The sequence below is a fragment of the Kordiimonas sp. genome (genome assembly GCF_048260245.1).
GTDB lineage: Bacteria > Pseudomonadota > Alphaproteobacteria > Sphingomonadales > Kordiimonadaceae > Kordiimonas.
The window spans coordinates 1-55,346 of the sequence record NZ_JBLXGZ010000025.1; the positions used below are offsets into that span (position 1 = coordinate 1).

A 55,346-nucleotide genomic window follows, 5' to 3' on the forward strand; every position below is an offset into this window, starting at 1 on the left:
GCGAACCCCCCGCCCCCCCGCTCGCCGAACAGTGTCATAAACCCAACGATCATCATGATAGGCCCAAGCCGGGCCCATACAACACCCAACTTATAAGCGCCGAATTTCCGGTACATTTCGCGAACCGCGAGCGCATAGACTACGCCGAACTGCACTGCGAGAGCAGACCGGACATGACGTCCAAACTGTCGCCGCTCTCGCTTGCTCAACGCTTAATCTCCGTGCTTGTAAATCCCGGCATAGCGGCCATGCTCGTCGACCGCCACAAGGAATTTCACCTCGTCGGCACGCATGGTGCTCTCTGCTTCGTCTACAATAACATTCTTGCGAATGATAGAGAATTCCTTGCTCATACACTGGTGTGCGGCAACTTCACGCACGCGCCGGGTCACCCGAAGGGCTACACCCAGCTGACCCTTTGTCACAACACCCACGGGCTTGCTTTCCTCATCCACGACCACGGCAACCCCGGCAGGGCCACCCGCCATTTCGGCCGCGAGTTCAAGCAATACCATACCTGGCGTGACAACAGGCACGCTGGAAGTCAGCATCACATCTTCCACCTTCATCAACAGGCGGCGACCAAGCGAACCACCCGGATGATAGCGGGCAAAGTCCTTGGCATGAAAATCACGCAACTGCATCAGCGATATTGCCAGCGCATCTCCAATGGCAACTGTCACCACGATAGATGTGGTTGGCACCAGATTATTGGGACACACTTCCTCAGCGATCGGAATTTCAAGCACCACATCGGATGCCCGTCCAAGCGTGGAGGATTTGGCGCCTGTAATGCTGATGATTTTGTTACCAAAAGACTTAAGCGACGGCAACAGCTGGACAATCTCCTGCGTTTCGCCGGAATAGGAAATCAGCAGAAGCGTGTCATCTGCCGTTACCATACCGAGATCCCCATGCGAGGCTTCGGCCGGATGCAGGAAGAAGGAAGGCGTGCCGGTAGAAGCCAGCGTCGCGGATATCTTCCGCGCCACATGACCCGACTTACCCATGCCGATAACAATAATATGCCCTCGGGTCTGGAGCGCCACGCGAATGGCTTCCCGGTAGGTTTCTGAATCATACGTCTGGGACAAACGCTCAAGAGCCTGACCCTGTTTCAAAAAGCTGGACCCAATATTCTCAAGAGTCTCGTTCAGATCCGCCTTCACACTATTGGGAAGGTCAATAATATTCTCGCGAGATGAATTCTCGTCCGCGGAGCTTTTCATATAAAATCCCCAAGCTCTTTTATTTGTTATTGCCCGACCAGATTGCCAACTCACTGCAATAAAGATTAAAAATGTGGCAATTTGGTGCTTTTTAGGTGTCTCCGGAAAAATCGGCGCAAGCTATCATAGCGCTTTTTTATTCACAATGCCCAATTGCCAGCAGGTGCCAACATAATATTTCAGCCTTGTGACGCCAACATACGCTCACCGCATGACCCCCTTAACCAATGTATTCATTTCTCTGCAAACAGCACGATACTGAAAACCCTGGTGCAGCCAATGACCTGAATTAGCTATAAAAGCCAATTTTCTTCGCGCAATCAGCCATGTATGAATAGAGACACTTTCTCACTAGGTCAATTTTACTTGCTAATTTTTATTAATAATTTTTTTAGGTTTTAATGACCGGCAACGTGGCTCATGACTAACTGTACAATCGTAATCGCTAATTCAAAACTGTTCCTGCACTGTTTGTTACGACGAAATACCCCACGCCCTTCGGGCCTGAAATAACTTCTGACTGACAACCCTCCCGCCCTTGCCGGGAAACCGTTTGAAAGCCTGTTGTGGTTTTGCTACGTGAGGCATTAACATAAGATGAACGACCTCTCAGACGCGGCACTCGAAACGGCGGACCCTACTATGAACCCAGATTTATCGCCTCCTGCACGCGACGGATATTCTGCGAAAAACATCCTGTTCCTTCAAGGGCTGGCGACCCCTTTTTTCGCCAAGCTGGCCGCGCGGCTGGCGAACGACGGGCACACAGTGCACCGAATGCACTTCTGTGGCGGAGACTGGGTATTCAGGGGAAAAGCCCACAGGGGCGTCTTTCATCACCGGGTCTCCTGCGCCGCAGCTAATCTTGAGACCTTCTACCGTGACTTCATCACCCACGAAAACATTCACACGGTTATTCTGTTCGGGGATTGCCGCCCCATTCACATGGCCATGCGTACAGTCGCACGCGAAACCGGCACGCAGGTTTACGTCTTTGATGAAGGCTACACCCGGCCGCACTGGGTCACCATGGAAGCAGACGGCTCCAACGGGTATTCCCGCATGCCTCGCACAGCGCAGGAAATTGCCGTCCTGCATGCAGCCCTGACCAAACGCGACCGGATCGTCCGCCCCGAAACAGAGACCAACATGGCACGCCGCGCCCGAATGGATATCCTGGCCCACGCCGGCAACATACTGTTCAAATGGCGTTTCCCCCACTACCGCAGTCACCGTCCAGCAGGCGTGCTCAGCGAAGCAAAAGGCTGGATCAAGCGCGGGTTCAACTCATGGCGATACAGCGCTGACAACCGTAGAACGCTCGCATGTTTTGAGCAAACGACCCAGCCCTACTTCCTTGTGCCACTTCAGTTGAACAGCGATTATCAAATTCGGGTGCATTCACGCTTTTCCGGTATGGTAGAATTCATCGAGGAGGTCATCGCTTCCTTCGCCGCCAACGCCCCGGAAGGCTGTCAGCTGTTTTTTAAAAACCACCCCCTTGATAACGGTATGATCGATTATCGCCGTATTATCGGGGCCACCGCTGCCCGGCACGGTATTTCTGACAAAGTCTCGTTCGCTGAAGGCGGCAACCTTGACGCCCTGATCCGCGGGTGCGAAGGCGTCGTTCTGGTCAATAGCACGGTTGGGTTCGCCACGCTCAGGCTGGGTTGCCCGCTGAAGGTTCTGGGTACAGCGCTGTATGACCTTGACGGCCTGACTGACCAGAAGCCTCTTGATATGTTTTGGCAAAATCCCGTAAGGCCTCAACAAAGGCTTGCGGACGAATTCCTCACCGTTGTACAGACGTATACACAAATCAGGGGAGACCTGTTTTCTGAAGATGGTATCAGCGTAGCGGTCGCGGAAGCTGCCGACGTGCTGTCAGGTAAAAAGCGTCGCCTTCCTTCGGGTTAAGCTTTTCGTGCCTGACATAAGCGCAATATGACGTAAGCACGATCTGACACAACCGTGATCCGGCATAACGGTGGCCTGACATGGCAGTGGTCTGAACATACAGGCCTGATGAATTGAACCGCACAGGGTGAAGTGTAATCATGGCCACGATTGTAACGATAGTAACCCTGCTGATTTTACCCTTCTTTCTTGAGGCCACCATCAAAATCGGCTTCTCCCGCCCCGATGAAAAGCGCCATGTTGCCTTTTATCTGCTCACCCCGGTGACATCGCTACTGGTGTATCTCACTTTAGCCGCGCTTCTTGGTCACCCTGGCATTACGTTCATTGGCTGGCTATTTGTTTACGCGGGACTTGCCGCTGTCTCGAACGTGAAGAACAGGGTGCTGGGCGAGCCCATTTGCGCCCCGGATCTCGAGACCGCGCGCCACCTGTTCATTTACCCGGAATTTTATGTCGACTATGTCGGCGCCAAACGCGTGGTCGCCATTTTCGGGTCTTTTGCGCTGGCCGTCATTCTTGCCTGCACGCTGGAAACATCCTTTGTCAGCCACCAGTCCTTACTGCCTGCGCCTGCAGCATGGGCGCTTGGCCTTTTGGGCTGGATGATAGCCCTTTATTTACTGGCGCGGATATCCTCCCGCGTGCTGACACACGCCCGCGCCCGCAGTCTCGGCCTTACCTTTGACATCAATACCGACACGGCGCGTTTCGGGTATTTTCCGTTGATGTTGCTTTATGGCCTTCTGTTGATGGATCGCAGCGAACCCGCCGCACCCGATACCAGCCATCCCCCGCTTTCCCACAAAGGAAAGCCGGGCGGGCCACCGGACATCATCGCCTTCCAGGCCGAAAGCTATTTCGATATCGACAGGTTGTACCGGCGTATACCAGGATATGAAGACCACACCTGGCCCGCGCTTGACGGTTTACGCAAAAATGGGGTGTCTGCGGACCTGTTGCATGTGCCTGCGTGGGGTGCCTCAACCATGCAAAGCGAGTTTGCCTTCCTTTCCGGCATTGCCAACGAAAACATGGGCGTGGACCGCATCAATCCCTACCAACGCGCCGCCCACACCGGCATCGAGACTATTGCCACACGGCTGAAATCCTTGGGCTACCGGACCGTTTGTGTGCACCCTGCCAAAAAAGAGTTTTTCCGCCGCAGCAGTGTTATCCCCAAAATGGGGTTTGACGACTTTATCGGTGTTGAAGCCTTCAGTGGTGCCAGCCGCTTCGGTCCCTACATCAGCGACGAAGCACTTGGCGACCTGATTGAACGCACCATTGCAGATCATAAAAAGACCAGCGACCAGCCGCTTTTTGTCTTCAGCATAACGATTGAAAGCCACGGCCCGTGGGATGAAGGGCGCCTTGCTCCCTGGCTGGATGAAGGAGTTCTTGCCGCTACCGACCCGACGGGCGACCGGTCTTTTGCCATCTACCGCCAGCATATGGACAATGTGCTCGCGCTGTTTTCACGCCTTGGCCCAGAAGCAGCGCCGGACGCACTGAAGCGCCCCCGGACGATGGCCCTGTACGGAGACCACCAACCCGCTTTCCATGATCTTTTTGACCGGCACGGCTTCACTGACAGCAAGGTTGACTATCTGCTGTGGCACAGCGGCTGTCAGCCGGAGGAGCATGGCGCCCTGCGGGTAGAAAACCTTGCTGACAAGCTGCTTGAGGTTGCCGGCTTTCACACCCCCCAAAGCTGACAATACTAACTTTGCAACAGCCCGATCATTTCTTCCCGAGCCTCACGCGTTTCGGGCATATCCAGCATCACCCAGCAATGAAACATGCCCTCATATTGCCGGAAACTGTAGGGCACACCTGCCGCCCCAAGTTTGTCTGCGAACAGTTTGGCGTCCGGCAGCAGTATATCGCGCGTGCCCATCATAATATGGGTTTTGGGCAAGCCGTCCAGCTTGCCAAAGGTCGGGCTGATGCGCGGATCCTTCACATCCCAATCCCCGGCGTAGCAGCGCCCGGCCTCCGCAAGGCCCACCTGCGTGAGCCACGGGTCGCTGGCCTCTATGGCCGCTATGTCCGGGTTGTCCATGCTGACGTCCACCCACGGGCTGACCAACAGCAGTTGATGCGCTGAAAATGCGCCCCTTTCAGCACGTTCTGCCTGCGCCAGCGCCACGGCGAGGCCTGCGCCCGCGCTATCGCCAATGACATGTAGCCTCATGCCTTGCAGGCGTTCTTCAAGCTGATGATAGACCTTCTGCACAAAGGGTTGCACAGCCGCGGCCTTATGTTCGGGCGCCAGCGGGTAGATCGGCACCACCACCTCGGCATGGGTACGCGCGGCAAGGTGGGCGATAAACTCCCACTGCTGCGGCAAAATTTCACCCACATAGGCGCCGCCGTGCAGGTAAAACAGGTGCTGGCGCACACTTATGCTTTTTTCCTTCAGCGTGATGACGGGGAAACCGTCCACGCTTGTCTCCGTCACCGTGAAATGCTGCGCCAGATCCTTGGGCGGCTGGTACCGGTCGCTTTTCCGGCGTTTCTCAATGTCCTGATAAAAGGCTTCAACACTCGTGCGGTTGCGCTTCTTGCCCATCAGTTTCAGCATTAACACCCAATACTTCGACTTCAAGCTCGCCATATATCCCCCGTGTGATCTTTCGGCTGCCATACTGACAGCTAGCTTTTCGCTCGCGCAAGTAATTCCGGCACGCACACAGCAATTTCATGGAACTTTCTTTGCTGCCAAACAATTAGACACACTGACTTCTAAAATTTTAACAATTTCTCAGCCGTTGCCCATCCTGAATTTCCGCAGGTAGACCGGCAGGTCGGTGGGGATGGGTTTTATAGGGATCTGGTTCAGCATGTCGCCGACAAAACCACGGTGATACTGGCTGTGGGTAACCAGATGCAGCAGCATCTCGGCCCGAGTCATCGCGCCCTGCCCGCCATCCACAAAGTCGAAGGTGATCACCTCACCAAGTGCTGCTTCACTCACGCCTTCGGCATAGTCCACATACCACGCGTCCAGCGCCTGCTGCTTTTGCCACAACTTCGGCACGCTGGGGCAGTCCGCCGTGTTGCGGCTGGTATAGTTGTGGCGTGTGCCCGTCAGATGCGCACGGAAGATATCGTCAATGACATAAACGTGGTTGAGCGTATAGGCGATGGAACGAAAGTGCGTCTTGCGTTCGCGCGTCACCTGCTCCTCAGGGGCATCCAGCACCACCTCATACGTCCGCGCATTGGCCCACGCACGGTAGCGCGTCATCATCACTGTTGTTTCTTTCAGGCTCATTATTTTCTCCTCACCTCATAAACAAAAGGCCGGGGAGAACCCCGGCCTTTTTCTATTGCTCATCTATTGCACAGCGCCGACTTAGGCTTTGCCGTTTCCGTTCGCGCTCAGGTATCCGTTTTTCTCCAGATACTCGATGATCTTGTCCGCGCAGTCTTCCGCACTCATCTCATCGGTTTTCACATGGATGTCCGGGTTTTCAGGCGCTTCATAAGGGCTGTCATAGCCCGTAAAATTCTTGATCTCGCCGGCCTTGGCTTTTTTATACAGCCCCTTGGGGTCGCGGGTCGCACACACTTCGATCGGCGTATCAACAAATACCTCGACAAACTCGCCGCCTTCCACAAGACCACGCACCATGTCGCGCTCTGCCCGGAAGGGGCTGATAAAGCTGGTCATCACCATCAGTCCCGCGTCGATCATCAGCTTGGAGACCTCACCCACACGGCGGATATTTTCCACCCGGTCGGCATCCGTGAAGCCGAGGTCATGGTTGAGGCCGTGGCGCACGTTGTCGCCGTCCAGCACATAGGTATGCCGGCCGCGCGCGAACAGGCGCTTCTCAATGATGTTGGCAATGGTCGACTTGCCTGAGCCCGAAAGGCCCGTGAACCACAGAATGGCCGGGCGCTGGTGCTTCAGTTCCGCCCGCGCGGCCTTGTTCACATCGAGCGCCTGCCAGTGGATGTTCGACGCACGGCGGAGCGCGAAGTCGATCATGCCAACACCCACGGTGGTGTTGGTCAGCCGGTCGATAATGATGAAAGCACCCGTGTCACGGCTGATGCCGTAAGGGTCAAACGCGATACGACGGTCAAGCGAGATGTTGCACACGCCGATCTCGTTCAGATCAAGGTGCTTGGCGGCCGTGTGTTCCATGGTGTTGACGTTGACCTTGTGTTTGAGGTCCGTCACCTGCCCTGGTACAAGCTTGTTGGCGGTTTTGAAAATATAGGGCCTGCCGGGCAGCATTGGCTCGCCCGACATCCAGATGATCTTGGCTTCAAACTGGTCAGCCACCTCTGGCGGGTGGTCCTTGCCCGCAATAATGTCCCCGCGGGAGATATCGATCTCATCCTCAAGGGTGATGGTCACGGCTTCGCCGGCAACCGCCTCGTCAAGGTCACCGTCATAGGTGACGATGGATTTCACCCGGCTGACCTCGGCGCTTGGCAGCACCTTGATCTCGTCACCCGCCTTGACGGTCCCCGCCGCAATGGTGCCGGAGAAACCGCGAAAATCAAGGTTCGGGCGGTTCACCCACTGCACCGGCAGGCGGAAGGGCGCAGAGGCGCGCATGTCATCAACCTGCACCGTCTCAAGGTGGTGCATCAGGGTCGGGCCATCATACCATGGTGTGGCGTCCGATTTGGTGAGGATATTATCGCCCCGAAGCGCCGACAGCGGGATCGACCTGATTTCCTTGAAACCGAAGTCCTTGGCAAACTCGCGGTATTCTTCCTCAATCTCGTTCAAGACCTTCTGGCTATAGTCCACAAGATCCATCTTGTTCACCGCCAGCACGATATGCTTGATGCCCAGAAGCGAGGCGATAAAACTGTGGCGGCGGGTTTGTGTCAGCACCCCCTTGCGCGCATCAATCAGCAAAATCGCGAGGTCAGCCGTGGAGGCACCCGTCGCCATGTTGCGGGTATATTGCTCATGCCCCGGCGTGTCTGCCACGATGAACTTGCGCTTGTCGGTGGAGAAGAAGCGGTAAGCCACATCGATGGTGATGCCCTGCTCACGCTCAGCCGCCAAGCCATCAACCAGAAGCGCGAAATCAATCTCCTGCCCCTGGGTGCCAACCTTCTTGCTGTCGGCTTCAAGCGCTGAGAGCTGGTCTTCGAAAATGAGCTTGCTGTCATACAGCAGGCGACCGATGAGGGTGGATTTACCGTCATCCACGCTGCCGCAGGTGATAAAGCGCAGCATGGATTTCTCTTCCTGCGCCTTCAGGTAAGCGGTGATATCTTCAGCAATGAGGTCAGATTGGTGGCTCATTAGAAATACCCCTCTTGCTTTTTCTTCTCCATCGAGGCGGCGCTGTCATGGTCGATCACCCGGCCCTGTCGCTCGCTCGATTTGGTGAGCAGCATTTCCTGTATCACTTCTTCAAGCGTGTCGGCGGTACTCTCCACCGCGCCCGTCAGCGGGTAACAGCCCAGCGTGCGGAAGCGCACCATCTTCATCTCCGGCGTCTCACCGTCGCGCATTGGCATGCGCTCGTCATCCACCATGATCAGTTGGCCGTCGCGTTCCACCACCGGGCGTTCCTTCGCCAGATACAGCGGCACAATGGGGATACTTTCAAGGTGGATATATTGCCAGATATCCAGCTCGGTCCAGTTGGAAAGCGGGAAGACACGGATGCTCTCCCCCTTCGCCTTGCGGGTGTTATAAAGGCTCCACAGTTCAGGACGCTGGTTCTTCGGGTCCCAGCGGTGCTGCGCGGAACGGAAGGAGAAAATACGTTCCTTGGCGCGGGACTTTTCCTCGTCGCGACGCGCGCCACCAAAGGCTGCGTCAAAACCGTATTTGTCCAGCGCCTGCTTCAGGCCCTGTGTTTTCATCACATCGGTGTGGTAGGCGGAACCATGGGTGAACGGGCCAACGCCGTCACGCACGCCGTCTTCGTTAATATGCACAATCAGCTCAAGGCCAAGGTCTTTTGTCAGCTTGTCGCGAAATTCAATCATCTCGCGGAACTTCCATGTGGTGTCCACGTGCATCACCGGGAAAGGCGGCAGGCTGGGGTAAAATGCCTTCATCGCCAGATGCAGCATTACTGCACTGTCCTTGCCAACGGAATACAGCATCACCGGGTTGTCGGCTTCGGCCGCAACCTCGCGCATGATCTGAATACTTTCAGCTTCAAGCCGCTTCAGGTGAGTAAGCGTTTTTGTCATGGAATCCACACCACCATTTAAAATTTCAGACCTGCTGAACTTCAGGGTTTTAAAGATGGGGCGGGTTTAGCGCAAGGATAAGAGATTTGGGAAATTATTTTTTCTTTCCAGCCCCGCCAGAGGAAGTTTATTGGATAAATATTCCAATAAACTTCATTTTTTAAAATTCCAAACTTATTTGGACGCGAAATACTTCTCTACAGTCCGAAACTGGGCTGCGGTGTGCGCCAACTGGTACCGTAGCGGGCTTCGGTAACTGCCTCCGGATCATACGGCGCAGGGAACGTTTCGCCCTTGAATTCTATCTCGCCCAAAGGCAGAAAAATGCTCGCATCCACCTCGCGGGTTTCAAGCTGATCGTGAAGCCAATAAATCTTGCCCTCTTTATGTCCCAGGATAAAGAGATCTATCGTTACCCCCGAACGCCTGTAGTGAATGATCGGTTTGGGGCGCTTCACCGCATTGCATTTCATACCTGCCTCGCACATAAGCTGGACAACCCGGTCCCGCTCTACCACGAGGTCGTCAGGGCTCGTACAGTCGACAATAATAGCCGTATCCAGGTCGTCATCATGCGGGATGAAGCCCTTCTCGCGAATGGCGCCCAAAAGCGTACCATAAAGCAGGATAGGCTTCAGGCCGAGCTTGGCCATCTCATCGCGGAAAAACACCAAATCGTCCATTATTTTCTGCTCGCTACGCTCACTGAGCGGTACATGCATACCATGCTTGGTAAACATAAGGCGTGATGCAAAGTTGATCTGCTTCGCCACCATGGCTGAGCCCGACAAGGCGTCATCAAGCCGTGCCTTGTTGTTGCGGATCGTGCGCACCAGTGGGCGCGCCAAGGCACGCTGGCGGTAAAGGGTGAAGAGACGAGAGAACACGCTGGCGTAATGGTCCGGCCAATTGGAGCCTGTCAGCATATCGACAAGCCGGGTTACTTCCATGATACGCCGGTAATGCGCACCGTGATCGAATATAACGGTCCAGTCTTCCCCGTCGTCGCTGACGGCAATATCCGTGAACATGGTGCCGTCAGCCCGCTGCTTGTTCCGGTTCCACATAATCAGATGGTCAAAAGAGACAGCCTCACCCAGGTCGAGTACACGCCAGCCGATGCTGCCGCCTAGGTTAAGCTTGAACACTTCAGGGTCCTGAAAATTTTCGCAGAAATGGTCATTGCGAATTTTACCGGCTTCATACTGGCGCACGGGGTCACCCTCATAGCCGCCATTCAGCAGGGCAAGGCCACCCAACCCCTTATTGGGGCCGCCATAAGTTCGCACCCGGACATACCGCGCGGTGGTCGGACCAACATGGGCACGGGCGCCATCCTCACGCGTAAAACCAAAGTCCCTGACCGCATCGACAACCAGGTGCATGGCTGCGACCAGATGGCCTGCGATCGCCTTTTGAGAGAGGTCGGCCTTGGTCCAGCCAGCCGTCCGCCGCGCCGCGATACGGTCACGATAAAGCTCGGGTGAAAAGCGGTAAAAAAACCGGCCTTGTCGGTCTTTATCCCTGATATTCACCTTGTCATACACCAGCCTTAGCGCAGCCAATGCGACTTTCAGGTGTCCATCAAAGTCCTCCCTGTCCTCGGCACGGCAAAGGGGGCGTAGCGCTTCGATGTTATCAAGCGTCTGCATCACGCGCTGCTGCACGGATGCCTTCAGGTTATGGGCCGGACAGTAAAAAATTTCCTTACGCTCACCACAGACCCCCCGTATGCGCAAGCTTGCCGTTCGCTCGCTCCGCAAGCCCAGCCGATCATAAAAATAGATATGATGCACCCGCACCTCGGCGGGGAACTCTGCGCACCACCAGGGCCTGACCTCACGGCGGCTGTGTATATTCATGGCAAAGCGTGCACCTGTGATGGCAGCGCGTGCGCGCATGCGGTTCGGGTGATAACTGCTTTGGTGGCAGACCGCCATCTCAGATACATCAACCAACCCATCCTCTCCTTCCACTTCTCCAATAAATCGGACCGAAGAGAAGTTCAAAAACTCAGGCTTGGGTTTGGTTAGCTCGAAGTAGAATGAGGAATAACGTTGCTTCACCTTCACGTGAACCGGGAGCAGTGGCGCCGCCAGTGACGACAGTGCCCCAGGGAACATCGCCTTTATCGCGCGACGTTTGGACCGGGCAAATATACGCTCAAGATGCTGCTTGGCATCGGCCACAAGTTGTTGATGGGCCTCATGCCGGGGGGCATCAAAATCTTTCATAAATACATACCTGTCTGGACAATTTACGCCGATATTGCCGCTGATTTTGTGCAGTGCGGCAGCCTTCGGCCATGCTAGAATAATGACATTTATATTTACATTATTTTACTGTTTCATTACAAGTAAAGCGACTGTAATTGAAACCAAAATCCACTTTCGGAAAGCTTCAGCGCCCTTATGAAACGTATACTGACCTTCGGAACATACGACTTGCTGCATGTCGGCCACGTACGCTTGCTCAAGCGGGCTGCTGCACTTGGCAGCCATCTGACCGTTGGCGTATCCAGCGATGAACTGAACATTTCCAAGAAGGGACGTGGTCCGGTTTATTCAACTGCGGAACGCATGGAAATAATCCGTTCGCTGAACTGTGTTGACCACGCGTTTGTTGAGCATTCCCTTGAGGCGAAAGGCGATTATATCCGCGAACACAAAGCGGATGTGCTTGTGATGGGGGACGACTGGGAAGGTCGTTTTGATATATTCAAGGACCTGTGCGAGGTGGTTTACCTACCCCGGACCGAGGGTATCTCCACCACCTATCTCATCAGCAGCATTTCAGAAAACAAAAAACTGGCGGTAGGCGACGTTTAAAACCCTGCGCCTGTTCCTGCCTGCCTCCCGGCTTAAGCCGCACCTTTTGCTATGCTTTCCGCCTTGGCCTTCAGCTGCAGGATACGCCCGTGAAGCGCGTCATTTGGCTGGTTGGCCAGCGCGGCTTCCGCATGCTGAAGCGCGTCTCTGGCATGCCCTGTCGCCAGCGATGCACGGGCCTGCTGGAACATGGTTGCAGGCCCGGCTTCACCGTCGTTGATCTGCCGTGCCAGCAACACTGATGCGGCTTCCGGTTGCCCATCCGCCAGCAAAATATTGGCGTAAAGCCGCACATAGTTTTCCGGCCACTGGTTCTTTCTGCTGAACAAATGATCCATCAGGCGCTGCGCCGTTTTTTGCCGTTGCTGGGTGTGAAACAGGTTCGCTACGCGAAAACAGGCGTCGCTGTCAAAACGCATTACGTCCGTACCGGCCTCATCCAGAAAAGCGTTCAGGCACTTGTCAGCCGCGTTTAGCCGCTTGCCCTCCAACAGCGCCCTAAGCACCAGCTCAAGCGTCATGACACTTGCCGGCTTTCGGTCAAAAAGCGTGATAGCCGCAGTGATTTTTGCATCGGACCTCAGTGCATCACTCCCTCCCTGCCGCTTCATCAGCCGCTCCGGCGTCCCGGTTTTGCCCGTGTGCGGGCGCGTCTTTACCGCCGCATGCGCCACGCGGCTGATCAGGACCCGCCATTCACCCCGGAAGGATGTGCCGCTTGGCATCACCCCGTCGCTGGTCAGGGACAGCCCAGCTTTGGCGGTAATGGCGCGATATTCCCGCAACCTGTCTGCATACCGGTCTCGCATCTCTTCAGTGCGTTCCTTTGAAAATGCCGACCGCAGCAAGGGCTTCAGATTATCGGCCCGGACGTCCTCCAGCGCGACATTCGGGATACCAAAATGGTTGGTCAATTCCCGCACTCTCAGGTCCTTGTAGACAAACAGGGACGGTCGGGATGCCTGCAGCGCCACCACGCCGCCATGGAAGCGATCGCCAAAATAACAGTCATGGGCTTCGGCGAGCTGTCGCCACGAACGCGCATCGCGGAAATGCCACATGCCTTCAAACGGTATGGGGGCTACCCCGCAGGCCTGCATGTAAAGCGATATAGCCGCTGCGTCACAGCGGCCCGTGGCGTCGTCATACAGGCCAGCGACATCACCCAGTTCATGATAACTGTATATGTCGTTCTGGAAGACATAGTTGACGGTATACCTGGACGCGAGCGCGCGCAAAAACTCGACCCGCTCCGGCTGGTATCCACGCAAATTCCGCAGCCCCAGATATCCGGCCGTCAGCAGACGGTCCCGCTTTTTGACCTTCCGCGGTTGGGTTTTCAGAATATTGCCGGGGTAGACATAGAGGCTGGGGCAGCCGAGGGCCACCGCGTTTGTGCAACCCATATTATGCAGGAATGCCTCTGTCTCGTCCCCGCGCACCCCGAATATGGTGGCCTTTTTATCAAACAGGCGCAGCAAATCACGCATCGCAGGCACAAGCCGGTCTTCGCTGTCAAGTGCCTCCTGCATGCCCATTCCAAAAACATAGACAGGAACTGGCAGGGCGTCCACGACCTCACACAACCGCTCCATATGGCGCTGCTGGGCATCTGCCCGACCGGGCGCGGGCGGCGAGATCATATTGGCATATGAAAACACCACGGCATCGAAATTTGCCTGAATGGCCGCCCGAAAATCCTGGCGTTTTCCCCGATATTCCGTGACATACAGGTGCTCGATTGACGACAGGCAACTTCGGGTTCGGTCTATCTCGAAAGATTTTGCCACCGCTTCATTGTGCACGATATTCCCCACATTGAGGGTGGTGGCCCTGATCTCGCATTTGAGCGCAGCAAGTGACCCCGACGCCCTAAGCGGTAGGGAAGCCTTGTGCCTTAGCGCCGCATTGTTCGTCGCGACGCCGAAATTCGCCGGGTGAAAGAGTATGCGTTTCATATAGCCAGCCAGTTCAATGTGGTTACGTGCCGCGACACCGCCTCGCGGTTATCCGATGGACATTGAACCAGTTAAACTAGTGACCCATTGTGACAGGAAGGTTTCAGGCCGCAGCCTTCACGCGCCGTGCTGCCTGAGGAAGCGCAACGCCCCGTGGTTATTGCCGTCGAGGCTCAGCGCGTGCTGTGCCGCGTCGCGTGCTTTAGCCACGTGGCCCTGCCGTGCCAGCACATTGGCAAGGCCGACATAGGCGTCAATATAATTTTCATTTAGCGTGATGGCCTTCTCAAAACAGGCACGGGCCAGCAACGGGTACCTGTGGCGCGCATATACGTCGGCTTTCGCCTTCTCGGATCGTGCCACGGCCAACTTCATACTCTGGTGCTTTGGCAGCGGGGTAGACTTGACGATAGGCGTATAACTTGGGTCGCTGCGTTTACTGAGCGCGAGATGCAGCTGCGCAGCCTCAATCAGATCGTTGTGACGGAAGAAATGCGCCAGTCGCTCATATGCCATCCGCACCTGTGCCGCCTTGGTATGGGTGCCGCTCAACCGATCAAGACTGGCTTGAAACAATGCATCGTCATACGCAAGCGGGCCATCCTTGCCCTCAGGGCCGGCGCCTTCAAGCAAAGCGGCGTGCATCTTGTGATCAAGCGGGCACCGCTCATACACTTCTTCAGGGCTTAAGCCCTCAAGGTCGGCCTGGTTTTTGGAAACCCTGTGCCTGCCCTCAACTGGCGGAATATCCAGCAGCCGGGAAATAGGCGCGGAATGTTCTGTCAGCTTTTCTGTCGCACACAAAAAGCGGAACTGCCGCAAAATATGCGTGATTTTTTCCTCGCTCACCGGGGCGTCAGCGTCGGGGTACAGGCCGGAAAAGAACTTGCACAGCTCGCCCGACACACGGTTTTCCTGCCATTTGGCGAAATAATCACGCGCGCCGATATGCTGCCCCTGCCCGCGAATGACGGTCAGATGGTATTTATACTGCGATACAAAATGCGTATAAGGATCACGCAGCACGGTAAAAAGCGCAGGCTTTTCTCCCGATAGTCCCGCCAGAATATAATCGTTGACGTGATGTCCGAACACGAAACGAACCGGCGCGCGTTCCTCCGCCGTCAATTCTTCCCAAAGCGGCTTGCCACTGAAGAAGCGGTCTGATGCGGGGTGCTGACCGTAGCCAAAATAGGCGTCTGGTCCCAGGTGGGTCTGGATATGGTGCATAACGGTCGTACCACCCGTTTTAGCCACATGATATCCAATAATCAGCATCGCTCACTCTCCCGAACAAAATCGCGCTGTTTATGGCGGCAACTTTACGCAAGGGCAAGAGCGCCAATCATTTTAACCCGATTTAGATACCTGGTGCGACGCAAGGCACGCCTGAAAAGCCACCCGGCACCACCGCCATTTTACATTGGCTCAGCCAAACAGGGCTTCGCCCAGATACCGTACCTTTCGCCCCATGCTGCGCAGTTTTGACGGTTTCACACCACCTTCCTGCTGTGCTTCAGCGCGGATAGCCTCCACCAAAGCTTCAGGGGAGACCGAGCAACCATCAGGCCACCTGACATAGCGCCCATAGACACAAAGCAAACCGTAGACCATGCCGTCCAGCGGTACCTGCTTGCCACGGCGCGGCATCGTGCCCCGCTGGTCTTTGCTCAGGCCCCATCCGGCATAAAACGGCATGCCGTACGTGGTAACCCGCACCCCCCGCAGCAGGGCCTCAAATCCGGTCAGGCTGGTCATAGTATGCACCTCATCCACCGCCTCAAGGCAGTCGATGATATCAGCCGTGACAATTATTTCGTCAGCGCAATGATCAAGGACCAGCTTGTCTACAGCGCCTTCACGGTTACCGCTCACCACATCAGGGTGTGGTTTGAAGACGATATAGGCGGTCGGGTTTTCCGCGCGCACAGCCTCAAGCAGGGCAGCGTTGGTTTTGATATCGGGGGAGCCGTAAGCCAGCGACGCGTCGCCTTCCACCTGCCCCGGCACGAGAATAACAGCGCGGCCTTCGGCCTTTGCGCGAAAGTCCAGCCCGCCGCGTTCACCGACATTATACTTGCTGACACGTGCCTCAAGAATGGCGCGGCGCAGCGCTGCACCGCGGGCCAGTTCATACTCATCAAAGGTGTGGCTGGCGAGAAAATGCTCAAGGTCGCTCGCGCGCGTGGCATCATAATAAATACCGCGGCGGTCAAGCACCAGTGACGCCGGACGCCGGAGATCAGACCCAAGGCCGACCGACCGCAGGAAACCGTCTTCCATGCGCCAGACCGGAATATGCCCCGGCGCGTCTGCCAGTTGGCTATCAAACTTGCGCCCCCACGTTACGATACAGTCGTCTGCACCGAAGGAGAATTTCGCCACATCAGCGGGTTTGATGTAAACCACCTGTTCCACGCCTTCACCAAAAAAACGGGCAACAAACTTGCGTTTCCAGAAAGAGAACCCGACAGCCACCGCGCGCTTGCCGCGCGGGCGCTGCATCTGCCGTTCGGCAACCAGCAGGTCGAGAATGCGTTCCATCTCCACCCGTTCCCCGCTAAAGGGGTCAACATAGCGGCTGTATAATATGAAGGCAGCGGCGAACAATTCCTCCAGCGTGCGGTTTGCGATGCGGGCCTCACAAAGCTGCCGGTCATGGGTCAGCCCCCAACCCGCGTAAAACGGCAAGCCAAAACAGCTTACCTTCTTACCCGCTATCAGGCCTTCAAGACCCATCTGGGACGTTACCACATAGACATGGTCCACCCGTTCAATGAGTGCGATCGGCGCAACATCGTCGGCCACAAACAGCACCCGGTCATAAGTGCGTTCCACATCGAAATGGCCTTTTTTGGTACCGGCCAGAACATCGGGATGAATTTTCACAATCACCAGCGCAGTGGGGTTTTCCTCGAGCGCAGTTTCCAGCATCTCGCCAAACATGGCATCGGACGCCATGCCGTGCATGATGGATTTATCGCCCAGGGTCTGGTCGACCAGCAACACCTTCGGCCCTTTGAAAGCTGCCAGTTTTTCCTCAAGTGCCGGGGACAGGTCAAACGGTGCGTGATTATACTTTGAGATACGCCAGCGGCGGATACGCGCCATCGCGGCGCGAGCACGGACGATCAGTTCCGGTGTGATCCAGTCATCACGGTTCAGAAGCGCCTCAAGGTCGCTGGGCGTATGCGCATCATAATAAATACCGCTTTTGTCCACAACAAGCGAAAGCCGCCGCTTGTCCCGGCTGGGGTGGTTCAGATAGCCCAGAAAGCCATCTTCAAGCCGCCAGTATTCAAGCCCCTGCTTTTTAGCAAACATCCGCGCGGCTTCGGTGTTTTCCTTCTGACCCCAACCAACGACAACGTCCTCCTCGCGCGCGCCCTTGAGCCCCCGCTTCACCGGACGCCCCAACAAGGCAGTCATGCCGGGGCCGTTCGCGATACCGTTTGAGGTTGTCAGCGCACGCGGCGCTCTTTTTTGTTCGCCGCTCATACCAGCGCCTTCATCAGCCTTCGAACTTTTTCAAGATCGGCAGGTGTGTCCACACCGTGAGGCGGAGCCTCAGCAACCTCGGCCACCTTGATAGGCAACCCGTTATAGAGAGCGCGCAACTGCTCAAGCGCCTCCAGCGCTTCCGTGGGGGCGGGCGGAAGCTCGGTCAGCCGCTTCAAGGTCGTCACCCGGTAAGCATAAATACCAATATGGCGCTGGTAGGCATGCGCCTCCACATCAGGCACGTCACTGTCCCGGTAGTGCGGAATAGCGCTGCGGGAGAAATAATGCGCAAAGCCCTGCGCATCTGTTACTACTTTTACAATGTTGGGGTTCAGCACATCCGCGCTTGAATGAATGCGCGTGCTCGCCGTTGCCATCGCAGCCCCGCTATCGACCGCCAGACACTCACCCACCACCGCGATCAGCGACGGTGGCAACAGAGGCTCGTCGCCCTGCACGTTGACCACAATCTCATCATCAGCCCAGCCAAGCTGGCTTGCCACTTCGGCAATACGGTCCGTGCCGGAAGCATGGTCGGCCCGCGTCATCACCACTTGCCCCTCGCGCGCTCCGTACGCCTGCATGGCCGCCAAAATGCGTTCATCGTCGGCCGCCACAAAAACATGATCCGGGCCAAGGGCCTCCACCGCGCGGTCCCAAACGTGGGTAATCATCGGCCTGCCGGCGATATCGGCAAGCGGCTTACCTGGAAGCCGGGTTGAAGCATAACGCGCCGGAATAACAACCTTCATTGCGCCAATCCTGTTTCGCCTTCCATCGCGGCGCGCAAGCTGCTGCCAAGCTTGCCCGCAAGATGCTCACACGCGTCACGCACCGCGCCCTGCCCACCGCTATGCGGGCTGACATAATCGGCAATGGCTTTCACAGCCTCAACCGCGTTACCCGGCGCCAGCGCGTAACCCGATGCCTGCATGGCCCCCATATCAATGAGGTCATCACCCATAAAGGCCACATCCTCCAGCGGCAGGGCAAGCTCTGCGGCCAGTTCGGCCAGCGCTGTCACCTTGTCGGCGCAGCGCAAGCGCCGGTGAGTGATGCCAAGGTCGTCGAGGCGTTTTTCAAGTGCTGCACTTTTGCGGCCGGAAATCACCGCAACCTCTACCCCCAGTTTGTGCAGAAGTTTCAGCCCCAGCCCGTCGTGGGCGTGGAAAGCTTTCATCTCTTCACCGTGGGCAGTGTAATATAACGTGCCGTCGGTCAGCACCCCGTCTACATCCAGCGCTAACAGCCGTACCGGCATAATCTACTCCGTCACCAGAGGGGTGAAGCTTTTTGTCAGGTCGTCGATGGATTTCATCTGGCTGAGATACGCCTCAAGTTTGCCAAGCGGCAGGGCACATGGCCCGTCACAGAGCGCCTCATCCGGGTTGGGGTGTGCCTCGATAAACAGCCCTGCAATACCCAGCGCCATGCCGGCGCGTGCCAGCGCTGCCGCCTGCTCGCGCCGCCCGCCTGCGCTGTCAAGTTGACCGCCGGGGCGCTGCAGCGCGTGGGTCGCGTCAAACACCACGGGGGCCATGGTTTTCATCACATCCATCCCCAGCATGTCGACAATCAGGTTATTATAGCCAAAGCAACTGCCGCGTTCGCACAGCATGACATCCGTTTTGCCGCTTTCAGCGAATTTCTTGATAATGTGACGCATTTCTTCGGGCGCGAGGAACTGCGGCTTTTTCACATTCACCACGGCGTCTGTGGCTGCCATTGCGCTCACGAGGTCCGTCTGGCGTGCCAGGAAAGCAGGGAGTTGGATCACATCGGCCACCTCGGCGGCAGCTGACGCCTGATGCGGTTCGTGCACGTCGGTGATGACCGGCACGGAGAATTTGGCCTTGAGATCCGCCAGCAGTTCAAGCCCCCGGTCGAGCCCTGGCCCGCGGAAACTGTGTACGCTGGAACGGTTCGCCTTATCAAACGACGCCTTGAAAACATAAGGGATACCAAGCTTTGCCGTAACCTCAGCAAAATGCGCTGCCACTTCAAAAGCAAGGTCGCGGCTTTCCAGCACATTCATGCCACCAAACAAGACAAAAGGCGCATTATTCGCGACGCTGATTTTGTTGCCAATGGTAACAGAGCGAACCATGAACTTCCTCACAGATTGTTATATTCAAAACATAGCCATGGCTACCCCGCCCCGCACAAAAGCGCAAGGGTGTGATCACAGCGAAAGCCACTGTATGAAGTGCTTTTTACCTGAACAGTGACAGGATGGACGACGGGCTTTGGTTCGCGATCGACAGCGCCTGCAGGCCAAGCTGCTGTTTCACCTGCAAGGCCTGCAAGTTGGCAGCTTCTTTGGCGAGGTCTGCGTCGACAAGGTTTCCGATGCCCACCTCAATGGTGCCTGACAGTTTGGCAACAAATGACTGCTGGATTTCAAGCCGTTTGGCGCCTGCTCCAAGGGTCGAAAGTGACGCGTTCACATTATCGATCGCCGCCGTCAATTGGTCCACCGCCAGTGAGGCAAAGGCCACTGTGTCAATGGTCTGCCCGGCACTAATGGCCACATTGGCCCCGCCCAGCGACAGGTCTTGCGCCGCGATATTCAGCGTTTTGCTGGCCGTCGGGTCGGTGATGGCACTGATGTCGCGCCCGTTCGCCTTCACCGCATTCACGCCGTTAAACTCGGCATTCTCAATAATGGACGTAATCTGGTCCCGCAACTGGGCAAAGTCCCGGCTGAGCGACTGACGGCTGGCGGTATCAAGCCCGCTGTCCTTGGCGGCAACCGCCTTTTCCTTCATCTCGATCAGCAGGTCCGACACCGCCTCCGCCGCTGCGATGGCGACGTCAAGCGACGAGCCCGCCCGCTTGAGCGAGTTTGAAACCGCGCCCAACCCCGCCACATCACCGCGCAATGTTTGTGCAATGGCATAGGTCGCCGCATCATCCTTGGCGGATGACACCTTCAGCCCGGTGTTGATGCGGGTTTGCACCCGCGCCAGATCCTTGTTGGTCTTGTGCAGGTTCTGTAGCGCAAGAAACGCGCTCGCATTTGTATTAACGGAAAAGCTCATGTGGCTTCTGCCCTGTTACACAATAACTGTGAACTGATATGTTTATACCACAGGTTGACGGTTGGACAGAAGCGGGAAACGTCAGTGCGACGGCGTTTATCCGGGCTATTTCATGCTTGCAGGCGGTTTAAAAGCGGATCGGGCCGCCTTTCCATGGGCTGTATGTCACGGTCAAGGTCAACCTCGATCCGTTGCGCCGCCACAAGAGCAATCATTAGCTGGTGTTCGGGCACAAAGTGAAAATAGATCATCGCGTCCTCGCGTCCGGCAGGGGTCGGCGCTGCCAACTTGGGTGGGCGCGCGGCAAGGTCCACGCGTATGTTGCGCAGGTACGGCATCAGCTTGCCGTCCTCCATTTTCACGAAAGCTTCACGGATCGACCACAGGGTGAAAAACAACATACGGCCAATTTCGTCTGACATGTTCCGAAGCAGCGCCCAGTCTTCTGCAGGGAAGCGGCGTTCGGCCACCCGTCGCCAATCAACGCTTGGGTCAAGCTGCTGGATATCGATGCCGATAGGCGTGGACTGCGACACAGCAACAGCGGAAATACCAGCTTCGGCCGCGCCGGTGTGCGAGACAGAGAAAAAAGGTGGCTCATCATCGGCAAAGCCCTCAATGCGCACGCGTCCGGCACCTTGCTGCGACAGCGGCACCGCACCGGGCAGCAAGCCCATATGCGCACCAAGCGATGCCCGCAGCATGCACCGGGCGGTGACAAACGCAGGACGCGCACCTTCATGCATGCCTGCCAGCCGCGCATGCTCCGCCGCTGACAAGACCTCCTGCCCTGAAAGAGACGCATCTGCCGCCCGGACCCTGAGGACTACTTTTTCCACCTGTATTTCAGCATCTTCTGCCATAAATGCCTATAGTTGAAATGCCTGTACTTGCTACCCTGTATTTTAATTCTGCCATAGAAAGCCGATGCTTGCCAAGGCACAAGCACTTGTCCTTCGCACAACGCAAAAACCCCGCCGGTAAGAGCGGGGTGCTGGTGTGCTGTGTTATGCCCGACGGGCTGAATCAGAAAACGTAATCGACAGCCGCCAGGTCACTGAGAGACAATCCGACGAGGAAGATACTGTCCCCACCGCCGGTATTGATCATCACGCCGCTTTCGCCGCCGACGGCCGCGCTGCTGGCCGCCCCGGTTACATCTGCCGCGCTGGTGAAGTCAGTGGTGGTATTGGCAAGGCCGAGGGTATCGATTACCACGCTGAAATCCTCCACAACATCATCACCGTGCCCGCTGGCGAAATAGAACTGATCGCTGCCGGTGCCCCCCGAAAGGGTGTCATCGCCCGTGCCGCCATAAATTTCATCATTGCCCGAGCCTGCGCTGATAACATCATCGTCGGTGCCGCCATAAAGCGCATCATTGCCTGAGCTGCCGTCGATAACATCATCGCCCGCGCCGCCGTATACCTCGTCATTGCCCGACCCGCCATCAACCGTATCAGCCGACACACCTGCCGCGCCCTTGCCGCCAAAGACGACATCATTCCCAGCACCAGCATAGACAGCATCACTGCCCACACCGCCGCCAAGGATGTCGCCCGCACCGCCACCAAAAACAAGGTCGTCGCCGTCGCCGGCCCAAATCGTGTGATTGCCGTCGGATGCCGACGTCACGATCTCACCGGTTTCTACAAGACCGTCGCCGTCGTCATCCCAAGATGAGCCTACCAGCGTGTCATCGCCCGTACCGCCGAACAAGATATTGCCGCCGCGCGCACCCAAAGTACTGAAGCTAAACACCTGAGCATCTGTACCGTCGCCAATCAGGATATCATCGCCTGAGCCACCACCGATAACGTCATTGCCGTCATCACCGCGCATGGTGTCGTCGCCGTCACCGGCTGCGTAAATGTCGTCATTGCCGTCACCAGCTGCAACAGCATCATTGCCGTCACCGCCCCGCAGGAAATCATTGCCAGCGTCGCCGTATATGCTGTCGGCACCCGCACCGCCGGTGACGTTATCATTACCGTCACCAGCGCGCACAAGGTCATCCCCCGCGAGCGCGTCAACCACGTCAGCGCCCGACGTGCCCGCAAGCGTGTCCGCACTGGGCGTCGCGGCTGCAGCGTCTGCTTGCCCATCGATAAAACTACCGGCCGTCAAGCTTGCTGCTGAAACCCCCATCAGGGTAATCGTGTTGCCGCTGTTGTCAGCAATAACCGCGTTGCTGCTACCAGAGATACTGAGGCTGGAAAAGGTTGAACTGGTGTCTGAAAGATCAATCCGGTCTGTGCCAACACGGAAATCTGTGATGACATCATCTCCCCAATCTGGGGAGAAGACAAAACTGTCGGCGCCACCACCTCCGGTGAGCTGGTTGTCGGCATCATTGCCCACCAGCCGGTCAGCCCCCGCGCCGCCAACTGCATTTTCAATCACCACTTCGGGCGGAGTGTAGACGGTATATGTTTGCGTGAAATTCCGGCTGGAGCCATAGAGTGTGATCGTTGTGCCAACATCGCTCCAGCTACCCGGTGTCAGGTCCAGGGTGAGGCCTATCGAGATACCCGATGCGTTATAAGTATCCGTCCCGCCTGTATCCCAGATCGTTTCATAATATTGGCTGCCGGATAGAAAGCCGTATGTGGTATTGCCTGCTTCTGTCTCGATCGCACCGTAAATATGTTGTAGCGCGAGAATATCCAGATACATGAACGTGGTCGGAGACAACGACGCCCCGACAATGTTTTCGTTACCGGCAATGGTATTATACGACATAACAGTATAGTCGTTGCCGTCATACTGAGATGACAGAAGAACACCAGAGCCATCGTCATCGAAGGGATGCTTCAGGCCAAGCGCATGGCCAAGTTCATGCAGAAGGACACTGTGGAAGTATGAGCCGACACCGCCGGTGGACTGATTTTCCGACACCAGCCAGATGTCGCCCGCCTTGGCCGACCCTGAAGGAGTGTAGGCCCATGCCGCCGCGGTTTCATCCGGCAGGCCAGTCCAGGCAATGCGGATAGTGCCCGCCGCGTTGCCGGTCTCTTCAACCTCATCGAAGGTCACCGCGGCAAAGCTTTCAACCTGCTCAAGCGCATCACGGAACAAAACCTGCTCCGCCGTGGTCAGATAGGTGATGTCATTCCAGGGCTCCCCGTCACCATCCTCTGCGCCGTAGCCTGATCCGTCCTCGGTTGACCACAGGCTGCCAGCCCCGGGAATACTGAAGGTTATATGCGTTGTGTCTGCACCTTCCACATTCTGGTACCCAAACAGCGTGAGCAAGCTGTCAACCGCGTCATCGCCTGAGAGGCCAACCTGCTCAACCACCGCACGCGACGTTACCGTCGGCGTATCGGCTTCGTATTCCTGCAAGGTCATGGTGTAGGTACCGGTCTCACTTTCCCAGCCACCAGCCGAGACATAATACGTACCGCTTGCGTCGGGGGTGAAGACAAGCTGGCTGTTGCGACCACCGGCACCGTCGTCGTCCGCGCGGTCAAGCGAGGTGCCGCTTGCACTGTACAGGCCTTTGATAAAGGGATCGACCAGACTACCCTGCCCGACGGAGGCGCCCAGCATCTGGATGGCATAGGTTGTACCCGCCTGCAAGGTAACAGCTACCCAATCCTCATCACCGACAGTCTCAATATCGCCGCTGAAGCTGCCACCAAAAGACAGCGTTGCTGTCGTGCCAGTATTATTTGGAATGTCTACCACCGCGCATCCTTACCGTCGAAGTCATGCCCATTTACGGCATGCCACTGCCGGGCCCTGTTCCCTGAGGCTGGCCAATAGCCAGCCTCCCTATCAAGAAACTACAGTCTCTTGTCTTTACAAAGCCTTGCCAAGCTCGAAAAAAATTAGGCCGAATCGTTTTGCTGCATTCACAGCGATACCCTACAAAAAAACCGCCGCCCGAAGGCGGCGTCAGTTGCTCTTGAGGGGGATGACCATGCCCCTTATCCGGGGCTTGCGCGATTTTAGAAAATCACGTCCATGCCATAGAGATCATCCCAGGTTATTCCGGTCAGGAATATGCTATCACTCGCTGTTGTCTCAATCATTAGACCGTGGGTTCCGCCCACGTTGGTTTCGTAGGAATAATAGGTGAGGTCTTCAAAGTCCTCCATGTCGCCAAATCCATCGAGCACAAGCGTGTCAAACAGAACATCAAAATCTTCGATGATGTCGTCGCCGTGGCCTTCCTCAAAAATGAAATAATCGAAGCCTGAGCCGCCATAGAGAATGTCGTCACCGGCGCCCCCCGTGATATCGTCATCACCATGGCCGCCAAAGATGATGTCATGGCCGTATTGATCGTTACCATCACCCCAAAGGGTGTCGTTGCCCGAACCACCATAGAGGACATCATCGCCCGAGCCGCCTACGGCAATATCGGCGCCGCTGCCCGCGTAGAGGGTGTCGTACCCACCATCGCCATAGAGAATATCAAACCCGTCGCCACCACCCATACGGTCGTCGCCAGAGCCGCCATACAAGTCGTCATAGCCCGCGCCGCCCCACAGGGTGTCATAGCCGGCACCACCATCGATGATGTCATCACCGTGGCCGCCATAAAGCACATCATCTCCGCGCTTACCGTAAAGGTCATCGTGGCCCCAGCCACCACCAATGGTATCAGCCACATTCCCGCCCACGACAAGGTCATCGCCACTGCCGGCCCAGATAACATTTTCAGACAGGTGCGGCCCGATCACCGAATATACCGAAACATCGGCAGACACCTCTTCGCCCAAGTCAAACCGGCCATTATCGTCAACGAGGCTATCGTCCCAACCGCCGCCGACGATGGTGTCATCGCCCGCACCGCCGATCAGAAGGTCAGCCCCTTCATGATGCGACCAGTCCGGCACTACGGCTGCGAAGAAGTTATCATCACCATACCAGTCGATGTCATAATAATATCCATCATCCATGCCACCACCGACGATGAAGTCGTCGCCGCCGGATCCCATCAATGTATCATCACCACCGCCACCGAGCAGAAAGTCGTCACTTGCCAGCGAACTGAAATAGCTATGTTCGCCCGATCCGTTAAACACAACTCTTCCGTCCACAATGTTATAGAAAGCCATTCTTCGATCCTCCTGACGGTTTTCTCTGTCAATCCGCTTCAATCCGGGTATGAAAGAGTTATCGCCGCCCGTGGCTGAACCGAAAATGAACGCCCGCGTCAGAAATACGCCGTAAAAACAGGGTTTGAATCAAAAAAAAGCCCCCACAGCAACTGCGAGGGCTTGTGCGTATAAATGCGAGGGCTTGTGCGTATAAAAAAGCCGCGTTTAAAGACGCCTGATTTTCAACGCCGCCGCATCTTTGCACGATCTTCGTCTGTGCCGATAAACTCCTCGACATCCAGAATGCGCCGAAGTTCATCAACCATGCGTTCAAGCTTGATTCGCTCATCCAGTCCCCGGCACCCCGTATACCAATGCAGTGTCCCGTTCACATCTGCGCTTTTTACGACCAACTCAATGGTCGGGTGGTCGGTAGCTGCCATTTTACAGGTTGACCGGTCGTACACGCCCGCGAGTTTCTCAAAATCATGCGCCTTGAGTGTTTCAAGCGCGTCAAGGAACAGCCCGACGCTACGGCTGCTCAAACGCTGCCCGCTGACCTGGGAAAAACGGTTGCCGTGAAAGACCACCTGCCCATCACCCTTCAGGGTGAAATCGTAGACAGGACAGGTACCAAAACATGGCCCCTCGCTGATTTTCACATAATCCATCGGGCTTGGGTCCCGCGTCGGTGTTTCACTGGCATCACCATCCACCCCAGCGCCACCGCCACAGGCCGCGACAACAAAAAGCAGACATAATGCAAAAGATGAAAACAGGCGGCGCTGTCGTTTCATGGAATCTCCTATGGTGAACCGGCGTGCATTGTGCGGCAAGACACCAAGCATATCTACCGTTTTTGCGCCCCCCACCTAAAGCTTAAAAAAAGGGAGGCAGCGAACTGCCTCCCGTATTGATAACAGGATCGATGACACGTCATGCCACCGAGAGACCCAATCCATTAGAACTGGGCGCGGAAACCGACGTAGAAGGACCGACCGACCACATCATAGTGGATCGGGTTGGTCGCTGCGGTTGAGATGAAGTCCAGCGGTATAACCGGCGGGTCATTGTCCAGCACATTGTTGACACCACCATAGACCTCAACGGTGTCGGTAAGCTGGTAACGTCCGGACAGGTCAAGATACATCTCTGCTCCGATGTTATTGCTCTCGTCGGAAAGCTCTTCCGGTCCCCAAAGCACATTATATTTGCCGGAGCCCACATAACGCACATTGGCATAAAGACCGAAACTGCTGGTCTGATACGACACATTGCCGCGCATTTTCAGCTTTGGCAGACCATAGAGATTGTGCGTACCGACATCTCCCGCATAGTTGACCTCTGTCACACCATCAGGTGCGATGTCCTTTGCATAGACATAGCTGCCAAGCAGTTTGAAGCCAAGGTCGGCGCCGTTATCAAGGCCAATATTGTATTGTGCCTCAAAATCGACGCCGCGCACACGGTACGTACCAAGGTTCAGGAGCTTGTTGGTGATGGACCGTATGCTGTTACCGGCACCAAACTGCACGAGATCACAGAACTCGGCACCGCCTGTGTAACATTCTTCCACAATGCTCTGGCTTGAAACCGACTGAATGGCATCACTGATATCAATATCATACCAGTCTACAGAAAGCCGGAGACCGTCCGCCCAATTGGGGGAATAGACAAGGCCAAGCGTCTTGGTCAGGGCGCGTTCTTCCTGCAACTCAGCATTGCCGGTGTTCAGGATCTGCGACAGGTCGACGTTGCCTGTAAAGGGGTTCTCAATGTTTTCGAACAACAGCAGGGTTTTGAGGAACACTTCACCAATTGCGGGCGCCCGGATATCGCGGGAGATAGTTGCGCGCAGACGCAATTCATCAAGCGGATCATAGGTTAATCCTGCCTTCCATGTCAGCACGGTACCACTGGTGCTGTAATCAGTATAGCGCAACGCCCCGTTGAAGCTCAGCGCCTGACCCACCTCGGCCGCATCCAGCAGCGGCACAAGAACCTCGCCAAAAGCTTCTTTCACGTTGTAGCTGCCCTCAAGTGGCTGCGCGTTGGTAATCAGGAACTGGGCCTGTTCTGATACCTCGTCTACCTCACGCTTGAGCGATTCTTTCCTGTATTCCACGCCAAAAGCGGTAGAAATCGGGCCTGCCCAGCCTTCAAATAAATCGCCTGAGATACTGGCCGCAACAACCTGCTGTTTGAGCGCGGTTTGCGACATACCCGTACCAGTAACATAGTCGGCCGCGGCCTGGCTTGGCGAGCCCGCGCCAAACAGATTGATCGGCACACAGGAAGTATCCACGCCACTTAGCGCCGCCGCACAGACGACCTCACCGGTTGCCGGATCAACCACAGCGTTGGACGCCATGCTCAACTTGCTGGAAATGAGGTTATTGGTCTGGTTGTTCGAGAAGTCGCTGCGGCCATATTGGTAGTAGACATCCCATGACCAGTCACTGGCGAGGGTGCCGTTTAACCCACCGACAAAACGGTAGTTATTGGTCTGGCTAACCGAGGTGATCGGGCCAAATTCATGACCAATGCGGTACAGGCTGAAAGAATCTGTGCCGGTGGCGTCCATGGTCGCCTGCACGCTGTCAGGGATATAAGGGTTGCCGGAATATATCGTCTCTCCAAAAATGAAGCTCTCAACCAGCGCGCCTTCGGAATTGGACTGCCCCGCGTTACCTTCAAAATAGAAGCTGATGTCATCATTCAGCTTATAATCAAAAGCAGCCATGATGTTCTTGCGTTCCACCGGAATAGCAATTGCTGTAGCGTCGCTCAGGTAAGCACCGCTACCTCCGACCATGAACAGACCACCGATTGTACCCAGCTCGCGGTTGACCGCAGTGCCGTCCGGCAGGAATTCAAGGTTACCAAGTGGCCCACCCGGCAAGGTTACGCCATTGTTGTTTGCTAAAAACAGGCTGACATCGTCGGCAATAATATGCGCCGGGTTGCCATCCCCCGCACCCGTGTTTGCGGGGTTAGGAAGAATGCCCGGATGCCGGGCTGCCCAGTCCCGCCCGCGCGAATCAGGTATACCCTTGCTGTCGTTATAATCAGCTGCAATCAGGATATGGCCGCGATCATCGGCAACCTTGCTGCCAAAAGCCATGGACAGGCGGTAATTCTCATTATCGCCTTCATCGGAAACGCCATATTGCGCTTCGACCTTCATGCCCTCGAGGGTCTTGTCGTAGATCACGTTGATGACACCGGACACCGCGTCCGACCCCCAGGCTGCGGAAGCGCCACCTGTCACCACCTCAACCCGTTCAACCGCCAGGGTGGGTATGACATTCATGTCTACCACACCAAATTCATCGGTCGGCACATGCCGACGGCCATTGACCAGAACAAGGTTACGGTTGCCGCCAAGGCCACGTAGATCAACCACATTGGTACCGCTGCCGCGGGAATTGAGCACCGTTGCCGTTGGTGTTATCGTGCCTGTAAAGCCCGGCAATTCGTTAACAAGGTCGGCAATATTAGTTGTGCCACGTGCTTCCATTTCGTCGCTGCCCAGCACCGTTACCGGCGTTGGCGCTTCAAAGCCTGATTTTTTAATACGCGACGAACTGACGACAATTTCTTCAAATTCGAAGGCGTCACCCTGACTTGTTTCCTGTGCGACAGCCCCGCCTGCGCCAATTAGCGCAATGCCGGATGCAGCCCCTAACAAGGCAGACTTTCCGATTATATTTTTAACCACCACTTCCTCCCAGATTCCAGATTTTCCACGGGTAGCGGAACACTTTCCCACTCAAGAATTATCCGCCTTATTTTTATTTAAGGCTGAATTATTATTATAATAAAGCAGCTAAGTAAATATTTATAACAGCCATAATTACAATCAAGTGAAAAAATAACCGCCAAAATTTTATGTTAAATCAATGGAAAGCTGGACTGGGTGTATGAGCACATGAGGGGAGCGAAAAGGCGCACTGCGACGCGGCGCAATGCCGCTGGGGATCCTGTGCAGATGCAGAAGGTCAGAACACTTGAAGTCACGCAGCAATAGCCACACCCTGCGGACCAGCCTGTGTATAGGACGGGCTAGCGCAACAATCCGTATGAAATTAATGAAGACATGCAATATGTTTAATGGGTATCTGCCCGCATTACCTGGTGCGTAACGTAAGTTTAAGCAACACGCAAATTGCCTTCACCCGGCAGGCCGAGACCTACGTCGACAAAATAAGCGAAATACATTTCACCACCGATAACAGGGCTAGTGTCCCCCAGCAGGCCATACATGTCACGTTTGTCGGCAAAGTCAGTGACCGAAACCAATTGCCGCCCATGGTTTGACGTAACTGGCAGATAAAGCGTTTCATGGGTGAGCCTATTGCCCGAAGCCTTGAGAAGCGCGCGGCCCAAATGGATACCACATGGTAACGACAGCGCCGTCAGCGCCTTTTCATCCGCGAGGTCAACATCCGGCCTCAGCGCCAGTGAGCCACTTTGGGCGCCAACGACGTTGCGCCCCCAAATATGGTCAATTGCTGTGCCTGACTGCACAACAGTCAGTGTATCACCTTCGCCTTGCTGAAGAACAAGAAAGCAAGATGCAAGCGAACCCAGGCGCGGCAAGGTAAAATCACGACGGTCCGGCAACCCTTCGGGTGAGTTAATTTCGCTCCAGATCGCGGCCAGCCGCGATGCTCCTCCCCCGAGGTGTTTTTGCAACTTCAATAGGTAACTCCATACGTCTACAAATCGACACACACACGTAGAAGCCCCTTACCGGGGCATAAGCCCAAAATTTTGCCTGATGCGATTCGGTGCGCATGATAATTTTCTGGACCACTTAGTCCAGTATTCTTTAAAACTTTAATTACATTTTTTATGTGGTTAACGTTTGAAATACGCCTGCTATTATAAAGGTAATAATTCTGCTCAATCGTATACTCTAACCATACCCAAAAAAATATCGCACGCGACATTCTGACACTTTGACTGATACACTGACTATGGAAAAAAGGTGCGCTGCCTGAGCGGCGGTATCGGCGCAATCTCGATACACGCCCTCTTCGGAAACATTACGACAAGGACCAAGGCTTCCATGACTTCCGCGAAAGACAAACAGGGACAGACATCCCCGCGCAATCACATTCTTGTAGTAGAAGACAACCCCGTAATGGGCAGCATTATTGGGAAGCTTCTGACGCGTTTTGACCTGACCTACCATATCGCCCAAAACGGTCAGGAAGCGATAGATTCAGCGCGCAAGGCCTCATACGACCTTATCTTGATGGATATCATGATGCCGAAGATGGGCGGGGTAACGGCAACACGTGCAATACGCAAAGTGTCCGAACATTACACCACAACACCCATTATTGCAGTTACAGCGCGTGTCTCTGACCGCGCGATTGAGGAATACCTGCAAGAAGGCATGTCAGGTGTCATCAAGAAGCCCATCAACCGGGTCAACCTGGCAACAGTTCTGTCTGAGCATCTGGGTCTTGAAGAAGAGACAAACGGTGTCACCAACGAAGACCATACAGACATATACGACGAAGATGATCTGGACGCACTCAACTGGGAAACCTTTAATGAATATCGGGCGCTGCTAGGGGATAAATTTGGCTATATCCTCAAGGATTACCTGACCGCAGGGCCGGATATGCTGGCAGAGATAAGCGGCGCGGTAATCGACGATAACGCCGCGCAGATCCAGTTTCTATGTCACAAGCTGAAGTCAACCGCGCAAATATTTGGCGCCGACAGTGTGGCCGATCTCGCTGCCAAGCTGGAAATCATGGGTAAACGACAGGAAACCGAGCATGCTTCCGCGATATTCAACGAACTTCATATCGCCTACGAGCGTACCCAACGGGTACTCAGGCGCAAATATATATTGATGCAGAATATGGGTTAAGGCCTCCCCTTCTGGGCCTCATTGCTAAGTCCTTGAACTATAAATTATAAATTAACCATCAAAGATAATGTTTTCTTTACTCCCGGGAGACTACTGTCGGGGCATAAGAGAATACTATCCCCAATTAAACTTGGGTGGGGTACCCCCATAACACCGGTGATTGGCTAACTGGTCCTGATGGCCACCCCCACCCTGCATTTTCGCACCTTCGCCTTTGGGTGATCATATCTCAGCGCGCGCCGAGGAGCTTGGCGTTATGCCTCATCAATCCACTTTCCAATGGTCACGGCTAACGCCCTTCAGCTTCTCTACCGTACGCAGGCCGCCAAGCCCCAGCATGGACAACAGCACGGTCATCAGGGTTTCGGTACCGCCAAAAACAGGGGGCGCAGGCATATCTGGGAAGAAGGCAAGACGTAACCAGTTAAAGAGATCAACGCCGCAAAAATGCCATGCCAGCGCAACGCCGCATGTCCACCCCACAAAGGGACGCCACCCGGCGACAAACACGCTGGGGTGGCTGGCCTCTGCCTTGTTTATCTCCATCTGCGCAAGGCCTGCACGCAGCACCTCAAGTTCCAGCTCATGTTCAAAGCGCTGACGTTCATTCTTGTCAGGGATGAGACGCTCAAGCGGTGTCTTCACGATACCCAAAAGGGTGTCGAGGATAGGAATGCCCATGACAATGTCTCCGGCTAAATTCGGGAAAGGCGGGCCCTCAGCCCCAGGTCGCAGGGCAAGGTTTTGGCCCGTAATTGATAAAGTCATCCAGATACTTCTCCGGCGTCGCGTTGCCGTAGGAAGTATTCCAATTGCGCTTGGCATAGGCTGCCAGCGCCATATCGTCCGCGACATCCGGCAGTGCCTCCGGCATGCGGGCATAAAGTAACCGCGCCGCTGCACAGGCGTAGTGGTCATCTTGCTCAAGCGCTTGCGTTCGGCTCATGCCGTCCGGCAGGTAAGCGTCCAGCATGGCCTGCCTACCCCGGCGAAAACTCAAGTAATTTACATACAGGTCCTCAAGCGTCGCCGGTTCAATCTGGAAATAGGAGAGCGCGGGACCGCCCACCTGCACACGGTAACGAAAGCCCATACTTTCGTGCGCGGCTGTCATCATCAACAGCTTTTCCGCAGCCGGGCTATCCATGCCCAAGTCTGCAAGCACAGGAATGATCACCCGTGCGAGGAACGTATTTGCATCTGTCTGCGGCTCTGGTAGTGGCATGATAGTGTCCTTTCAGGAGGGCTAGTATGTAAAAGAGAACCAGCGAATTTTCAGCGGCCGCTTTTACCGCAAGCTGGCCGTTTTTTCGGGTGCAGGCCCGTTGACCCAGCCGATGATCCAGCCCAGCATGAAGATGACCGGAACGCCTACGAAAGCTAACGGCGAGAACATCATCGGAAAGGCGGAAATGCAAGCGACCCCCGCACTACGCCAGAAGCCGTCCACACCCTTACGGTTGACGTACACAAGGAACGGCATGCTGGTCATGGCATGGTACAAAATGACCCACGGCCCGAGGTAAAAAAACATTGCGAGAATGCCGACAATCGCGCCCAGTACATAGTCGATCACGGCAGCAGCATCCGCCGCATCGGCAATTGGCCTGACCCTCAACGGCATCAGCAGGAATGCAAAAGCGACCGATCCGAACGCAAGGCTTATCAGATACCGCCAGATACGCATTCTACCCTCCCCTCACCGCATGGCCGCAAGACCCGCTACAATGCTGCGGTCAACACCGCCCCAAATCTGTTCCGCGTGGGACTCATTCAAACACGCGAGGAAACCGAACGGGTCGCCGTAAGTCGCTGTCCCTTCGCCATAGGTGCCGATATAAAGAAAGCCCTTGTGGCGCACAATTTTCCTGAGCACGGCCCCCGGGTGCAGCAAATGCTCTCCCTCAACGGTATAATTGACCAACGCATGGTCATTAGGCAACAACTTATGCGATACGACACCAACCGTCAGCTCAGACGTTTTGTCCTCGCTGGCGGTTTCATAGCCGTCCAGCATCGGTGCCGGGAACCGCTTTAGAAGAGCGTAAGCATTACCGATGGAGCATTTCCCCTTCGGGGTCTCGCGGCACAGCGGCGTAGCGTGGCAATATTTGTGAAAGTCAGGGTCGGCATGATCATATTCAAAATGCCGGTGCGCAAGCGACCTGAGCTCATTGGCGATCGCCGGGATGGAGCAGGCCCCGGTGAAGGGTTGGGCAGGCTGCGCCGATTTCGTATGTAGAAAGACCCGCGTACTCCGTAGTTGAGGCAGCCAAAGCGACGGGCCAAGCGCCTTCTTCAGTCTTGTATACATGCGTTTACAAGACATCTGCTTATCCAGGCCAATTTCCGGGCTGTTCCGTGCCAACTCGAGAGCGAGTTCAAACCCATAGCGGCTTGTAACCTTAACGGCCGACATCCTTGCCAGCATTTGCTCCTGCTCGGCCAGCGCGGTGATCATTTTCTTCAACGCTTCAGCTTCCGCCTTTGGCAACTGGGCGCGCTCATCGACCATGCGGCATACTTGCGCTGCGTCGCGGCGCAGGCGGTATTTTTCCGCAAAACTCAGTGTTCTTTCGGGCATATCCTGCATTTTATGCCGCAAGCCCCGCTAGCGCATCCATCAGCCCTGCGGCCTCTTGCCGGATACCGTCGCGGGTTACCGCGTGCATCACCTGCCTGCGGTTCTCATCCATCCGGCGGTGGCTGATATGCAGCCATGTTTGCACCTCGCCTGACATTAGCATGCGGCGCTCATGCACCAGCCGGTCAAACGGCAGGTCGTCCATGGCGCTGATGGTCAGCGCCGCATCGCAGGGCTTCACCCCAGCAAGCAAAATATCCGCCGCCTCCCCGCGCATATGCGGGCTGTCACGTTCACCGCCCAAAAGCCTGTTCAGTGTTTCCGTGCGGTAGCCGGAAAGCACAGTAACGCGGCGGCCGAAGCGTTCCCCGATCGGCACCAGAACCCGCGTGCTCAGTGCCTTGAGGTTCGCGACCACACTCACATCGCGCGGCAGGTTATAAAGGCCAAAACGCGCTGCCACCCGGCTATCGGTAAAATCCTTTAGCGTAAAGGGGCCGCCCATCGTCATGCGGGCGTGAATACCGGTCGTCATGATATCCACCCCAGCTTGTCAGCGATCAGGAACAACAGAAGCGCACCGAGCTTCATCAGGGCCAGCAACAAAAGCCGGATGGCAAGGCCCCAGCGGCGGCCACATTCCTCTTCGTGTCGCTCGATACGGTCAAGCGCCAGCGTGGCCCGCACCAGTGCCGCATTTGCGGTGTCTGAGCCATCGACCAGTGGTTTGGCGCCAGTGAAATACTCCCGCTTGAAACCAGCTTCCGTCATGGCGCCCAGCCAAACCGGGCGGTGATATAAAGCCCAAACAAAAGGGAAGCCATAACGGATATGAAACGTTTTTTCTCAAGCGCGTGCCAGCGCCAGAAAAGAAAGGCACCGAGGGGAGGAAGCGCAAATATATCGCCCCAGTCTGTCGCCGCACGTTCAGCAGCCATGCCCAAAAACAGGCCAAACAGAAAGGCGCACCAGACAAACATCAACAGCGTAAGCGTAAGCGCGAGCAGGCCACCCCCGCCGGAAAGCGCAAAAAAACTGAGCGGCAGCAGCACCACAAGCTGTAGGCCAAGCACCAGCGCACCGCGTTTGAGCGCGGGGCGGGTATAGAAAAACCGCGCAACCGCACCCTTCAGTTCGGCGCGCGGCAAGGCCACCCACGCAGCATCAAACAGCCGCGCGAAAGCCCCCGCCACCAGTTGGTGGAGGATGATAAAGATTTTCATTTCAAGGTCCTGAAAGGTGTGAAAGTTAAGGGGTGGGCCAGACAAGCGCACTGAAAACAGCCTCGATCGCTTCCGCACTGCTGGCCATATCAATCTGTCGTTTAGCAGTAAGGCGCACAGCTTCAAGTGCAGCCAGCGCCGTCCTGCATTCATCCGCCCGTGTCAGGACGGTAGCAGCGACCTCAGCAAGCGTGCCGCCGGTGATGCCTATCTCTGCGGCAAGAAGCGGATAGTCAGGCGATGTATCAGCAAGATATGCCCGCGCCTCCGCTTCCTTGGCCAGATACACCATTTGCTGGCCAGCTGCGTTTGTCAGCACGGCGGCGCGCAATGCTGACGCTTGGGCGTCAACCTTTGCTTTCGCCGCTGATTTCAACGGACCGAGCGGCGGCGGCACAAAGCCCTGTGTCGCCACATCCCATACACATGCGTCAGGCCAATCTTCGGGTACACTCGTGATCGTGCACCCATCAATGTCTGTGCCGTCAAGGTCATCGACCACTTCCCGAAGTTCGCCGGTTTCGGTGTTTATGATGCCGATCATCCGTCTCTCCTATCCCAACCGCACAGAAAAGCTGCCAGGGTTGCCCTGAAGGCCCGCCCCGGTGCCGGTATGGCGTTGCAAAAGCCGATATTCCCACACCCCTGCGGTAGCCGGCGCGGCATAGCCATAGTTTGCTGTCATGAACGCGGGTTCGCCGCTGTCGGCAAAGACAGGGTCGGCAGTCAGGACAGTTTGCCAGGTACCGCCTGCGGGCCGGCGCTGAAACCGCATATATTGCGTATCACCGGACCCGCTCGCGCGGAAATTGACCCGCGCCGCCATATGTACGGTACCGCCGCCCGGCAGCGCCAAAGTCAACACGCCGGGTAACGCATGCTGCGTGTAACTGCTGGCACCAGATGGGTAGACCTGTGCCTCAGCATAGGTCGCCGATGTCCCATCCTTGGATTTTGACAGGCTGATGCGCACTGTCACTGGCACACCGGCGTATGTTGCGGTCACATCCACATAGGCGCTGTCTGCCCCTATGCCAGTGATGGTCACAAGGCCCGAGCCATTGACCGATGCACTGCAATTGCTGGTAACCCGGCTATAGCTCGCGCTTGAGGCCACATTGCTGGTGCCCGCAAACAGCGCAATCTGCGACGTTTTGTTGAATTCACCCGCCTTGGGGGTGCCGTCAGGCGAACAAGCCACCGTGTGTGAAGTTGGTGACGCGTTGATCGTCAAGCCATTGCTGCCGTCCTCGCCCCGCCACTGCGACCATGTGTATTGGGATTTATTGTTGCTTTCGCTTGCTGTTGTCTTGTTGGTGGCAATGCCGATATATCGGGTGCCAGATTGCGGTGCGTCCGTCAGGCCGCTGCCGTCGGCATTGGCACTGTATTTGATCCAGGTATAGGTGGTTTGCCCGTCAGAACCGGGCGCGCCCGGCACACCTGTATTCCCCTGTGGTCCCTGCACCAGCGACCATGCATAGTCAGACGCGACGTTGCTTTCATACGGGGTGAATTTATTATAGCCAAACCCGATATAGGCCTTTCCTGTCGGGTCATTGCTGATGCCGCTGCCAGAGGCATTGTCAGCATACCGTATCCATGTGTAGGTGGCTTGCCCGTCCGCACCCGGTGCACCCGGCACCCCTTGCGGCCCCCGGCCTGCCAGCAACGTCCACAATGCTGTGTCTGTCGGCTCCACACCCGTGGCGGCACTGAAGCTGGTGAAAACATAACTGCTGCCTTCATATACCACCACGTCACCGCGTACATAGGTGGCACTGTCGTCATAAACACCACGAAACACATTACGGGTGGCACCGTCCTCGATCTCATTCAGCTTTGAAGGTGTGGCGGGCAGTTCAATCGTCTGTTCTGCCTCAAGGCTTTCCTGCCCGCGCTGGGTCCAGTAGGTCAGCCGCACGTCATAAAACGCACCGTCCACGAGCCCGTCAATACGCGCCGTTGTTGTGTCCCGCGCCAGATAGCGTTGCCCGTCAAACGCTGTTGTGCCTGCCCTGCGCCATTTGAGCTCAAACCGCTCTACCCCTGCCGTACTCAGGGGCGCGTTCCAGCTGACATCGATGCCGCTGATCATGCTGCCGTCGGCCTTGGCCTCATGGAAACTGACAAGTTGCAAATCATCCGGCGCCGCCGGGTCGGACCACAGGTCTGGCGCGTCACCAAGAGTATTGAGCGGCTCTTGCGCCAGAGGCTCGCCGCCATAGACCGTGGGGTCATAAAGCATCAGGTCAGCCGTGACCTCAAGCATGGCAGTGATGGAGATTTTCTCGACAATGAACCAGAGGCCATTGAAGCCGCGCTCCGCATAGTCAATGCGCACCACATCACCGGGTTCAAGCACCAGCGCGCGCCGCGCCAGCTTGATACCTTCCACCCGATGTGCCACACGGCTTTTACGCACCAGAAATTCCGCATAGGCCTGCGCCTGATAATAGTCAGTGATAGTTTTCAGGCTATCGCTGGTATGCAGGTCTTCACCCTGATCCTCAGCCTTGAAAGTTGCATAGGTATCGCTGTCCAGAAGCGGCCAAGACACGGCGTCATCTTCATAGTCCTTGTTGGCATTGGCGAACTCAAGCGTGACACGGTTCAGCCGCTGGTCACGCATGCCGTGTTCCACTGTCCAGCCGCCTATGATGTCATCGGCGGTCAGGGTCATCACAGGGGCCTGGACTTCATCCTCCAACACCAGCCGATGCCTGCCGTTTGACCACGGCATCGACCAGCCAAAGCCTTCAAGAAGCGTTTGCAGGTTCTTGATCACCCCTGCCTTGGGGTCGATCACCGCATCTGCCAGCCAGCGAGCCTGCGAGGTGCCGTTTTGAAATTCCCGGTAACCGGGATAAGGGGCGCCAAAGTCCACATCAACAAATTCGCCGTACCGCGGGTCCCACACCCGCTCTGCCGGGCCGCTTGTGGTATTCACCAGCACACCCGGAATGGTCATTTCCACATCGCACTGATCAGCCGCCAGGCTGAAGCTATCGAGGTCAATGTCATCCTGCCCGGCGTTAAAACCGTATGGCGACATCAGGTAATTTAGCACCACCAACGCCCGGTTGTTGGAATAGGCCCATGTGGAACGGTCCGTGAAAGACTGCGCAGCCTCCCGCGGATCAAAAACCCTCAGTCCCTGCACCAAGGCTTTCACCTCGGGCTCAGCCGAGAACTGCGGTTTTTTCGATGAATTGAAAAAACGCACCCAGCTATAGGCCACGCCCAGTCCCTTGTGGGTCGAACTCCACACATCGGAGGCCGCCATCAGGGCTGACATTGCAGCCTGTGTTTCGCTACCGTATTTGCTGAGTGCGCGAAAATAGGGTTTGCCGCCGAAGCGCCTCGCCGTGGCTTCATCACCATCGATCCAGAATTTGAGGATGCCGGTAATCTCGCCCTGCCCCCACACATCGACACGGTGCAGCCAGTCGTAATCCTTGCGGACTTCCTCGTCTCCACCCGAGGACGGCAAAATGGTATGGTCATATTGGCCCAGACTGCCGGGCGGCGCGTTGTGGCGCGACACGGTTTTATAAACCTTAACTGGCGTGATGCGGCGACGGCCATATATGATAGGCAACCCGGCCACAGCCGACGCTTTGGAAACCTTGATCTCCTGCGTGGGCGTGCCGCCAAGGCCAAGCAGCCCGCCAAGGAAAGAAAACAGCCCCATTATGCCTTACCTCCCCAACCGAGGTTGGTCTTTTCAACATGGGCAAATTCAAAGAAACGGTCACCCGCATACCGGTCCTGCTGCGCACTGGTACTGGTCAGTCGTCCGGCCGTCTGGCTTGGTTTCGACCACGGGCTGGTGATTTTAAGTTCAAGCGTTGCGCTGCCGTCATCCTCGCTTTCACGCCAGCTCTGGACCGATCCCTTATAAAGCCGGATAGCGTCGCCACCGATCACCTCCCCGCCCACATCCAGAAGTGCAAGCGACACCACAACCGGCAACCCGGTCATGTTGAACTGTCGGAACGTGTTGGCAATCAGCCGGTCACTGCCAATCAGCCGAATGGTGTAGCTTTGCAGCTTGATCGCCCGTTCCCGCACGATGGCAGGCAGGCCGGCAATATGCCCTTCGGATTTATAACTCGTCGCACCAACAACAAGGTCAGCCGCATGACTGGTCCAGTGAAGTTGCTGAGCGCCCTCACCCAGATCAAGCAACCACGCATGGGCCACATGGTCAGCCGCCAGCGCCGCGCGTACATCAGCATGTATATCAAGCATCGTTACACCCTTTCGGTGACGTCAATCTCAAGACGGATAAGGCCGTTAGCGCCAAGGTTGATTTCCTGCATGTCGTTCGCCAGCGAACAGCGCATTTTCAGCCCCGTGGTGACAAGATTGCCACCGGGCACACGGGCAGGCGGTGATACCGTCAACGGATCTGTGCCAGTGATGACATGGATTTTGCTGTCGTTGTCAAACCTGGCAAAATTACCGGTCACCGCGCCTTCAAGCCCAGTCAGTTGGTCAAGCGGCACGTAAAAAATGCCACCTCGACCGCGCATTGCATGCACAAAGCCAATCAGTTCCGCCGCGTGCGCGCGTAGCATCGGCGGATAAACCAGCGTCATTTCGAAAAAATGACCGCCATATTCATTGGTCAGTATCTTGCCGCTCATTGCCTGGCTGGATTTGGTGCGCTGGTGTGGCCGCACCCTGACCGATACGGGCCGGGGTTGGCTGGGCAGGTCTGTAAAACTCATGAGAGGGCTCTCCTCAGCCGAACGGTGCTTCCATTGCATAATCAGCAAAGATTTCGCGGATCATGCTCTCAAGCGCACCGCGGTTGCCATGCACGGCATCAGGCGAAGCGCCTGCGCCGATGGTCAGGTTGATATTGGGTGAAAGGGTATTGCTGGTGTTGGTTGTTGCGGTACTGATCTGACCGGGTACGATGCCTTGCTGGCTTGCGAGAAAACGGGAAAGATCAGCGTTGAGGCGCCGGTCCACCACGCGCTCCCCTGCTTCCAGAAGATAGGTGCCGGTGGATGGGATGTTGTCGATACCGTCATGCGCTTGCCCCTTCACCGCCGCCAGTTGCGCCGCCCCGGTGACGGTTGCAAAAGCGATGGCTGGCAGGTTGGCAGGGAATGGTGCGGACGCCACCGCCTTGGCGATACCGCGCGCCGTGTCCATTACCACGCCACCAATGGCAAACGCCTTGCGGATCTTGCCCAAGGTCTTACTGCTTTTCAGTGCATTGCCCACGATCCCGGCCCACGCCTTGCTATTGGCCTTTTCGCGTGCCTCTTCTGCCTTGACCGCGTCGTCGGCTTCTTCCTTTTGGGTTTTGGCGGCATCGGTGGCTTCTGCTGGTGCTACGCCGGCTTTATCTGCTGATGCGCCAATGGCCTCATCAGAGGCATCTTCTCCCGATTTCTTCTTTTTCTCTTCCTCGTCATCTGGGAAAAGACTGGGGGCTTCGGCCTTTATGGTTGCGCCAATGTCACCCACCAGTTCGGAGAAGAAGGCTTTATAATCGGTTGCAATGCCGGGGATACCGTCCAGATAGGTGCCGCCACCCCCACCGCCACCCAGCGAAATGCCCGCAAATGATGAACCACCTGCGGCGCTGGAAAACTTGTCAGCGATGTCATCCATCGCGTTGGTCAGCTTTTCCAGCCGGTGGTTCATCTGATCCATGGAGCGGGCAAAGTTAACCGGCACGCCAACAGTGATTGGCTTTGTCGTTTGCATCACGCATACCTTTCAAGAAGTTCATTCAGCCGTGTGCGGTCCATGGCCCTGGATTTGGCCGCGGGAACGTCGGCATCGGGGTTGATGCCATGCGCGCGCTGATACCCGCGCATGGCAAACTTCAACTCCGGCAAGGTGCTTTCAAGTGTAGCCTTGGGGCTTAAGCCCAGCATGGCGCCAACCTCGATGAACTGCCCCCAGTGAATGGGGTCAGCCTTGTCCCCCGTCAGCCCGCTACTGCTTTCACTGCTGCTTTCGGGGGCTCGGGCTTTCCCGGCTCTGGCGGTGACAGTGTATTTTCAAGGCAGGCAGAGATCGCTGTCGCGCTTTCCGCAAGCCCAGCCTTCAGAAGCTTTTCCGCCGCCTTGCGCCGGGCTTCAGCGTCGCCAAAGTCACCGCCGGTCATCGCCAGAAACAAGGCAGCCATGTCCGACAAGCGGAATTCCGTCAGCCTATCCGTCAGGAAGGGCACCAGACCCATGCCAAAGTGGTCTTCAAGGTCCATCATGGTGCCGATATCAAGGCGCAGGCGCACGTTACGTGCCCCGATGCGCAAGCGGGATTCTCCCATCATGCGCCGCGACATTTATGCCCCCTCCGGCGTGAAGGCAACCACGCCTGAGCTACTGAAGGAGATGGAATAATTGACTTCTTCAGCCTCTGGCCCCATCAGGTCCAGGTTGGTGATAACAAATTTGCCTTCATAGGTGCCGTGACCCGGTACGATCACGCGGCAAAGCGGGTGTGTCGCATTCATCACGTGATTATGGACAATCTGGAAAGCGGCATCAGACAGAAACGTGCCGGATGCAGTAGAGGAAAAAGACCGCTGACCGCCACCGTCCAGGGACTCTTTGAAGCCGCCGCTATCCTTGCTGGTGATATCCACCTCGCTGTTGGTGATTTTGATGTCATTGGAGTTGAAACCACCTACCGCGACAAAATTGCTGTCATCATAGGAACCGCTGCCGTCGTGAATTTTGAGAAGCAGTTCCCTGCCAAGTTGCGCTGCCATGCTTGTTTCCTTTCAAGGCTGTGTGACGCGAAGTCGCGACAAAACCGCCAGCACCGGTCCACCGGGCTGGTTGATGTCTGTTAGAGTTTGGTTGGAACAGGCGGGCAGCTACAGGCCTCGCCTGCTGGTACGCTAGAGCGGGTCTGCCTCATATATTGGCACCCGAAAAACCAGTCGGCCGCGATAACGGCTGCCATTCTCGCTATACTGACGGGTGACCGCCGCAGCGGTGAGGGTAATTTCGCCAGCATGACAACCTGGTAGCATGGGCTGGTGACGCGCCAGAAGGCAATCCACAGCTGTCATCAGTTCCTTGCATTCAAGCTGACCACCGCCGTCGGACCATACAAAAAGCGTGAAAGTAACCGTGCCGCCGGCAATATCCTTAAGGCCGGCAGGGCTTACACTTGTCTCCCCCATCGCGAGATAGGGCATGGCGGCTCCCAGCGGCACCTCATCATAGATGCCGGAAAAGCGGGCGCTGAGTTCCTCGTCCGCTGACAGGCGTGAAAAAACCGCCTCCTGAAGGCGGTGACAATAAAGGGCTGTCATTACATGGTTCTTTCAGTAAATATTCAGGAGGCACGCACGCCATCAAAGTTGACGAGCCGCAAGGTCGTGCCGGTAAGGCTATAACTTTCAAGCCGGTAAAGACGGCCTTCCCACTCAGCAAAACGTGCCTCAAGATAGGCCGCCAAATACGGCACGGTAAAACTTGCTTTCTCAGTGTGTTCAAGCGCTTCAGCACCGCCCGCAGCAAAGCGGGCACTTTGTTTTGCTTCCGCCCATACGTCGGCGATGATTGGTCGGCTTTTCTGCAAGCGTCCACCTGCGCCTTGGATGGACTTGTCCGCCATCAGGGTAATGCGGTGCCGCCGCGCGCCGATCATAATTTCACCTGCCGGTAAGCGTTGACCATCTGCGCCGCGCCACTCGACACCAACACATCGTCCGCGCCCTCATCGCCCCGGTGGGTGTATAGGTACGCCACCAGTTGCAGCATGGCGTGCCGAATGACCTCCGGTACCGCGTTCCAGTTTTCACCAAAACCGACCCGTGCAGTAATGCGGATGCCGGACCGTGCGCGCGCGGGCGCTGGCCATCCCACGCCGCTTGTCAGGTGCAATAGGGGTATGCGCCCGGATGAAGTGCTATAATTGCTTGCGTCCCAGGTCTGCCAGCCTTCCGCCTGCCAGATCTCAATACTGGCAATACTTATGAGCGGCCTGAGGGGCAATGGCAACGACTGCGGACTGGCATGCAGCCAGTTTATCGGGCCTTCGCGCGTACCCTGCCACCAGCACTCGTGTACCGCCATGCCGAGGGCGGGGAAACCATCCAGATAAAGCGCCACATCACGCGCCACGAGAGCGGCACCGAGGTAGTTTTCCATCAGGCCCTCTGCTGTGCGCGCGAGGGTTGCAAGCCCGGCGTCGTCATCCGCACCGTCAAGCCGCAGGTGGCCGCGCACTTCGTCAAGCAGCAAGGTATCCGCTGCCGGTGGGGTAAGAGTTTCGATGTGCATGTCAGCGCTCCATCACATAAAGACTGAGACTGCGTTCGCCCGCGCGGCCAGCGTCGGTCTCAATGGTACAGGTCAGCCGGTAGCGCTTGCCCCGCGCTCCTCCCGAGACGTGAATGCCGCGTGTCGCGCCCCCGTCTACGGGAGCAGATAAGGTCGGCGCGTCATCGCCAGCGGGCTCAATACGCCAATCTGCGCTCGTGATCGTCTCGCCACCCGTCAACCAGGCGGCCCAGTCAAAACTGTAGTCCACCGTTGCCGATGGGTCTTTTGCATGCATGGCCATGGGGGCCTCCCTGTCTTAGGGGTTTGAAGGGGCGGTAAGAGCGAACCAGCCGTTCGTAGCCGGACTGACACTAAACGCGCCGCGCTGCGCCTCCACCGCGCCACCAACGGGCGACAGGTCGACAAAGCCGAACAGCGCATCATCCGCCCTTAGCTTTCCGGGCCACCCCTGCACCAACGCTAGGAAGCGGGCCGGCGGTAGGTCAACCGGATCACCCCAACTGATAGGGTCAGTGTAAAAGGCCGCGCCGCCGGATACCGGCTCCACCCGGACGCCCGTCACACCGACGGGTTTGTAGTCGCCGCCTGAAAGCTCATTAGGGGCGATATGCGAATAACGCTCATGCTGATGCACATCCTGTTCATACCGGCCATCGAGCAATACCGCAGACAGGCTGACGAGCGGCAGCTTGAGCGCGCCGGTCATGAGCCTTTCAAAGGCTGGCGCATAAAGCATCATGGAACCCGTATTCATACTATTAGCTCCCTTCTTTAGGGCGGCTTACCGGTACGCCCCGCGCCCTGTGTGACGTGCGTTCCTGCCGGATATGACTAAGGCCAAGGCTCTCATGTGCAACAATTGCAGCGGTGCTGGAAGTGGCCGCCACCATGGTGGCCTCAGCGGAGGACAGAAGGGCGCCCTGGCGGGCGTCACTTCCAATGGCTGCAGACGCAAGTGCGCCGGAAGCAAGTGTCATGGTGCATTCCCTTCCCTAGCCAGCAATGTGGAAGACTGCGTGGTGACGTGCGGCGCCGCTTCACCCGTTTTGGCGGCAGCACTCAGACTATTGAACACGTCGATAAAGGCGGGCACCTCTGTCCCTTGCAGCTGGGTGCGCTGCAAAAACTGAAGGATGATGGAGACCTGTTTAGCCGACAGGGCCGGCTCGTCCTTTGACATATGATTATCCTTGATATGAGTTCAGACTACTGTGCCGCTGGCATCAATCCATTGACTACCGTCCGACCAGATGGGTTTGGCAAGCGTGGTATCAAATATCCGCGCGCCCACCCCGGCACTTGACGCAGCAGGTCGTTCCGTGGTGGCGGTCGCCTTGCTTTTAATAATACCGTCACCAATGAGGTTACCTGCCGCTTGCACACTGCCGTCTGCAAAAATTGTGAGCATGTCATCACTGCCGTCAGTGCACTTCAAGTAAGCCCCACTCTGATCGCCGGGAGAGGCCGAAAGAATAAACCGCGCCACCTCCGGGGCTGTAGCGCTTTGGTTCTCAAAGCGCACGACTGGCGCATTTGTAAAACCTGCAACGTTGCGAATCTCGTTGGAATAGAAGTTCCACACTCTAATGGAGTGATCGTAAGTTAGGACCGGGTTAGTCCCAGACCTGAACTCGACATCCAAGGCCCGTTCTGAATGCCCATCCCCATACATCAGGAGGTTCGCGCCTTTGTTGGCCGCGTTGCTACCGGACAGGAGCAAATTACCTGTGTCCTGAGTTTTCAGGACATCCCCTTCAATATGTAACGAGCTTTCAACCCTCAAGTCCTTATGAAGACGAAAAGTGCCATCACCGCCCGCAAAGTTGTCGTCATAATGAAGAACATTTTCTTGTCCGCGCCGGAAGAAAAAATCGTAGGCATCCGTGGCGTGAGCATCCCCCAAAAGGCAAAGGTTGCTGCCCTCATCAGTTGCCGCCCCTCCGGATAGACATAGCCCTTCATCAGAAGTCTGTTTCAGAATGTCGCAGCCAGGCCCGCTTGTCAGGTTACCGCTCGGTCCAATTTGCCAGCGCAGGGTTCCGGCGACCGTTGTGCTGTCACTTGCCGTATAAAACCCGATTCGGCTTGCTGCATTCATAATTGTGGAGCCGCCACCCAGCGCGACCGTGTTTTCATTCTCCTGCGAGAGTGCAAAAACAAGCGCCAGAGGTTCCTCTGTCCGGGTGTAGTGCGGCACTGCAATACGGCCGACTTTAGTGGTAGCATCACCTAGCGACGTGCCCGTGCTGTCCGAGCCCACCACGAGCGAGACCGACGCACCGTTGTTAACCCACAAACCACTTCCGTTTGGCACACCCAAATCGCGGCCGACCACGACCCTGCCAAGCCCGTCACAGGAAAAACCTATCTGATCTTCAGCGCTTCTGTACATGCCGGTGTCATTATCACCCTTGAAGGTGAAGGACGGGCTGGCCGCCACGCCGCCTCCGTTGCGGATATTGGCGTTGCCGGCCAGTTGCATGCCCCCACCGTCAAGACGCATCTTCTCTGCGCCGCCGACGGCAAAACCAAGGGAGTTTTCATCCACCCGGTAGAGCCCTGTATCTGTATCCGCATTGAATGCGACAGCCGGCTGAGCCGCATTTCCGGCACCGGTATAAAGCCGTCCTGCAGCTTCGACATCGCCGTCAAGTGACAAACCTCCCGCGACAGAAAAGCCCGTGCCCACGGACCATTCCTCAAGCATGGGATCATAGGTGAACGCACGAACGAAATCAGGCACGCCAGCCGCCACCGGCGCGAAAAAAGCCTGTCCGGCGGCATCGCTCATCTGCATTGAAGGATGCCCAAACGCCGCCGCTTTGATTGCGCCGGAAAGCGTGGTCGTGTCGGCCTCGATACGAAGCTTTTCCGCGCCGTCACTATCAACGACCAGGGCGCCATTGCTTTCCACACCCAAGGTAACCTGTCTGCCGCCCGCCGCCAACAAACTAAGCTGGTTCGCGGCAGTACTTTCGATGGACACCGGGCCCGAAAATCCGCCACCGCCGTCTTTCATCATCACACCATCGATGTCGACGCCAGCATCTGGCGTCACCTCGCCAATCACGTCTGCCGCGATCTTGGGCCTGTTCAGGTAATCCGTACTCAGCGCGCAAAAAACACGGGCGTTGCCGGAGAGCGGAATGGCAACCGGTGTATTGCGCTCATACACACCGGCGAGCAATGTTTCCTGCACGCTCACGCGGCTAAGGGTATCTGTATCAACGAGGACACCGATGCCAATTTCGTAGTTGTCGCCGTCCTCGATAACATAGGAGACTTCATCCGCCGCATTGAAAGCGTCAGCGAACCGCACATGGCCCCTGAGTGCCCCTCCAAGCGTAATGTCGCCAGTGCCTTCAGTGTTGGTGAATTCGCGCACACGATTTGCCAGCATTGTCTGTCACTCTCAATTATGGGGAAAGAAAAGGGCGGCGCCGGCGTATCTCACCCGCACCACCCATTGTTTGTGGTTCGGCCCGTTAGGCAGCGGAGAATTTGAGAAGCTTCAGCGCGTCATCATTGACAACCGCGCCACCCACACGCCGCGTGGCATAGAAATGCACATAAGGCTTGTTTGTATAGGGGTCGCGCAGCACGCGGGTGCCCATACGCTCAACAAGGGTGTAGGCACGCTCAAAGTTCCCGAACGCGATGGCGCATGCATCTGTGTCCATATCCGGCATGTCTTCTGCTTCCACAACTGGATACCCGAGAAGTGTGTCCGGTTGCCCTTCATTCAGCCCTGCGCGCCAGATGAAGTTGCCGTCCGCATCTTTGAATTTCCTGACCATCGCGAGCGTCTTGGAGTTCATGACAAAACGCGCGCCTGCGCGGTAGCGGGCCGAAAGCGCATGCACGATGTCGATCAGAATATCCGCCGGGTCTGAGGCCGGGAACGCACCATCCACACCGGTGATCACATGCTGGATCTCACCAAAGGTGCGGCTGGCATCCCCGTTTGCGGATGTGGTGTAGGTAAGGAAACCTTTAGGTTTGTTGGTGCCGTCACCGTTGACGATGGCCGCGCCTTCCTGTGCCGCAAATTCTTCGGCCACCTCTTCATTCAGCCAGGCTTCTGCATCGAACTGCATGTCATCAAGCGCGCGCTGCGTGGCGGCTGCATTGGCGTAAATCTCACCCGGTGTAATTACAACCTCGCGCAAGGACGGTGTCGCTGTCTCGGTACGATCCCCGGCTTCGCCCACCCAGCCCGAGGCAGTACCGCCGGTATTCACAAGGCGCTTGTAATTGCCGCTTTCAACCTCTTTCACCTTCACGATGGAGCGGAGCGGCGAAAGGTTACGGAGCTGCTTCTCGATCTCGGTGTCGATCACCAGCGGCACGGCATAACCACCATCACCGCCAGAGGAGGCCGAAAGCGCTTTCATCTCAACTGCCTTCAGGCCATCGGTATCGCCCTTTTGCATGAAGCCGCCAATAAACGCGGACTTATGCTCGTCATCATAGCCAAAGCCGCCATGCGCTAGCGTCCCCGGGCGGTGCATTGATGTCTCAAGCGTATCAAGGCGCGACTGCACGTCCATCAGGCTTGTCTCAGCCGCGTTGGTATAGTCATCAATGGCGGCTTTCAGATCAGTCATTTCCATGACATCTGTCCTTTCTGTTTCATTATGTATGGTGGGCCGGCGCATATCCGGCCAGGAAGGCAAGGCCGCCCGCCTGCCTCACACAGGCGATGGGAGGGCCAGAAAAACCCGCGACGCCGGCATCACACAGGCGGGCGGGCTTGGATTTCTCCACGCGAACGTGGTATTTCAGCAAACAATCATCTGCATTGGCAGGCAACGAACAACATATTACTGTCCAGTGCACACCGCCGAGATGCGATACCGATAGCTTTCCGGTCGCGCCCATCTTCCTCTTGCAATTCGTTCACTTTTTGTTCAAGGTGACTGCTTGCAACTTGAGAGCGACAAACAACAAACCGATGGGGGGGTACTATGAAAGCATTTCTTGGCGGAATAGTTCTAGGCGCGGTGTTCCCCGCTGTCTTACTCACCGGCGCTGGGTTCACCATCACCGACAAGAACTTGATAGCTGAATATGACAAAAGTTATTATAAGCAAATAACGCAGACAACGGTTGAAACCGCTGCTCTTATTCAGGGTAATTCTCGCTACTGGTCCGAGAGCACGCCTTTCTCCACAATATATATGCTCACGCCTCTCACGGAATTGAGGGCAGAAGATGTTGAGCGCGTTTGCATCGTCAGCGCATCCGTCGGGCAATATGACGTCGAAAACATGGTTCTCGATATCTTCCTCAAGGAAAAGGACCAGATATATAAATCCCTCGATGAACAAGACATTTTCCGTACCGACACGCCCGCATATGGCATGCTCGAATTTGCTGAGAAGCAGATAGGCGGAACCTATAAGATTGTTTCTCCTGAGGATTCACAAGCAGACACTGCCAGCATGAGGATGAATATTACTGAGTACGACTTTTATAACTTTCTACCCGTGCTTGCGAGCATCAACCCGGCGAATGAAATTGCCGGATGCAGGGACGACGGGGACATCAGCACTGCCGTCATCGACAACAATAAGGTCCTGTTGGCCAAACAACCGGCACCCTGACGCCCGTCTATGTCATCTTAAACTCAAAATTTACCGGCGCATCGTAACCGGAACGCGCGCCATGATACTCAAAATATAGGCTCGGACTTTTGTACCGTCCGACATCGCTGCGCGCCTGAGCAAATGCACTGGGTGTAATGTTTTGCAGCCACAACGCCAATTCACGTTCACTCCCCTGAGGGATCGGATGAATTTTCAGTTTCCCGCCGTTGACCATACGCCGTTCACTCGAGATTACTCTCTTCGTGGGGACCGCGCCGCGCCAGTCGATAAAGCGCAACCAGTAACTAACTACAAGCTCCTGCGTGCGTGCGGCATTATCTGTCAAAATCAGCAATTCGCGCTCTCGGCCATTGTGTTTTGCCGGAAATTTCAGTTCTCGTGTATGCCCACCCTTTTCGAGTGTCTCGCGATACGCTACCCTGCCGACTGTCGGCTTCATAGTCTTTCAGCCATCGTGCCGCATTTTGAAGCAGTCTTTCATCGCTGATTTTCGCAAACCCATACCCAATTGCAGCCCCGCTCAGGCCAGACAAAATTCCTTCAATGATAGGCAACAACAGGGGTGCCAATTTATGGTCAAGCTGCAACTGTCGCCGCTTCACCTCGGCCACAAGCGCCGCAATCTCATGAGCCCGAGTATATTCCTTCGCATAGGTCTGGCGCATGCCATGCTCCCCTTGCAATTCGTTCACTTTTTGTTCAAGCTGGCTGCTTGCAACCTTGGGAAGACAGGCAACATAACAGCGGGGGTATCATGAAAGCATTTCTTGGCGGTCTTATCATCGGCGGCGCGGCTGTTGCGCTGGTATACAGCTATTTACCCAAGCCACCCGCGATGGAGCACATGCCACAGCGCCAGCACACGACAGGCGATACAGCATTTGACGAAACGGCATATGTGCACCGGCTGTTCGCGCAGCAAACTACTGCGCGGCGGGAAGTCAGCCCCCTCTGGCCGGAACACGCGCCGGGCAAAAACCTGCTTCCCAGCGAAATTGAAGTCGGAACCGGCCCGCTGATTGTTGCGGAAATCAAGCCCGCACTTGACATCACACCACCGGATATCGCCTCCGTCTCCTTCTGCAGCAGCTATTCAGGCAACATGCCGCTTGAAAGCGAAGCTGACTATGACGATATCGTTTTCGACATAACATTGGAGCCAACAACCGAATTCCGTGCGAAGCTGTTAACCTTCGCCAAAGACAGCATTTCCGAAACCGGCTTTTCACCTTTTTTCTACCTGATGGATAATTTCTACCGCACGCCACTCAATACATGGCAGGCCAGCCGTGAAAGCCTGGCGCGCTATTCAGATGATTTATGGCCGGAGCAAGCGACCTGGATCACCCTGCATTATAAGTTTCGCGATATCAGCGCCGCTTTCGGCCTGCTATCAAGCTTCAGGGGAAACGGTCTCAAACTGTGCACCGACGAAGGGCCATCATACGACTTCCTGATCAGGCTGATGGATGCACGCTGGGGTGACAATTCAGCCATCTTCCTCAAATAGCGCTACTCAACCCGGATCCAGAACGGGTCTGCCTCCACTCGTTGAGGCTTTCCATTGATCCGAATAGAAACTTCGTTCGCGGAGACGACCCCGTTATGTGTCAGCACACATGTTGCAGCGGTACCGCGCTGCATGATGTCTGCCACCGACGCGACCAGCCCCTCAAACCGTTCCAGCGCGTTGCGGCGGCTCAGTGCCTCATATTCTCGGGCAAGCCATTTTCGCATAACCTCGACACCACCACAGGGAAAGGTAAAAATTGCATCACGGCTGTCGCGTTTATGTTCAAAAGGTTCCTTGATACGCCGCAGCCCCCGACGCTCGTGCCACGCCCAGAATTCGAAATAACCAGAACTTTTGCAGTTTCGGTCGGCAGCTGTACTAATACGGAAACGCACCTGGGTTCTCCGGGGGTCCATCACGCCAAGATTGATATTCTTGGTAGCGTCAGGAAACAATGTCACCGGCATAGCCTGTCCGCGAGCAGTCCGGAACGCCGATATAATCTCTTGTGCTCCTTCAAGAAGCGCGGTCGCCCTACTTGCCAATACGGCGGGAGCGACTTTTCCCTCTAAAACCGCCTGCCGCTGTCTCACCTCAGCCGTCAGCGCAGCGAGTTGCCGGGCGTCATCACTTTTGGCATAAGTATCGCGCATGCCATCCTCCTCTTGCAATTCGTTCACTTTTTGTTCAAGGTGGCAGCCTGCAACCTTGGGCAGACAGGCAACACGCAAGACGGGGTATCATGAAAGCATTTCTTGGCGGTCTTATCATTGGCGGCGCGGCTGTTGGCTCGGCATGGTATTTTTCAGGACCAACTGCCGACCAGAACAAAACCGATATTGATCTGGCAACGCAAACCATCATTAATGAAAAGTATCAAGCCCGGGTTGACAAGCGTGATGCCCTGCTAGCGAAATATGAAGATCAAAGTCTTGGGCTATATGGCCTTCTTCTGACCTCAGCCCCAGCACGCGTGAAACTTCCGGGTATTTACCATACGCAATGGAACAGCACCATGCAGGAGACTGTAGGCGGGGAAGCCGTTATCGCAGTTTATGGCCTGACCCCGGCCTACTCCGTCACACCCGACGACGTTTCGCTCGTGTGCATTTCAGCGGCTGAAAAAATCAATGATAGTGACACGATTGACCTGCTGGTCACCACCAACGACCCGAACGCGATAACATCAGGCCTCGCAAGTGTTGGTGCATCCGCGGAAAAATCGGTTCCCGGCCTCATCCTCACGGATATGCTACAGCCCCCCGTGACGGCCAGCCTGCAGGCTCCCTCAGGCGCCTCAGGCGTGCTGCATTTCAGTTTCACCGAAGGCAGCATGGCCAGCGGACTTCTTGCCATGAGCAAACTGAACGGCGACCGGGCAATTGTGCCCTGCATTGATGCCCTCATTGGCGACCCTGCAATCATTGAGCGCTGGCGCCGTATTCTGGGCAGCCCCATGTTCGACAGCCCCACACCAGCGAGCGACGAAGGAAGTAACTGATATGAAAGCATTTCTAGGCGGCCTTATCATTGGCGGCGCGGCTGTTGGTGCTGCGGCCTATTTTGCCATAGAGGCGGAACAGAGCCGCCATGAGACCATTCGCACTGACCTTGAAGCCAGGCTGGCGAGCGCGGAAGCGCCCATCGTGACAACAATGATCCCGGAGCCGAGTATCTCTGTCACAACCCTTGGTGACCGCCCCATACGCGACGCTATCCGCCAAGGCGACGACTATATTGAGGATGGTGAATTCTCTCACGAAAAACCCGCCTTCACAGTCCTGAGCGCCCGCCCCCTGCTGGAGATTGACCAGGACACGGTTGACCACGTGTGTATCTTCCACGTACGCAACGTACCCACCGGTGAAGCACACACGGTCACCAGCTATTTTGATGCCGCCATCTATATGAAAGACGGCTACAAACCGGCCCAGCGCCATGACGAAGCCGGCACCTTTACCCAAGACGGCCCGACATACGGCTTTGTCATACAAGGGCGTGACCCGGGCATCATCTGGCAAAGCGGCTGGTTCACAGACCCCGCCAAAGTAGATGGGCAAAAGGCCCCCTTCCCCGCCGCCCCGGCTGACATTTATATCACCCTCACCGGCGCGGACATGGGCGCAAACTTCAAACGCTTGTTAAGCCTTGTGCCAAACCGGGAGGTCGGCGTGTGTGAAGGCACGGATATGCGCACCGAAGGCCTGCCAACCGCCTATATGAAATACGACCCCGGCTTGCACGGCTCTTACTGATAAGGCTGCTCGCTAACGTACCGGGATGGCTTTTACCTTGAACATGACCTCCCGGTCCGGCAGGTCCCGCAGGATACTGCCTTCGGCATGGGGCAGGTATTCAAGGTCGAAGTAGGTTTCCCCAAACAGGATGTTTTTAGGGAAATGCTTCAGGAAATCCTTCAGGTTCTCAAGTGTAAGGTTGCGGACGACATCGCCGGATAGCACGCCACGATTGACGAGATGTTCCGTATGGTCACTGTTGCCGTCACGGTATAGCACCACGCGCTCCTGCCGCTTGGTGGCGCGCTCGCCAATTTGCAGGTAGGATGAATAATAAATCTCACAACGGAAACGCGCGAAAGTTGGGGCTTGGACCAAGAATTTCACCTGCCCTGGCGACACGGGCACCAGGGGCACGCGTTTAGCGCTTTTACCCGGCAGTAGACGCGCCGAGTTGACCGTGGTTGATGCCACATCGAGCCCACGCAGCATAGCACCAAGGTCCGGCTTCCCCGCCTTTGTGCCGTCCAGCAACATCTGCCGCCGCTTCACTTCCGCCACCAGCGCCGCAATCTCATGCGCATCTGGCTCACTACCAAAACCCTTGGCGATGATGGCGCGGGCGCGGGTGCGGGAGAAGCCGTTGTCGCGCAGGAAATGCTCAAAGGCGCGCGGGTCGTCGGGGATGCCGCCGTGGGCTGATTTCACGCTAGTGATGCGGGCAAGTTCATTGGCGGGAAATGTCACGAGGGATACCTCCATCAGGTCTGCTTTTGAAATGGTACGGGTGCCGGTCGCACTGTCGCGCGTGGCTTCGCGGGTGACAAAACCGATCGACAGGCCATCAAGCGCGCCCATGCGCAGAAGCTCATAAGCCTCCGCCCCGCGGCCCGACATGGAAAGCCGGCCGCGAACATACAGCCCGCGTTCGTCCTCTCGCACCTCGTCAAACCGGCCGATGGGGGCTTTGGTATCATGCTGCCACAAAAGCATAGGCAAGCGCGCCTTCAGGCTTTCCGCAAAGGCACCACGGGCAATGGTGTCACCGTCGCGGTCCACATTGCCGAAAATGGCGCCATAACCCTCAAACGTGCCCGCTTCCCCGCCCGCCTTCAGCTCAAGCGGCATCGAGGCACGGGCGAGACCCGCGTCTTTCACTATTGTCATCTATTGTGTTCCTTGCTGTCAGCAGTTACGGCTTTATCTGTTGGAAACCAGCCTCCGCCGGGCGGAGACTGCCACTTTGCAGTCATCTCCGCGAAGGCGGGAGACCGTGGCAGCCGCCCGCTGGATGCCCGCCTACGCGGGCATGACGTTATTGGTGTTCCTTCCCCATGCCCAGCATTCGCCGTTTCTCAGCGTCGCTCAGGAAGCCTGCACCTGCGATGCGCTCAAACCGGGCTGTGCGTTTGGCCTCGAGCGCCGGCACGTCGTCAAAGTCGGGGCGCAGCGTCAGCGTGCGGTCCCCGTACATGGGGGTGAGCCAGTTTGTCAGCTCGCTGGCGATCTCAAGCATCATGGGGGTGATGGTATCCTCCCACAGGCTTTGCCGCGCCTCGGAATAGTTTGAATATGTCTGCGCGTCAGGGATGCCCAGCATCTGCGGCGGTACGCCAAATGCCATGGCAATTTCGCGGGCGGACATATTCTTGGCCGCCGTCCAGTCCATATCCTTGGGGCTCATGCCCATTTCCTGCCACTTCAGGCCGCCTTCCAGCAGAAGCGGGCGGCCCGCGTTTGCGCCGCCGGTGTAGCGCCGCTCCACCTCCGCCTTGAGGTGTGAGAACTGCTCATCCGTCAGCGGGGCGTCGCCCGCCTCGTTATACAAGACACCGGATGGCGCGCCTCCGTTCTGGATAAGCGCCAGGTTCCAGCGGCTGCCTTCATTGAAGGCATCGACGGAAAGGGCGGCGGCCTCCAGGGGCGCCATGCCGTACCAGTCCGAGAGCGGGTTAAAGGTTTTCCAGTGCAGGACCGAACGCGTGCCGTAGCGCTGCGCCTTGCCGGCCACCTTCTGTTCAAACCCCGCAGGCAGGCCGTCCTGCCCCTCAAGCACATTGACCGTGTCAGGCCGCATGAGCCAAAGCTCCTTGGGCGCGCGGCCATCCGGCCCCACGGCCAGCGCATAGGCGTTGCCCGCGATCAGGTGATAGCCGACAAAATTATAAAGAAAATTCTCCCCCCGCACGCGCGGGTTTGGCCGGGCCAGCAGTGTCAACAGCGGGTGGTCGCTCAGCGCATTATCCCCCCCGTACAGCTTGAAGGGCACGCTGGCGCAGGCGCGCGCCACCAAGCCC

General features: G+C 56.4%; 56 protein-coding genes and 1 pseudogene. 8 read left to right on the forward strand and 49 right to left on the reverse strand.

Annotated features, from left to right (window positions below; all coding sequences use genetic code 11):
- Positions 1-209: pseudogene (locus tag ACN0VM_RS12620) on the reverse strand (hypothetical protein); the annotation flags it as partial.
- A gap of 3 nt (positions 210-212) precedes the next feature.
- On the reverse strand, positions 213-1,229 hold the full coding sequence (locus ACN0VM_RS12625; RefSeq protein WP_417451244.1) for a KpsF/GutQ family sugar-phosphate isomerase: 1,017 nt from the start codon (positions 1,227-1,229) through the stop codon (positions 213-215).
- 597 nt (positions 1,230-1,826) lie between these two features.
- On the opposite strand from ACN0VM_RS12625, the gene ACN0VM_RS12630 reads away from it, so the two are divergent.
- Together ACN0VM_RS12630 and ACN0VM_RS12635 are read left to right on the forward strand one after the other, a co-directional pair.
- Entirely contained in the window at positions 1,827-3,149 is a 1,323-nt protein-coding gene (locus tag ACN0VM_RS12630) for a capsule biosynthesis protein (protein WP_417451245.1), read from the forward strand.
- Positions 3,150-3,289: 140 nt separating this feature from the next.
- The gene (locus ACN0VM_RS12635; RefSeq protein ID WP_417451246.1) at positions 3,290-4,867 is read left to right on the forward strand and encodes an LTA synthase family protein; all 1,578 of its coding nucleotides are present in this window, start codon (positions 3,290-3,292) and stop codon (positions 4,865-4,867) included.
- A gap of 5 nt (positions 4,868-4,872) precedes the next feature.
- On the opposite strand, the gene ACN0VM_RS12640 is transcribed toward ACN0VM_RS12635, so the two are convergent.
- The 5 genes from ACN0VM_RS12640 to ACN0VM_RS12660 all read right to left on the reverse strand — a co-directional run bounded on the left by ACN0VM_RS12640 (position 4,873) and on the right by ACN0VM_RS12660 (position 11,572).
- Positions 4,873-5,769 (reverse strand): alpha/beta hydrolase fold domain-containing protein, encoded by an 897-nt coding sequence (locus ACN0VM_RS12640; RefSeq protein WP_417451247.1) that lies wholly within the window; start codon positions 5,767-5,769, stop codon positions 4,873-4,875.
- Between the two features lie 147 nt (positions 5,770-5,916).
- Entirely contained in the window at positions 5,917-6,429 is a 513-nt protein-coding gene (locus ACN0VM_RS12645) for a DinB family protein (protein WP_417451248.1), read from the reverse strand.
- A gap of 81 nt (positions 6,430-6,510) precedes the next feature.
- The gene (cysN, locus tag ACN0VM_RS12650) at positions 6,511-8,433 is read right to left on the reverse strand and encodes a sulfate adenylyltransferase subunit CysN (RefSeq protein ID WP_417451249.1); all 1,923 of its coding nucleotides are present in this window, start codon (positions 8,431-8,433) and stop codon (positions 6,511-6,513) included.
- A complete protein-coding gene (gene cysD, locus ACN0VM_RS12655; RefSeq protein WP_417451299.1) occupies positions 8,433-9,362 on the reverse strand; it encodes a sulfate adenylyltransferase subunit CysD in 930 nt (309 codons plus the stop codon). Before cysD ends, cysN begins: the two co-directional genes overlap by 1 nt.
- Positions 9,363-9,535: 173 nt before the next feature.
- Positions 9,536-11,572, reverse strand: a complete 2,037-nt coding sequence (locus tag ACN0VM_RS12660; protein ID WP_417451250.1) for a LicD family protein — start codon at positions 11,570-11,572, stop codon at positions 9,536-9,538.
- A 177-nt stretch (positions 11,573-11,749) separates the two neighbouring features.
- Between ACN0VM_RS12660 and ACN0VM_RS12665 the strand changes: the two genes are divergently transcribed.
- Positions 11,750-12,166 carry an adenylyltransferase/cytidyltransferase family protein gene (locus tag ACN0VM_RS12665; RefSeq protein WP_417451251.1) on the forward strand — a complete coding sequence of 139 codons (417 nt, stop codon included), beginning with the start codon at positions 11,750-11,752 and terminating at the stop codon, positions 12,164-12,166.
- A 32-nt stretch (positions 12,167-12,198) separates the two neighbouring features.
- On the opposite strand, the gene ACN0VM_RS12670 is transcribed toward ACN0VM_RS12665, so the two are convergent.
- The 13 genes from ACN0VM_RS12670 to ACN0VM_RS12730 form a co-directional block, all read right to left on the reverse strand.
- Positions 12,199-14,124, reverse strand: coding sequence for a polysaccharide pyruvyl transferase family protein (locus ACN0VM_RS12670; protein ID WP_417451252.1), 1,926 nt, complete (start codon positions 14,122-14,124; stop codon positions 12,199-12,201).
- A 117-nt stretch (positions 14,125-14,241) separates the two neighbouring features.
- Positions 14,242-15,402: a tetratricopeptide repeat protein gene (locus ACN0VM_RS12675; RefSeq protein ID WP_417451253.1), complete on the reverse strand. Its 1,161-nt coding sequence runs from the start codon at positions 15,400-15,402 to the stop codon at positions 14,242-14,244.
- Positions 15,403-15,552: 150 nt separating this feature from the next.
- A complete protein-coding gene (locus tag ACN0VM_RS12680) occupies positions 15,553-17,622 on the reverse strand; it encodes a capsular polysaccharide biosynthesis protein (RefSeq protein ID WP_417451254.1) in 2,070 nt (689 codons plus the stop codon).
- On the reverse strand, positions 17,619-18,377 hold the full coding sequence (gene kdsB / locus ACN0VM_RS12685) for a 3-deoxy-manno-octulosonate cytidylyltransferase (RefSeq protein WP_417451255.1): 759 nt from the start codon (positions 18,375-18,377) through the stop codon (positions 17,619-17,621). Before kdsB ends, ACN0VM_RS12680 begins: the two co-directional genes overlap by 4 nt.
- Positions 18,374-18,886 (reverse strand): KdsC family phosphatase, encoded by a 513-nt coding sequence (locus ACN0VM_RS12690; RefSeq protein WP_417451256.1) that lies wholly within the window; start codon positions 18,884-18,886, stop codon positions 18,374-18,376. Before ACN0VM_RS12690 ends, kdsB begins: the two co-directional genes overlap by 4 nt.
- Before the next feature lie 3 nt (positions 18,887-18,889).
- The gene (gene kdsA / locus ACN0VM_RS12695; RefSeq protein ID WP_417451257.1) at positions 18,890-19,732 is read right to left on the reverse strand and encodes a 3-deoxy-8-phosphooctulonate synthase; all 843 of its coding nucleotides are present in this window, start codon (positions 19,730-19,732) and stop codon (positions 18,890-18,892) included.
- Positions 19,733-19,838: 106 nt separating this feature from the next.
- The gene (locus ACN0VM_RS12700; RefSeq protein WP_417451258.1) at positions 19,839-20,666 is read right to left on the reverse strand and encodes a flagellin; all 828 of its coding nucleotides are present in this window, start codon (positions 20,664-20,666) and stop codon (positions 19,839-19,841) included.
- Between the two features lie 110 nt (positions 20,667-20,776).
- A complete protein-coding gene (locus ACN0VM_RS12705; RefSeq protein WP_417451259.1) occupies positions 20,777-21,505 on the reverse strand; it encodes a 4'-phosphopantetheinyl transferase family protein in 729 nt (242 codons plus the stop codon).
- Positions 21,506-21,692: 187 nt separating this feature from the next.
- Positions 21,693-24,356, reverse strand: a complete 2,664-nt coding sequence (locus ACN0VM_RS12710; protein WP_417451260.1) for a M10 family metallopeptidase — start codon at positions 24,354-24,356, stop codon at positions 21,693-21,695.
- Between the two features lie 263 nt (positions 24,357-24,619).
- Positions 24,620-25,735, reverse strand: coding sequence for a calcium-binding protein (locus ACN0VM_RS12715; protein WP_417451261.1), 1,116 nt, complete (start codon positions 25,733-25,735; stop codon positions 24,620-24,622).
- 224 nt (positions 25,736-25,959) lie between these two features.
- On the reverse strand, positions 25,960-26,514 hold the full coding sequence (locus ACN0VM_RS12720; protein ID WP_417451262.1) for a DUF6438 domain-containing protein: 555 nt from the start codon (positions 26,512-26,514) through the stop codon (positions 25,960-25,962).
- Positions 26,515-26,678: 164 nt separating this feature from the next.
- Positions 26,679-29,438 (reverse strand): TonB-dependent receptor plug domain-containing protein, encoded by a 2,760-nt coding sequence (locus ACN0VM_RS12725; RefSeq protein ID WP_417451263.1) that lies wholly within the window; start codon positions 29,436-29,438, stop codon positions 26,679-26,681.
- Positions 29,439-29,869: 431 nt separating this feature from the next.
- Positions 29,870-30,421, reverse strand: coding sequence for a hypothetical protein (locus ACN0VM_RS12730; RefSeq protein ID WP_417451264.1), 552 nt, complete (start codon positions 30,419-30,421; stop codon positions 29,870-29,872).
- A gap of 370 nt (positions 30,422-30,791) precedes the next feature.
- Between ACN0VM_RS12730 and ACN0VM_RS12735 the strand changes: the two genes are divergently transcribed.
- Positions 30,792-31,610 carry a response regulator gene (locus ACN0VM_RS12735; protein WP_417451265.1) on the forward strand — a complete coding sequence of 273 codons (819 nt, stop codon included), beginning with the start codon at positions 30,792-30,794 and terminating at the stop codon, positions 31,608-31,610.
- Positions 31,611-31,874: 264 nt separating this feature from the next.
- Here the strand turns inward: ACN0VM_RS12735 and ACN0VM_RS12740 are convergent, their stop codons facing one another.
- From ACN0VM_RS12740 to ACN0VM_RS12855, 24 genes are all read right to left on the reverse strand, one after another.
- On the reverse strand, positions 31,875-32,291 hold the full coding sequence (locus ACN0VM_RS12740) for a 3TM-type holin (protein ID WP_417451266.1): 417 nt from the start codon (positions 32,289-32,291) through the stop codon (positions 31,875-31,877).
- A gap of 37 nt (positions 32,292-32,328) precedes the next feature.
- The gene (locus ACN0VM_RS12745) at positions 32,329-32,835 is read right to left on the reverse strand and encodes a hypothetical protein (RefSeq protein ID WP_417451267.1); all 507 of its coding nucleotides are present in this window, start codon (positions 32,833-32,835) and stop codon (positions 32,329-32,331) included.
- 63 nt (positions 32,836-32,898) lie between these two features.
- Complete coding sequence (locus ACN0VM_RS12750; protein WP_417451268.1) at positions 32,899-33,297, reverse strand: hypothetical protein; 399 nt, start codon at positions 33,295-33,297, stop codon at positions 32,899-32,901.
- Positions 33,298-33,309: 12 nt separating this feature from the next.
- A complete protein-coding gene (locus ACN0VM_RS12755; RefSeq protein ID WP_417451269.1) occupies positions 33,310-34,194 on the reverse strand; it encodes a hypothetical protein in 885 nt (294 codons plus the stop codon).
- 10 nt (positions 34,195-34,204) lie between these two features.
- Positions 34,205-34,729 carry a D-Ala-D-Ala carboxypeptidase family metallohydrolase gene (locus ACN0VM_RS12760; RefSeq protein ID WP_417451270.1) on the reverse strand — a complete coding sequence of 175 codons (525 nt, stop codon included), beginning with the start codon at positions 34,727-34,729 and terminating at the stop codon, positions 34,205-34,207.
- Positions 34,726-34,965 carry a hypothetical protein gene (locus ACN0VM_RS12765; RefSeq protein WP_417451271.1) on the reverse strand — a complete coding sequence of 80 codons (240 nt, stop codon included), beginning with the start codon at positions 34,963-34,965 and terminating at the stop codon, positions 34,726-34,728. Before ACN0VM_RS12765 ends, ACN0VM_RS12760 begins: the two co-directional genes overlap by 4 nt.
- Positions 34,962-35,417 (reverse strand): hypothetical protein, encoded by a 456-nt coding sequence (locus tag ACN0VM_RS12770; protein ID WP_417451272.1) that lies wholly within the window; start codon positions 35,415-35,417, stop codon positions 34,962-34,964. The genes ACN0VM_RS12765 and ACN0VM_RS12770 overlap by 4 nt, the downstream gene beginning before the upstream one ends.
- A 25-nt stretch (positions 35,418-35,442) precedes the next feature.
- Positions 35,443-35,961 (reverse strand): hypothetical protein, encoded by a 519-nt coding sequence (locus ACN0VM_RS12775; RefSeq protein ID WP_417451273.1) that lies wholly within the window; start codon positions 35,959-35,961, stop codon positions 35,443-35,445.
- 9 nt (positions 35,962-35,970) lie between these two features.
- The gene (locus ACN0VM_RS12780) at positions 35,971-39,111 is read right to left on the reverse strand and encodes a phage tail protein (protein ID WP_417451274.1); all 3,141 of its coding nucleotides are present in this window, start codon (positions 39,109-39,111) and stop codon (positions 35,971-35,973) included.
- A complete protein-coding gene (locus tag ACN0VM_RS12785; RefSeq protein ID WP_417451275.1) occupies positions 39,111-39,671 on the reverse strand; it encodes a hypothetical protein in 561 nt (186 codons plus the stop codon). The genes ACN0VM_RS12780 and ACN0VM_RS12785 overlap by 1 nt, the downstream gene beginning before the upstream one ends.
- A gap of 2 nt (positions 39,672-39,673) precedes the next feature.
- Positions 39,674-40,153 (reverse strand): hypothetical protein, encoded by a 480-nt coding sequence (locus ACN0VM_RS12790; protein WP_417451276.1) that lies wholly within the window; start codon positions 40,151-40,153, stop codon positions 39,674-39,676.
- A gap of 13 nt (positions 40,154-40,166) precedes the next feature.
- Positions 40,167-41,147, reverse strand: a complete 981-nt coding sequence (locus ACN0VM_RS12795) for a hypothetical protein (RefSeq protein WP_417451277.1) — start codon at positions 41,145-41,147, stop codon at positions 40,167-40,169.
- The gene (locus ACN0VM_RS12800; RefSeq protein WP_417451278.1) at positions 41,147-41,320 is read right to left on the reverse strand and encodes a hypothetical protein; all 174 of its coding nucleotides are present in this window, start codon (positions 41,318-41,320) and stop codon (positions 41,147-41,149) included. Before ACN0VM_RS12800 ends, ACN0VM_RS12795 begins: the two co-directional genes overlap by 1 nt.
- Positions 41,321-41,373: 53 nt before the next feature.
- Positions 41,374-41,733, reverse strand: a complete 360-nt coding sequence (locus tag ACN0VM_RS12805) for a GTA-gp10 family protein (RefSeq protein ID WP_417451279.1) — start codon at positions 41,731-41,733, stop codon at positions 41,374-41,376.
- Entirely contained in the window at positions 41,734-42,162 is a 429-nt protein-coding gene (locus ACN0VM_RS12810) for a phage major tail protein, TP901-1 family (RefSeq protein WP_417451280.1), read from the reverse strand. It lies immediately after the preceding gene.
- 132 nt (positions 42,163-42,294) lie between these two features.
- Positions 42,295-42,714: a DUF3168 domain-containing protein gene (locus ACN0VM_RS12815; protein WP_417451281.1), complete on the reverse strand. Its 420-nt coding sequence runs from the start codon at positions 42,712-42,714 to the stop codon at positions 42,295-42,297.
- Between the two features lie 23 nt (positions 42,715-42,737).
- Entirely contained in the window at positions 42,738-43,052 is a 315-nt protein-coding gene (locus tag ACN0VM_RS12820) for a hypothetical protein (protein WP_417451282.1), read from the reverse strand.
- On the reverse strand, positions 43,049-43,687 hold the full coding sequence (locus ACN0VM_RS12825) for a head-tail connector protein (protein WP_417451283.1): 639 nt from the start codon (positions 43,685-43,687) through the stop codon (positions 43,049-43,051). The genes ACN0VM_RS12820 and ACN0VM_RS12825 overlap by 4 nt, the downstream gene beginning before the upstream one ends.
- Position 43,688: 1 nt before the next feature.
- The gene (locus tag ACN0VM_RS12830) at positions 43,689-43,970 is read right to left on the reverse strand and encodes a hypothetical protein (RefSeq protein ID WP_417451284.1); all 282 of its coding nucleotides are present in this window, start codon (positions 43,968-43,970) and stop codon (positions 43,689-43,691) included.
- A 15-nt stretch (positions 43,971-43,985) separates the two neighbouring features.
- Positions 43,986-44,444, reverse strand: a complete 459-nt coding sequence (locus ACN0VM_RS12835) for a hypothetical protein (protein WP_417451285.1) — start codon at positions 44,442-44,444, stop codon at positions 43,986-43,988.
- A 4-nt stretch (positions 44,445-44,448) separates the two neighbouring features.
- Positions 44,449-44,667 (reverse strand): hypothetical protein, encoded by a 219-nt coding sequence (locus ACN0VM_RS12840; protein ID WP_417451286.1) that lies wholly within the window; start codon positions 44,665-44,667, stop codon positions 44,449-44,451.
- The gene (locus ACN0VM_RS12845) at positions 44,664-44,870 is read right to left on the reverse strand and encodes a hypothetical protein (RefSeq protein ID WP_417451287.1); all 207 of its coding nucleotides are present in this window, start codon (positions 44,868-44,870) and stop codon (positions 44,664-44,666) included. The genes ACN0VM_RS12840 and ACN0VM_RS12845 overlap by 4 nt, the downstream gene beginning before the upstream one ends.
- 21 nt (positions 44,871-44,891) lie before the next feature.
- The gene (locus tag ACN0VM_RS12850) at positions 44,892-47,090 is read right to left on the reverse strand and encodes a hypothetical protein (RefSeq protein ID WP_417451288.1); all 2,199 of its coding nucleotides are present in this window, start codon (positions 47,088-47,090) and stop codon (positions 44,892-44,894) included.
- A gap of 85 nt (positions 47,091-47,175) precedes the next feature.
- Positions 47,176-48,303 carry a phage major capsid protein gene (locus tag ACN0VM_RS12855; protein ID WP_417451289.1) on the reverse strand — a complete coding sequence of 376 codons (1,128 nt, stop codon included), beginning with the start codon at positions 48,301-48,303 and terminating at the stop codon, positions 47,176-47,178.
- A gap of 354 nt (positions 48,304-48,657) precedes the next feature.
- Between ACN0VM_RS12855 and ACN0VM_RS12860 the strand changes: the two genes are divergently transcribed.
- A complete protein-coding gene (locus tag ACN0VM_RS12860) occupies positions 48,658-49,296 on the forward strand; it encodes a hypothetical protein (protein WP_417451290.1) in 639 nt (212 codons plus the stop codon).
- Between the two features lie 7 nt (positions 49,297-49,303).
- Here the strand turns inward: ACN0VM_RS12860 and ACN0VM_RS12865 are convergent, their stop codons facing one another.
- Both ACN0VM_RS12865 and ACN0VM_RS12870 read right to left on the reverse strand, forming a co-directional pair.
- A complete protein-coding gene (locus ACN0VM_RS12865) occupies positions 49,304-49,633 on the reverse strand; it encodes a hypothetical protein (RefSeq protein ID WP_417451291.1) in 330 nt (109 codons plus the stop codon).
- Complete coding sequence (locus ACN0VM_RS12870) at positions 49,614-49,964, reverse strand: hypothetical protein (RefSeq protein WP_417451292.1); 351 nt, start codon at positions 49,962-49,964, stop codon at positions 49,614-49,616. The genes ACN0VM_RS12865 and ACN0VM_RS12870 overlap by 20 nt, the downstream gene beginning before the upstream one ends.
- A gap of 89 nt (positions 49,965-50,053) precedes the next feature.
- Here ACN0VM_RS12870 and ACN0VM_RS12875 point away from each other — a divergent pair, with 89 nt between their 5' ends.
- Complete coding sequence (locus tag ACN0VM_RS12875) at positions 50,054-50,809, forward strand: hypothetical protein (protein ID WP_417451293.1); 756 nt, start codon at positions 50,054-50,056, stop codon at positions 50,807-50,809.
- A 2-nt stretch (positions 50,810-50,811) separates the two neighbouring features.
- Here the strand turns inward: ACN0VM_RS12875 and ACN0VM_RS12880 are convergent, their stop codons facing one another.
- Entirely contained in the window at positions 50,812-51,465 is a 654-nt protein-coding gene (locus ACN0VM_RS12880) for a hypothetical protein (protein ID WP_417451294.1), read from the reverse strand.
- An 89-nt stretch (positions 51,466-51,554) separates the two neighbouring features.
- Here ACN0VM_RS12880 and ACN0VM_RS12885 point away from each other — a divergent pair, with 89 nt between their 5' ends.
- Both ACN0VM_RS12885 and ACN0VM_RS12890 read left to right on the forward strand, forming a co-directional pair.
- The gene (locus ACN0VM_RS12885) at positions 51,555-52,313 is read left to right on the forward strand and encodes a hypothetical protein (RefSeq protein WP_417451295.1); all 759 of its coding nucleotides are present in this window, start codon (positions 51,555-51,557) and stop codon (positions 52,311-52,313) included.
- A 1-nt stretch (position 52,314) separates the two neighbouring features.
- The gene (locus ACN0VM_RS12890) at positions 52,315-53,067 is read left to right on the forward strand and encodes a hypothetical protein (RefSeq protein ID WP_417451296.1); all 753 of its coding nucleotides are present in this window, start codon (positions 52,315-52,317) and stop codon (positions 53,065-53,067) included.
- Positions 53,068-53,079: 12 nt separating this feature from the next.
- On the opposite strand, the gene ACN0VM_RS12895 is transcribed toward ACN0VM_RS12890, so the two are convergent.
- Together ACN0VM_RS12895 and ACN0VM_RS12900 are read right to left on the reverse strand one after the other, a co-directional pair.
- Positions 53,080-54,216 (reverse strand): HK97 family phage prohead protease, encoded by a 1,137-nt coding sequence (locus tag ACN0VM_RS12895; protein WP_417451297.1) that lies wholly within the window; start codon positions 54,214-54,216, stop codon positions 53,080-53,082.
- Between the two features lie 148 nt (positions 54,217-54,364).
- Positions 54,365-55,346 (reverse strand): phage portal protein (locus tag ACN0VM_RS12900; RefSeq protein WP_417451298.1); only part of this gene is annotated, 982 nt, incomplete at its 5' end.

Coding starts and splice junctions, on each gene's coding strand:
- ACN0VM_RS12805 (WP_417451279.1), bottom strand. CDS start 41,733: ATGTCGCGGCGCATGATGGGAGAATCCCGCTTGCGCATCGGGGCACGT.
- ACN0VM_RS12660 (WP_417451250.1), bottom strand. CDS start 11,572: ATGAAAGATTTTGATGCCCCCCGGCATGAGGCCCATCAACAACTTGTG.
- ACN0VM_RS12735 (WP_417451265.1), top strand. CDS start 30,792: ATGACTTCCGCGAAAGACAAACAGGGACAGACATCCCCGCGCAATCAC.
- ACN0VM_RS12890 (WP_417451296.1), top strand. CDS start 52,315: ATGAAAGCATTTCTAGGCGGCCTTATCATTGGCGGCGCGGCTGTTGGT.
- ACN0VM_RS12860 (WP_417451290.1), top strand. CDS start 48,658: ATGAAAGCATTTCTTGGCGGAATAGTTCTAGGCGCGGTGTTCCCCGCT.
- ACN0VM_RS12665 (WP_417451251.1), top strand. CDS start 11,750: ATGAAACGTATACTGACCTTCGGAACATACGACTTGCTGCATGTCGGC.
- kdsA (WP_417451257.1), bottom strand. CDS start 19,732: ATGGTTCGCTCTGTTACCATTGGCAACAAAATCAGCGTCGCGAATAAT.
- ACN0VM_RS12700 (WP_417451258.1), bottom strand. CDS start 20,666: ATGAGCTTTTCCGTTAATACAAATGCGAGCGCGTTTCTTGCGCTACAG.
- ACN0VM_RS12785 (WP_417451275.1), bottom strand. CDS start 39,671: ATGCTTGATATACATGCTGATGTACGCGCGGCGCTGGCGGCTGACCAT.
- ACN0VM_RS12840 (WP_417451286.1), bottom strand. CDS start 44,667: ATGACACTTGCTTCCGGCGCACTTGCGTCTGCAGCCATTGGAAGTGAC.
- ACN0VM_RS12775 (WP_417451273.1), bottom strand. CDS start 35,961: ATGATCGGCATCATAAACACCGAAACCGGCGAACTTCGGGAAGTGGTC.
- ACN0VM_RS12885 (WP_417451295.1), top strand. CDS start 51,555: ATGAAAGCATTTCTTGGCGGTCTTATCATTGGCGGCGCGGCTGTTGGC.
- ACN0VM_RS12795 (WP_417451277.1), bottom strand. CDS start 41,147: ATGCAAACGACAAAGCCAATCACTGTTGGCGTGCCGGTTAACTTTGCC.
- ACN0VM_RS12855 (WP_417451289.1), bottom strand. CDS start 48,303: ATGGAAATGACTGATCTGAAAGCCGCCATTGATGACTATACCAACGCG.
- ACN0VM_RS12800 (WP_417451278.1), bottom strand. CDS start 41,320: ATGCTGGGCTTAAGCCCCAAGGCTACACTTGAAAGCACCTTGCCGGAG.
- ACN0VM_RS12895 (WP_417451297.1), bottom strand. CDS start 54,216: ATGACAATAGTGAAAGACGCGGGTCTCGCCCGTGCCTCGATGCCGCTT.
- ACN0VM_RS12740 (WP_417451266.1), bottom strand. CDS start 32,291: ATGGGCATTCCTATCCTCGACACCCTTTTGGGTATCGTGAAGACACCG.
- ACN0VM_RS12760 (WP_417451270.1), bottom strand. CDS start 34,729: ATGACGACCGGTATTCACGCCCGCATGACGATGGGCGGCCCCTTTACG.
- ACN0VM_RS12875 (WP_417451293.1), top strand. CDS start 50,054: ATGAAAGCATTTCTTGGCGGTCTTATCATCGGCGGCGCGGCTGTTGCG.
- ACN0VM_RS12880 (WP_417451294.1), bottom strand. CDS start 51,465: ATGCGCGATACTTATGCCAAAAGTGATGACGCCCGGCAACTCGCTGCG.
- ACN0VM_RS12625 (WP_417451244.1), bottom strand. CDS start 1,229: ATGAAAAGCTCCGCGGACGAGAATTCATCTCGCGAGAATATTATTGAC.
- ACN0VM_RS12870 (WP_417451292.1), bottom strand. CDS start 49,964: ATGCGCCAGACCTATGCGAAGGAATATACTCGGGCTCATGAGATTGCG.
- ACN0VM_RS12810 (WP_417451280.1), bottom strand. CDS start 42,162: ATGGCAGCGCAACTTGGCAGGGAACTGCTTCTCAAAATTCACGACGGC.
- ACN0VM_RS12790 (WP_417451276.1), bottom strand. CDS start 40,153: ATGAGTTTTACAGACCTGCCCAGCCAACCCCGGCCCGTATCGGTCAGG.
- ACN0VM_RS12755 (WP_417451269.1), bottom strand. CDS start 34,194: ATGCCCGAAAGAACACTGAGTTTTGCGGAAAAATACCGCCTGCGCCGC.
- ACN0VM_RS12720 (WP_417451262.1), bottom strand. CDS start 26,514: ATGAAACGACAGCGCCGCCTGTTTTCATCTTTTGCATTATGTCTGCTT.
- ACN0VM_RS12645 (WP_417451248.1), bottom strand. CDS start 6,429: ATGAGCCTGAAAGAAACAACAGTGATGATGACGCGCTACCGTGCGTGG.
- ACN0VM_RS12780 (WP_417451274.1), bottom strand. CDS start 39,111: ATGGGGCTGTTTTCTTTCCTTGGCGGGCTGCTTGGCCTTGGCGGCACG.
- kdsB (WP_417451255.1), bottom strand. CDS start 18,377: ATGAAGGTTGTTATTCCGGCGCGTTATGCTTCAACCCGGCTTCCAGGT.
- ACN0VM_RS12635 (WP_417451246.1), top strand. CDS start 3,290: ATGGCCACGATTGTAACGATAGTAACCCTGCTGATTTTACCCTTCTTT.
- ACN0VM_RS12765 (WP_417451271.1), bottom strand. CDS start 34,965: ATGACGGAAGCTGGTTTCAAGCGGGAGTATTTCACTGGCGCCAAACCA.
- ACN0VM_RS12845 (WP_417451287.1), bottom strand. CDS start 44,870: ATGTCAAAGGACGAGCCGGCCCTGTCGGCTAAACAGGTCTCCATCATC.
- ACN0VM_RS12680 (WP_417451254.1), bottom strand. CDS start 17,622: ATGAGCGGCGAACAAAAAAGAGCGCCGCGTGCGCTGACAACCTCAAAC.
- ACN0VM_RS12670 (WP_417451252.1), bottom strand. CDS start 14,124: ATGAAACGCATACTCTTTCACCCGGCGAATTTCGGCGTCGCGACGAAC.
- ACN0VM_RS12815 (WP_417451281.1), bottom strand. CDS start 42,714: ATGACAGCCCTTTATTGTCACCGCCTTCAGGAGGCGGTTTTTTCACGC.
- ACN0VM_RS12825 (WP_417451283.1), bottom strand. CDS start 43,687: ATGCACATCGAAACTCTTACCCCACCGGCAGCGGATACCTTGCTGCTT.
- ACN0VM_RS12850 (WP_417451288.1), bottom strand. CDS start 47,090: ATGCTGGCAAATCGTGTGCGCGAATTCACCAACACTGAAGGCACTGGC.
- ACN0VM_RS12640 (WP_417451247.1), bottom strand. CDS start 5,769: ATGGCGAGCTTGAAGTCGAAGTATTGGGTGTTAATGCTGAAACTGATG.
- ACN0VM_RS12715 (WP_417451261.1), bottom strand. CDS start 25,735: ATGGCTTTCTATAACATTGTGGACGGAAGAGTTGTGTTTAACGGATCG.
- ACN0VM_RS12630 (WP_417451245.1), top strand. CDS start 1,827: ATGAACGACCTCTCAGACGCGGCACTCGAAACGGCGGACCCTACTATG.
- ACN0VM_RS12820 (WP_417451282.1), bottom strand. CDS start 43,052: ATGATCGGCGCGCGGCGGCACCGCATTACCCTGATGGCGGACAAGTCC.
- ACN0VM_RS12690 (WP_417451256.1), bottom strand. CDS start 18,886: ATGCCGGTACGGCTGTTAGCGCTGGATGTAGACGGGGTGCTGACCGAC.
- ACN0VM_RS12770 (WP_417451272.1), bottom strand. CDS start 35,417: ATGAAAATCTTTATCATCCTCCACCAACTGGTGGCGGGGGCTTTCGCG.
- ACN0VM_RS12675 (WP_417451253.1), bottom strand. CDS start 15,402: ATGCTGATTATTGGATATCATGTGGCTAAAACGGGTGGTACGACCGTT.
- ACN0VM_RS12835 (WP_417451285.1), bottom strand. CDS start 44,444: ATGAATACGGGTTCCATGATGCTTTATGCGCCAGCCTTTGAAAGGCTC.
- ACN0VM_RS12745 (WP_417451267.1), bottom strand. CDS start 32,835: ATGCCACTACCAGAGCCGCAGACAGATGCAAATACGTTCCTCGCACGG.
- ACN0VM_RS12830 (WP_417451284.1), bottom strand. CDS start 43,970: ATGGCCATGCATGCAAAAGACCCATCGGCAACGGTGGACTACAGTTTT.
- ACN0VM_RS12750 (WP_417451268.1), bottom strand. CDS start 33,297: ATGCGTATCTGGCGGTATCTGATAAGCCTTGCGTTCGGATCGGTCGCT.
- cysN (WP_417451249.1), bottom strand. CDS start 8,433: ATGAGCCACCAATCTGACCTCATTGCTGAAGATATCACCGCTTACCTG.